The sequence below is a fragment of the Flavobacterium sp. genome (assembly GCF_036741995.1).
Lineage (GTDB): Bacteria > Bacteroidota > Bacteroidia > Flavobacteriales > Flavobacteriaceae > Flavobacterium.
In genome coordinates this window covers 1-56,456 of record NZ_DAINRG010000006.1, presented here as the reverse complement: position 1 = coordinate 56,456, position 56,456 = coordinate 1, and the positions used below count along the sequence as shown (strand labels likewise).

The window sequence follows — 56,456 nt, the reverse complement described above, 5'->3', positions numbered from 1 at the left end:
GCAATCGCGTTTGAAAATTCCTTTGCTATTCGGACTGGATGTGATTCACGGACACAAAACTACCTTTCCAATTCCATTGGGCGAAGCTGCCAGTTGGGACTTATCGGCTATGGAACTTTCGGCAAGAATAGCTGCAACGGAAGCAGCCGCATCTGGGATTCATTGGACGTTTGCGCCTATGGTAGATATTTCACGCGATCCAAGATGGGGAAGAGTGATGGAAGGAGCTGGTGAGGATACTTATTTAGGTTCCAAAATTGCTTATGCCCGAGTAAAAGGATTCCAAGGGAATAAGCTAGGCGATTTGAATTCGGTGATGGCTTGTGCCAAACATTTTGCAGCCTATGGACTCGCTGTTGGTGGTCGAGAGTACAACTCAGTGGATTTGAGTGACAGAATGTTGTGGGAAACTTATTTACCACCATTCAAAGCAGCGGTTGATGCGGGAGCTGCCACTTTTATGAATTCGTTTAATGATATCAATGGCATTCCGGCCACGGCAAATAAGTACATTCAGCGCGACATTTTAAAAGGAAAATGGAAGTTCTCGGGGTTTGTGGTCTCCGATTGGGGTTCCATTGGCGAAATGATTGCACACGGCTACTGTAAGGATGGTAAAGAAGCCGCTCAAAAAGCCATCATGGCCGGTAATGACATGGATATGGAAAGCAACGCGTATCGCAATAATTTGGCACAATTAGTCAAAGAAAATAAAGTACCGATAGCTACTGTTGACGAAGCGGTAAAACGCATTCTTAAAAAGAAATTCGAATTGGGATTGTTTGATGATCCTTTCAAATATTGCAATAAAGAAAGACAAGAAACAGAATTAAACAATCCTGAACATACCAAAATTGCCCGTGAAGTGGCAGCAAAAAGTATAGTACTGCTTAAAAATGAACAGCATGTTTTACCACTTTCGAAAGAAACCAAAACGATTGCTTTTATCGGACCAATGGTGAAATTAAAAAGAGCCAATCACGGTTTTTGGGCGGTGGATTTAAAGGATGTTGATTCGACTTACATCGTTTCGCAATGGGAAGGTCTGGAAAATAAAGTAGGCAAAACAACTAAATTACTTTATGCCAAAGGTTGTGGTGTAGAAGACAAAAGTAAAGCTGGTTTTCAGGAAGCGATTGATGTGGCTAACCAAGCCGATGTGGTTGTTTTAAGCATTGGAGAGCGTTGGAATATGAGTGGTGAAGCCAAAAGCCGCAGCAATATTCATTTGCCTGGTATCCAAGAAGATTTGATTAAAGAACTGCAAAAAACCGGAAAACCAATTGTGATTTTGATAAATGCTGGAAGACCATTAATTTTCAACTGGACAGCCGATAATATGCCAACGATAGTCTATACCTGGTGGTTGGGTTCCGAAGCCGGAAATGCCATTGCAGATGTGTTGTTTGGCGATTACAATCCTTCGGGCAAGTTACCGATGTCGTTTCCGAGAGAAGAAGGGCAGATTCCGATTTATTACAATCATTTCAGCACGGGAAGGCCATCTATTAATGAAGACAAAATTTACAAATCAGCTTATATCGATTTGCCTAATACCCCTAAGTTTCCTTTTGGTTATGGTTTGAGTTATACGACTTTTGAGTATTCAAATTTGAAATTATCCAAATCAAAAATGAAACCGAATGAAACAATTCAAGTAACTTTAGATATCACCAATACCGGTAAATACGCCGGAGAAGAAGTGGTTCAATTGTATCTTCAGGATAAGTTTGGTTCCGTTGTCAGACCAATTGAGGAACTGAAAGATTTCCAAAAAATAAAACTGACCGCTGGCGAAACCAAAACAATTAAGTTTGTCATTGACAATCAAAAGTTAGCTTTTTACAATCAAAAGCTTGAGTTCAAATCTGAACCTGGCGATTTTAATCTAATGATTGGTTCTTCGTCGGCTGATATTCGTTTAAACAGTACTTTTGAATTAATTCCTTAGTTATATTTTAAAATGAAAAAACTTGTAGCATTACTGTTGTTAAGCTCTGCCTTTTGTATAGCGCAAAAGGAAAAACGCAAATTGGTTTGGGAAGAAAATTTCAATGGGAAGCAATTGGATGAAAAGGTCTGGAATTTCGAATTGGGTAATGGTTGCCCAAACAATTGTGGTTGGGGAAATAATGAAAAACAAGTTTATACCAATACCAATCAAGTGCTTAAAGACGGTAACCTGGTTATTACAATTAAGAAAGAAGGAGATCAGTACACTTCAACCAGAATAACTACAGCCGGGAAAAAAGAATTTCAATATGGCCGAATGGAAGCCAGAGCTAAACTGCCAATAGGCAAAGGAATTTGGCCGGCATATTGGATGTTAGGTTCTAATATCAGCAGAGTAGGTTGGCCCAAAAGCGGTGAAATAGACATTTTAGAATATGTAGGGAGAGACCCTCACACCGTTTACACTTCCATACATACCGAAGCCAGTCACGGAAATACAATTAATACCAAGAAAACAGTTTTTCCAAAGATAGAAGACGGGTATCATGTTTATGCCATCGACTGGACAAAAGACAAAATCGAGTTTTTTGTAGATGATGTTTCCGTATACACTTTTCAGCCGAAAGATAAGAATGAAGATACCTGGCCATTCAATCAGCCATTTTTCTTTATCGTGAATGTAGCCGTTGGAGGAAATTTCGGAGGTCATGATGTAGATGACAGTATTTTTCCACAAGAATATAGTATCGATTATATCAGAGTCTATCAGTAGTAAGGTAACTCATTGAATCTTATTTTGTTAATTTTTGAAAATAAATTTGTTTATTTGTTTAAAATTATGTTAAATTTGGTTCATAAATAATTCACAAATAAAAATTAGCCTATAGCAAACCATTACTTTTTAGATTAAAAACTCTCTTTTTAACCCTTACTAAAAGGTAATATTATGGCTAAATCCCAACTTCCTGATGCTCTATTAGTAGACAAGTACATTGCTGGCGATGAAAACGCTTTGGCAATATTAATTAATAGGCACCAATCCAAAATTTACGGTTATATCTATTCGAAGGTTTCGGATAGAGATGTTACGGAAGATATTTTCCAGGAAACATTCTTTAAAGTAATCCACACACTCAAAACCAAGAAATACTATAATGAAGAAGGTAAATTTCTGTCATGGGTTTTGCGTATTGCCAGTAATTTAATTATTGACAAATTCAGAAATGATAAAAAAATGCCATTGAATCGCGATACGGATGAATTATTGATTTTTTCAAGAATTACTGATAACTCTCCGAATATCGAAAAAAGTTTGATCAAAGAACAAATAGAAATTGATTTAAAAAACATCATTGAAGAATTGCCGCATGACCAAAAAGAAGTAATTATGATGCGTTATTTTTTAGACATGAGCTTCAAAGAAATAGCTGATTTCACTGGTGTTAGCGTTAATACTTCGCTAGGAAGAATGCGTTATGCCATAACTAATTTGAGAAAAGTGATTGAAAAAAATAAAATTTATTTGCCTTCTTAAACAATAAAAAGTAAAATATTGCGTTATTATATAAACAAAATCAAACTTGATTATTTATATGGCAAAACTTTACTCTAAAAGAAAATTAGCAACTAAAAAAATGTTACCAAAAAAAGAAACAATACGTTTAATACTTCAATATTCTTGTGCATTGAATATTATCAAAGTAGGCAACATGAACTTCGAATCTATTGCTAATTAAGAAACATCCCGATAATTTATCGGGATGTTTTTTTATAATATTCATCCAAAACGGATTTTCTGCCAATGGTTTTGGTTATCGGATCCTTTTCTAAATCCCAGCCACGAGCCGGAGAATATTCTCTTCCATACCAAATAATCTGCAGATGCAACTCATTCCACAGTGCTCTCGGAAAAATAGCTTTGGCATCTTTTTCAGTTTGTTGTACATTTTTGCCATTGGTTAAATTCCAGCGATACATTAGTCGGTGGATATGAGTGTCTACGGGAAAGGCCGGAACTCCGAATGCCTGTGACATTACTACACTGGCTGTTTTATGACCAACGGCTGGTAATTCCTCCAAAGCTTCGAAACTTTGTGGCACTTGACCGTTGTGCTTTTCGATTAAAATTTGTGACAAACCAAAAATCCCTTTGGACTTCATCGGCGATAAACCACACGGACGGATAATTTCCTTAATTTCCTCAACGGAAAGTTTAATCATATCATACGGGTTATCCGCTTTGGCAAAAAGCAAAGGTGTAATCTGATTGACGCGAACATCAGTACATTGTGCCGAAAGCAATACGGCAATCAGTAATGTATAAGGGTCTTTGTGGTCAAGCGGAATCGGGATTTGTGGATAGAATTCTTTTAACGTATTTATAACAAATGTTGCACGTTCTTGTTTGGTCATTTTAGTTTAAATTTGAATGTAAATTTATAAAACTTATACATCAAAAATATGACAACACTACAAAAAGGCGATAAAGCACCTCAATTCTCAGGAACAGATCAGGACGGAAACCTTCATGCACTTGCAGATTATAAAGGAAAGAAATTGGTTGTTTTCTTTTATCCCAAAGCTGACACACCCGGATGCACGGCTGAAGCTTGTGATTTGAGAGATAATTTTGAGCGATTTAAAGCTAACAACTATGCTTTGCTGGGCGTTAGTGCTGATAGTGCCAAAGCGCAAGCCAAATTCAAAACTAAGTTTGATTTTCCTTTTCCGTTACTGGCTGATGAAGATAAATCGGTTATCAATGCTTTTGGTGTTTGGGGACCAAAGAAATTTATGGGAAGAGAGTATGATGGTATTCACCGAACCACATTTGTAATCAACGAGGAAGGGATCATTGATGAAGTGATTTCAGATGTTAAGACCAAAGCCCACGCAGCGCAGATTTTGAAATAGTATCAAACAAAAAAGCCAAGAAGTACTCTTGGCTTTTTTACTTTTATTTTGTTTATGCGTTTTGTAACACATTATTTGGGTTGTAACCAAAGAGTTGGTGAAGCTTAATAATTTCAGCGATACCTTCGGGTAATAATTTTTCCCAACCTGGTGTTCCTGAACTAATCATTTTCAGTACTTCTCTGGAGAAAATTTTCAAGTGTTCTTTATCAAAATCAGTAATGTCAACCACTTTTCCGTTGTAGGCGAAGAATTTGTACAATTCTTTCATACGCGGATGTACTTTTAAGTTTTGAGAATTTATGATTTCTCCATTTTCATCTTCCATCGGATACAGGAATACTTTTAAATCACGGTAGAATAATTTACCGAAAGCTTCCAAGATCCCACCACTCAAATGGCGATAGTATTTTTCGTCAAAAATATCAATTAGGTTGTTCACTCCCATAGCCAATCCCATACGCGCTTTGGTATAGCTGGAGAAATATTCTACCACTTTATAATATTCCTGGAAGTTAGAAATCATTACCGTTTGTCCAAGTGAACAAAGTAATTCGGCTCTGTCCATAAAATCTCTTTCGTCAATTTCACCTTCCGAGCGAAGATTTGATAATGTGATTTCAAAGATTACCAAAGCATTGTCCTTTTCTACTTTGTTTTCCTCAAGGAACATTTTTAATGATTTCTCATACATGTCCATATTTACTTGAGTAACCGGGCGGAAACTTCCTCGGAGTGCTAAGATATTTTTCTTGTATAGAATAGAAGCAGGCAGTATGTTTTTTCCATCAGGGCCAAACATCACCGCATCGGTCATGCCGTTTTTAACCAATTGCAAACTCATCAAACGATTGTCAACATTAGCAAAACGAGGTCCTGAGAAGTTAATGGTATCAATTTCTAATTGGTCTTTATCTAAATGGTCGTAGAGATAGCGCAACAATTTTTTAGGATCATTATACTTGTAATAGGCTCCATAAATTAGATTTACGCCTAATATTCCCAAGGTTTCTTGTTGTAATCTTGCATCGGTTTCTTTGAAACGAATGTGCAGTGTGATTTCATTATAATCTTCATCCGGTTCTACTTGGTATTTTATTCCAACCCAACCATGACCTTTGAATTGCTTAGCAAAATCAATAGTGGCTACAGTATTGGCATAACTGAAGAAAATTTTATTAGGATGTTTGTCTCTTTTTAAACGCTGTTCAATCAAATCCACTTCATGCGTAAGCATTTGTTTTAAACGGCTTTCCGTTACATAACGACCATCATCTTCAATTCCATAAATAGCATCACTAAAATCTTTGTCATAAGCCGACATTGCTTTTGCGATTGTTCCCGAAGATCCACCGGCTCTGAAAAAATGTCTTACGGTTTCTTGTCCGGCGCCAATTTCTGCAAACGTTCCGTAAATGTTTTCATTCAGGTTTATTCGCAAAGCCTTATCTTTGATAGCAGGAATCTGTTCAATGGCTTTATCGCCTTTCAATTTAATAATAGAAACAATATTGTCCATAGTAGTTTATATACTTTGCAAAGTTAGTAAAATAGCTATTTTATAAAAAGATAATTAAGTCTATTTTTGTAATTAATTCCTTTTAAAGTCAGACTTCAAAATTATTATATCAAAAACCGTGCTATGATGCAAGTTTATTTTCTCGGTACCGGAACATCTCAAGGCATTCCAGTGATTGGAAGTACTCATCCTGTGTGCAAAAGCTCCGATTTGAAAGACAAGCGGTTACGGGTATCGGTTTGGATAACCTGGGATGATAATTCCATCGTTATTGATTGCGGCCCTGATTTTAGGCAGCAAATGTTGACCTCGGATTGTCCTAAACTAGATGCCATACTCTTCACCCACGAGCATTCCGATCATACAGCCGGATTGGACGATATACGGCCGTTTTTCTTTCGTCAAAAAAAGGATATTCCTATTTATGCTCATTTACGGGTTTTAGAGAACTTGCGCCTTCGATTTGGCTATATTTTTGAAACCGAAAACAAATATCCGGGCGCTCCCGGCGTGGAAACATTTGAAGTAAAGAACAATGAAGATTTTGAAATTGGCTCCACCAAAATCATTCCGATTGATGTAAATCATGGGGATCTTCCCGTTTTGGGTTATCGCATACAGGATTTTGTATATTTAACGGATGTAAAATTTATTGCAAATTCTGAAATTGAAAAACTCAAAGGTGCAAAAGTATTGGTTGTGAATGCCTTGCGCGAGGAACCACATCATTCACATTTTAGTTTGCAGGATGCGTTAGATTTTATACATTTGGTACAGCCGGAAAGAGCTTATCTGACGCATATCAGCCATCTTTTGGGTTTTCATGAAGAAGTTCAAAAACGATTACCGCCGAATGTTTTTTTGGCTTATGATAATTTAAAAATTACTTTATAACAGTATGAAAAAAGCATTATTTCTCTATCTTTTTATCATTGCCTTGTTGATGAATATTTTCACGTATAAATATTTTTCCTCCAAAGATGGCAGTGAATTAAAGACATTGACAGAAAGAAACAAAAAGCTAACTGACAGTATTGCGCATTTGTCTGATAAAATGTACGATGAGAATTATTTTGCTCTAGAAAACAATAACAGGGCGCAGAATTATTTGAATCAAAATGATTTGCCCGCTTTTGCTGAAAAAGTAAAACAAGCTTTGTTGGCTTATAACGACAGCAAAGAAGGAAATGTTTATACCGGTCAAATCAAAATGGGAGAGCAAAAATTTATCATCAACAAGTTAAAGATTTTAAACCATCGATGGATTATTGCTGACTACAGTAATGGCGTTCTTTGGGGCGAGGTGATGCTAAAATATTTTGTGAATGATGATCAAACAATTTCTTTTGAAATCATGGATACTTATTTATATCCAAAAGAATTAAATTAGCCATTTATACCTAGTAGCAGATGAAAAAAATAATTACACTTTTTGTATTGGTCTTAGCGGTTTATTCCTGTAAGCTAACGGATCAAAAGGAAGAGGAAACGGAAGCTGGAAAACCTAACGCAACCGCCAAAGATTCAACAGTTGTTAACGATAAAGATGAAAACGGTTGTTTGGCATCAGCAGGATATATTTGGTCAAAAGTCAATAAAGAATGCGTAAAAGGGTTTTCCGGAATTCAATTGAATCCGATGGATAAACCGGATAATGAAGATGAAACGCTGAGCGCTTATGTACTTTTTAGTGAAGATGCCAAACAGGCAGAAGTTTTCCTGCCTAATGATACAACATCAATCGTTTTATCAAGAAGCGCTGAAGGGAAGCCTTGGATTTTTAAAGATTGGCAATTGGTTCCCTGGAAAGGATATGTCTTGAAAAAAGGAGCTGAAAGTAAGTTTGCCGGTGATGGTGAAATAGGAAAAAAAGTAACGGAAACAGATACCGAACAATAATAAAAAAGGTCTTGAATTTCAAGACCTTTTTTGTTTTATAATGCTAACCAATTTTTAAAATCAAAGAAGTTTTGTGGTGCTACGCCGTGGCCAACAGGATATTCTTTATAAACAATGTTAATCCCTAACTTTTCAATCACGGGAATGGATTTGCGGGCCCATTCTACCGGAATTACCTGGTCAACCGTTCCGTGCGAGGCAAAGATTCTTAAAGTACTTAAGTCATTTTCAGCAAAATCATCCACAGCGATTTCGGTATTTAAATAACCGCTCATGGCTACAACACGTTGCACTTTTTCCGGGTAAGATAAAGCCACAGCATAACTCAAAATACAACCCTGACTGAAGCCAATCAGCGTTACTTTTTTCGCATCAATAGGATAATTAGCCACTAATTCATCAATAAAATTGGCGATGATATCCCGCGACGCTCTGGCCTGTCCAATATCGGAAAACTTGTTTTCATCCGCATCAAAATTGATGGCGTACCACGCATAGCTACCATACATCATATCATAAGGAGCACGAGCTGAAATCACGAAATACTCATCGGGTAATTCATTGGCAAACGAAAACAAATCTTCTTCGTTACTGCCATATCCGTGAAGCAATAGGAGTAAAGGGTTTTTGTCTTTTTTTATTTTGGGTTCTCTGACTAAGTGATAAAGTGTCATATTCTTTTAATTACATTTTTTAATTTTCAAGGGGCGCATAGGAGTTGGTTTTTCTTTCGAATCATTGTCAAACCATTCAAAATAATCCATATAATACCATTTACCATCCTTTTTTTCTAAGTAGTCCCTTATTTTACTTTGGTCTATGGCTTCCTCTTTTCCAAAGGTAAAAGCATTTTCATTAACATTGAATTGCTTTAATTGTTTCCAGTCGTTATCGCAATAACTATAAATCTCGCAGCTGTTCAAAAGACTGTAATCACAATAGTCGATGCATATTGCAATCTCATCTTTTCCGTCATTGTTTATATCGCCAAGGTTTATCAAACAAAAGGCCCCAAAGCAAACGCCAAGGTTAAGACTGTTAAACTTTTGACTGTTTGACTTTATGAACGCATTGATGTCGTGTTTAAAGAAATAGTCAATTTTATCAGATTGGTATTCGTCATCATTAGAATATCCAAACGTAACTTCGTTCATCGCTTCAGGAAATTCAGCAGACATAAAAAACTGGTTTAAAGTATCGGTTTTTTTATCACCATCAAAATCACCAGTTAAGTATAGTTTTGGAAGGGTTTCAGTTACTATAGTGTCCTTTTTTGAAGCATTAGCACAACATTCCGTTTTTGATTTCCGGCAAAAAGCTAACAGAAAACAGCATAATACTGAAAGACTTATTATTTTCATCAGATTGTTTTAAACCATTTCTGAAATAAATTACCTAATAATGGAAGTGGTGTAGTTTCTCCTTTAGCTGCTGTAAATATTCCATAAATAGTCAAGACAGATATGAAAATCCACATGGGAGCGGCTACCAAAATACTTTCAAAACTACTTATCGAAACCCCAAGAATTATAAAAGTCAATGTTAGTCCTAATCCTTGTCTGATATGAAAAGAAGCAAACGGATTCTTATTTTCAGAGTTCATTGAAAGTGCAATCAAGACACCAATAATTAAAATATAGCTTGTAATCGCAATTGATTTGCCTTCGTCTATGGTTTGTTTATCCATGGAGTTGTAAGTTTTGATTGTTGTAAATTCCGATGGCTTTGCCTTTCATTTGCTGTCCAAGGAAAGCGGAATTTTTCGATTTTGATAAAATATGTTCTTTCGTAAATGTCCAATCTGTATCGATTCCAAACAAAGTCAAATTGGCTTTATTTTTTTCTTTAATTACTTCATTTTCAATTGAAAAAATAGACTTACCGGAAGTCAATTTCTCTATTGTTTTCTCCAAAGGTAATACCGTCAATAAAGCTCCGAAGACACTTTCCAATCCGATGGTGCCGTTTTTAGCCAAATCAAATTCCATCTTTTTATGTTCAATGTCTATTGGATTGTGATCACTCGTGATGCAATCAATGGTGTTGTCTAAAATACCGGCAATCAATGCTTTTCGGTCAACTTCATTGCGCAAAGGCGGGGTTACTTTGTATCGGGTATCAAAGCTTTCCAGTTTTTCATCGGTTAGCACTAAATGATGTACAGCAACGCTACAAGTCACGTTCAATCCTTTAGCTTTAGCTTCTTTGATTAAGGCTACCGATTTTGCAGTTGAAATGGTTGGAATATGCAATTTTCCTCCGGTATATTCTAATAAAAATAAATTGCGGGCCACTATCAATTCTTCCGCTAAGTTGGGAATCCCTTTTAATCCTAATCTTGTGGATGCTATGCCTTCATTGGCAACACCGCTTCCTTTGATGCTTTCATCTTGAGAAAACGCAATCAGTAATCCATTAAAATCCTGCACATATTGTAAACCAATTTTGAGCAAATTTGCATTGGCCAAACTTTTAGTATAATCCCCAAAAGCTACAGCTCCGGCGTTTTTCATATCAAACAATTCCGCTAAATCATTGCCTTCACTGCCTTTAGTTAAAGCGCCAATCGGATACAAATCGGTGGCGGCATGGGCTGCTTTTTGTTTTACAAAATGGATTTGAGACTGATTATCAATAACCGGATAGGAGTTAGGTTGCAGTGCAATTCCGGTGAAGCCGCTTTTGGCAGCAACGGCTAATCCGTTGGCAATGGTTTCCCGGTCTTCAAAACCCGGTTCTCCTAAGGAAACGCTAGTGTCAAACCATCCTTGGGAAACATGTAAACCCTCTTGTTGAAATTCCTGATGGGTTTCAATATTCAGAATGGAATGGCCTATTTCTTCGATAATCCCATCGGTGATTTTCAAATCAACGGTTTGCTGATGAAAAGGACTTTTTGGATCTACAATGGTTGCTTTTCGAATGATTAGATTCATTTTACAAATTTTTGAATGAGCAATTCTAAGGCTAAAAAGAGTAGGGTGAGCATCACAAACCATTTCCAGATTTGCGTATCGGTTCGGTCGGTTTGTATGGTGTTGAAAACCGTTTCTATATCGTCAATTTCTTTGAAATTAGCTGCTGCCTCAGGGTTGGCCAATGCCAAGTTGCTTTCCGTTCGATTGTAATTAAAGCTGATGTTTTGCACCAAATTAGCTCCGTTAAAGATACCAAAATTTCCGGCTTCCGTTGGGTTGTCATTAAAAGTCATTTTGACTTTAGTATTCAATAATTGCTGCACCGGAATAAAACTTTCGGTGGCATTTTTTACAGTTAAAATTTCATCTTTGGCTACTAAAGCATCCACCACAAAAGGCTGGCTTTCGCCAATGGTCATAGCGTTTACACCAGTTTTCTGTGTGTTTTGTGCCATGTTGTAAAACGTTGGTACGATTAGCGGAGAGTTTTGGAAATTACTATTGGTTTTATTAATCGGCGCTGCAAAAACATAGATTGAGGATAAAGGATTGGCTACCGATGTCAGGAAAGCACTTTGATCTTCATAAGTCAAAATGGAAGGTGTGGTACTACTCAAACCAAACGAATTTTTTGTTGACGGATATTGAAAATTATCAATCTTCTTTTCAAAAACCTTACTGAATAAGGGATGGTTGAAGTTAATTTTTGTGACTTTCTTTTCAGTCATGGTAGCTGCTTTCAATTGGATGGCTCCAAAGTTAGCCAGGAACGAATTCATAATTGTCACATTACTTTCCTGAGCGGGAATGACAACCAGATTTCCGCCTTTATTTACAAACGATTTTAAAGTAGTTTGCAAAGCTTGCGGAATTTCTTTTAGTTCATTCAACACAATGGCATCCTGTTTTTCCAATAAATTATAATCTAAATTGGCTAAAGGAAAATTGGTATAAGTAAACTCGTCAGCGGTATAAATTCTGGATAAAAAGGAACTCTTATCGGCATCCCCAATGCTAATCACATTCGTTTTACTTGGCTTGGAAATGCTGAAATAATAAGTGTTATCATAAGCCAAACCTTTATCGGTTATCGAAACATAACCGTGGAAATCTTCTTTTGGAATGGTAAAGTTGATGGTTTTGGTCCTCGCATCGAAGTTGAGTAAGGTTTTTGCAATTAGCTTGTTTTTATTGTACAAAGCAATTGGCACCTCTTTAAAATCTTCTCCATTAGCGGAGAGTTTGACGCCAATTTCATAAAAGCTGTCTAATGTTTGTTGAATGTAAACGCTGTCAATGGCAATATTATTCTTCTGTTCTGCTTCGGGAATAATGAAATAGACATTGTCTTCTTTTCGGAAACTTTTAGTCTGTTTTTCTTCCAAACCAACGGCATCGGTAATGACAATAATGTCTTTATTAAAAGCCGATTTTCGGGCATTGACTTTGGCAATCAGATTCTCTAATTGGAAAGGAGTAGCGCTGTATTTTAAATCCTGTAAATCTTTTTGAGCCGCTTTGATATCCGTATTCCAATAGGTTTCGGAATTTGTGATTAAGGAAAAATTCTGTGCTTCCGGCGTGTGTTCCAGCAAATCCTGCACGGCACGTTTTAGTAATTCTCCTTTTTTGCCTTTGGCTTGCATACTATACGAATTGTCCAGAATGATATACATTTCATTCGTGGCTTTTTTGCTGTCTTTGGCGGTGAAAAAAGGTTGGGAAAAAGCCAATATCAAGCAGGCGAGGAGCAATAATCGGGTAAAAAGCAACAGCCATTTTTTGATGGTCGAACTTTTACGGGTTTGTATGGAAAGTTCTTTAAGGAATTGTACGTTGGTGAAATATTCTTTCTTGAAACGACGTAATTGAAATAAATGCACCAAAATTGGGATAACCAATAAGAAAAGGAAATACAGAATTTCGGGGTGTTTGAATTGCATTTATCTAAAGTTTGTCAAAGATAATTATAGTTTTCAGTTTTCAGTCACAGTTTACAAAATTTTTGTGGATGCCAAAGCTGCGCACTGAGACTACTTTTTCTTTCTTTTGGCGGCTCTGTTTTTTAAGATATTTCGGTTCACTGAAGTTCCGGTTTTCTTTTTAGTTTTTGATGGTCCGCCTAGGTTTACCTTTTTGTTTTTGGCAATTTTCTCATGATGAGACGCGCCACCTTCCAGCTTTGGTTTTTTCAACAAAAACTTCATCTGTTTCTTTTTGTCTTTTTCAAATTCTAACAAACGAACGGCAACTTCAACAGTTGTGGGCATCGGAATGAATTGAATTTCTTTTTCCATCAACACTTCCGCTTCAATCATGATTTCTTCTTCTCTCGGACTAATCAAACTGATAGCAATCCCCGATTTATCGGCACGACCGGTTCTACCAATACGGTGAATGTATTGTTCCGGAACCTCCGAAAACTCTACGTTGATAACATGGGTAACATCCGAAATATCCAAACCTCTTGCCATTACATCGGTAGTGACAATCCCTCGAATTTCACCGGCTTGGAAGCTGGCCATGGTTTGCAAACGATAGTTCTGTGATTTGTTGGAGTGAATGGTTCCAAACTCATTCGGGTAAAACTCTTCAATTTTATCTGAAAGTAAGTCTGCTGTTTTTTTATTGTTGACAAAAAGTAACACTCTTTCAAAAGCTTCCTCTTTTAGTAATTCAAGTATCAAATTGACTTTCGTCAAAAAGTTCGGTACTTTGTATCCCAATTGTTCAATTTGCTCCAAAGGAGTACCGCTTGGCGCCAAAGAAACTTCTTCCGGGAATTCAAAATATTCTTCCAGCATTTCATCCACTTCATCCGTCATTGTTGCTGAGAACAGAATGTTTTGACGTTTGGTTGTTATCATCGTTAAGATAGAAGTTACTTGCGAGCGGAAGCCTAAATTCAAGATTTCATCAAATTCGTCAATGATTAATTTTTGCAGACTATCAAAGCGAATCACGTTATCCAAAGCCAAATCCATTATACGTCCCGGCGTTCCTACTAGAACATCTACACCACTGTAGACTGCTTTTTTCTGTGTATTGATGTTCACCCCACCATAAACCCCAAGGGTTCTTACCGACATGAATTGGGTTAGTTTCTCGACCTCGGCAGCTACCTGTACCACCAATTCACGTGTTGGAACTAAAATGACAACTCTGGGCGTGTCTGTTGCTACAAATTTCCATTGTTTCAGAATGGGTAATAAGTAGGCAAAGGTTTTTCCGGTACCGGTTTGGGCAATTCCCATCATATCGCGACCCGACATAATGACCGAAAAGGATTTTTCCTGAATGGGTGTTGGGGTAGTAAGCCCAAGACTGTCAACGGCTTTTTGAAGTGATTTTGGAAGATTGAATTGCTCGAAAGTGCTCATTATGGGTGTAATTTGCGGCAAAGGTAAGGAATTCTTTTTTGACGGTATAGCTTCCAAATTGTCAACCTAAATTGTTCATAATTAAGCAGAAAGGATTTCGGTGATAAAATAATAAATACCTAATTTTAAAGTGCATAACGTAATTTAATAAAAACCAAAACAGTATACCAATGAAAAAAAGAACCACTCTAGTAAGAACAGTACTGGCTTGTAGCACTGTAATTGTTCTGTTAACAACAACAAGTTGTAAAAAAGAAGAAGAAAAAGAAGTCATGAAATCTTTTGACATGGCCGCGGCTCAAAAGTCGATTGACAGTCTTACGGTTGTTTTTACCGAAGCTTTTAACAAAGGTGATGCCAGCGGTGTAGCAAATTGTTATACCGCCGATGCTAAATTTATGCCGCCAAACACCACTTCAAAAGATGGAATGCCAGCCATACAAACCGAAATTGAAAATTATTTCAAAAGCGGTGTTGCCAAGTTAGAAATAAAATCTACCGGACTTTGGGGAAATGAAAACCTTTTGGTGGAAGAAAGTAACTGGACGATATCAGATAAAGACGGGAATCATTTGGATCATGGGAAATCCATCGTAGCCTATAAAAAAGACAAAGGGCAATGGAAATTGTTCAGGGATTGCTACAATTCAGACATGCCCTGCATGCCTCCACCACCGGCAGCTACACCGACGGCGTCAAAAAAGTAAAATAACTTTACTGACTATACTGAAAGGGCAATCCGTTGGGTTGCCTTTTTATTTTTAGAAACCTTCAAAAACGCCCAACCCGAAGAGTGCAAAATCATATTTTACAGGATCTTTGGCGTCTAATTGACGTAATGCTGTATCCAATTCGAAAAGCGCTTTGCCGTCATTTTGCTTTCGGGTGAGTAAACCTAGTTTTCTAGCAACGTTGCCTGAATGTACATCGAGCGGACACGAGAGTGCTGCTGTGGGAATGCTTTTCCAGATACCAAAATCAACGCCTTTATTGTCATCGCGAACCATCCATCGCAAAAACATGTTAAGTCGTTTGGCAGCCGAACCGGCAGTAGGATCCGAAACGTGTTTGGTTGTTCGCTGTTGATGATTTACTTCGAAGAATAATTTTTTAAAAGTGCTAATGCTGTCCTGCATGGAAAGTGGCAGTTGGTTTTTTGCGAAAGCCGCTTCGAGTCCGTTATGATTGCGATATATATTTTGCAGTGCTTTGATAAACGTGATGCAATCCTGGCTGTTGAATGTCCGGTGAACAAATGTTTCGAGTGATTCCAGATGATGCTCCTGATGCTCCATCACAAAATCATAAGGTGAATTGCCCATCAAAATCATTAATTTCTGAGCATTATTGATAATCATTTTTCGGTTGCCCCAGGCAATAGTAGCTGTGAGAAAACCGGCAATTTCAATGTCTTCTTTCAGTGAAAATTGATGCGGAATTTGGATAGGATCGCTTTCTATAAACTTGGGATTGTTGTATAAAATCACTTTTTCCTCCAGAAAATCTTTGAGTTCGGCTTTAGTCATGAGGCGTTACTTTTTGGGCATAAAAACCATCTTTTAGGTCTTGCCCGCGCAGTTGTGGAATGTAGTGAAAATTAGTCTCAAAATAATCCAATTGCTCACTAGTAACACAAGGTAAATCACCATTGCCGGTTATCCAAAAGAAAGAGTATTCAGTAGGAGTATAGTAATCTAAATCGCCTTTGTTGGCTTTTTTAAAGATTTCTTTTTCCTTAGTATTCGGTTTCGGAAAAATAGTGTTTTCCAAATGAAAGGTGCTGTTAGCGGCCAGTGATTTATTTTGGGTTAACCCAATAAATGAAAGTGGTACAAAAACTAAAACTACCACTATAACTAAGCTCAATTCAATACATAGAACGATTAGTTTCTTATTGGATAATAGAAGAGTTAATAACAACAAACCAAAGAAGATAGTAAAATGAACATAAAATCGGTATTGAGGCGAGCTAAAACATAACAAAGACAATAGTAAAATGAAAGCAAGATAGATGGTCCAAGTAGTTTTTTTAGCAAAGTATTTTGCGATAACGATTGGAGATATAACAACCATAATCAGTGTGCTCAAAGCTATAATGCTATCAATACCATTGCCTAAAAAGTACTGTTTCAGGATGTCAAATACTGTAGCAGTATCAAGCGTTCCGTAAGGGATGTAAAACGAATGCAGCATGGAAGGACTGAAAAAGAAATCCATGATTTCCTTTGGAATTGTATAACTCAAGCTATCCCATCTGAAAAAAGCCAACGGGAATAGAGGATAACCGGTAAGAATGGTATTTTTGGAAACGAATAAAAGCAACGAAATCAATGCAAGCAAGCTGATTCTTGGTACTCTGTTTTTTAGTTCTGAGAAATGATTCAGGAAAATCAGGAAAGGAAACAGTAACAAGACAACCGCCGTGATTTTAATGAAAATGGCAAACAAAACCAGTATGCTTATGATTGAAAAAGCATCTGACTTTGATTCGTTTTCCAGATAAATAGCAAAAATTAAAAAGCTCAAAATATAAACCGGTAAATCAGGCGATGGCGAGCTGATAAATTGGAAGAAAAACACATTGGCCAAAGGCAGCAAACCAAAAAGTAAGTTAATTTTATTGCTGTTTGTGAAATAGGCATTCAATTTTTGGAAAGCAAAGTAATTGGCTAATAGCAGGCAATAGCCATTCAAATCATTAAAACGGTCGTAGAGAAATGAAAAATTAAACACACTTTGCGTAATGTGCCAACCGCTGGTTTGTCCGAAGAACAAATGCAAATTGGCCAAGCCTTTAACAAAGCCGTATTCATTCAGCCATTTAATGGTTTGAATATAATAGGTTTCATTATCAACAATGAACGGAGCGGCAGCACATTGTGCCAAAATCAGTAAAAAAGTAATTCCCAATAAGATTTTTATTGTTTTGGAAAAAGCCAGAAAATCATGTTTCAGTTTTAGAATAGTCTCTTTAAAAAGCTTTTTGTTTTGAGTAAAAATGAGAATGTTCAGAAGCAATAAAACTAAATGAAACGCACTGTTAATACCGCCGAATAATGCCCAAATACTGGCAAAAAGTGTAGTGAGAAAGAGTCCAAAAAAAGAAATAAAAATAAAATGTAATTCTTTTATTTTTAATAGCTTATAAAGTGTTATCCCAAGATTGATTGAAGTAAAAAAAAGATAAATCCAACTGATTAAAATTAGTACCATGGTGTTATACTATTAAACCGTCTTTCATCACTAGTTTTCTGTCGGCCATATTGGCTAATTCTTCGTTATGAGTTACGATGACAAAAGTCTGTCCAAATTCCTCTCTAAGCTTAAAGAACAATTGATGCAAGTTTTCAGCCGAAGTGGTATCTAAATTTCCCGAAGGTTCGTCGGCAAAAATAACGGCTGGTTTATTGATTAACGCCCGAGCCACAGCTACACGCTGCTGCTCACCACCTGAAAGTTCGTTTGGTTTATGATGACTTCTTTCGGCCAACCCTAAATAATCCAACAATCGTTTGGCTTCGGTTTCGGTTTCTTTTTTGTCTTTTCCGGCGATGAAAGCGGGAATGCAAACATTTTCTAAAGCGGTGAATTCCGGTAATAATTGGTGAAACTGAAAGATAAAACCCAAATGCAGGTTTCTGAATTTTGACATCGCTTTGTCATTCATCTTTAATACGTTTTCGCCATTGATAGTTAATGATGTTTCATCGGATTTGGCGGCATTATCAAGCGTTCCGAGTATTTGTAAAAGCGTAGTTTTTCCGGCACCGGAAGCACCCACAATTGAAACAATTTCTCCTTTTTGAATGTGTAAATCCACTCCTTTTAAAACGTGTAACGTATCGTAGTATTTATGAATGTTTTTGGCAATAATCATCCGGTTCAATTTTTCACAAAGTAACAAAGTATTTTCTTTTATTGTTTGGTATAAGGTTTTTTTATACTGTAATAAATTATTAATTGATGTGAATTTATTTTTCTGTTTAACTATTTTGTATATTTGTTAAACAAAAATATTCTTATGAACACACCCATTGAAAAAGAATTATTTGAACTGATAGGTGACAATCATCAAATGACTTCCGCAGAAACGCCTTTGCGCCTCGACGCATTTATTAAAACAGACGAACAAAAAATGACTACAATTGAAAATCACTTTCATAGCATCATGCAGGAAATAGGATTGGATATGACGGATGATAGTTTGAAAGGAACACCTCATCGCGTGGCCAAAATGTTTATCAAGGAAATATTTTCGGGTTTGAATCCTGTCAATAAGCCTAAAGTATCGCTTTTTGAAAACACTTTTCACTATGACAAAATGTTGGTGGAAGCCAATATCAGTTTTAATTCTACTTGCGAGCATCATTTTTTGCCCATCTTTGGCAAAGCCCACATTGGTTATGTTTCGAGCGGAAAGGTGATTGGTTTATCCAAATTGAATCGAATAGTTGATTATTACTCCAGAAGACCACAAGTACAAGAGCGTTTGGTAATGCAAATTTTCAACGAATTGAAAACAGTCTTAGCCACTGAGAATGTTATTGTAGTGATGGAAGCTAAGCATCTGTGTGTTTCCAGTCGCGGTATTAAAGACGAAAATAGTTTTACATCGACCATTCAGTATGGGGGGATTTTTAAGGAGAAAGAAAACCGAAACGATTTTTTCCATTTAATCCAACAAGAAAAATAGGAGTTTAGTAGTTACGCTTATATAATTTTTGGTTGAAAATCCCGGATTTATTCGGGGTTTTCTTTTTTAGAAAGGAGGAATCCTAATCCACAACTTTTCAGAAGTTTCTTTTCAAAGGACCAAAAGAAAGCAAACTGTCCGAATAAAAATCCGAAACTAACCAGCAATACTTGATAAATAGGAAAAATGAGCAGTATATACAAAGGGTAATAAATCCATCCGGAGATAGCTCCTTTGATGATGCCAAAAGTGGCCAATATGGGTTTAGAAAGATAGGCCGCTGAAGAACCGGTAACAGCAAATACCACAATGATGACAACTAATTGCCAATTTGATCTGATATTCCAACGCTGTTTAAAATTTGCCATCAATAGTAAAGTTCCACAAAGCTAATCAATTTAAGGTCTTGGCACAAATCCGGCCAATTGTTCCCCATTTGCCAATTGAAAATAAATAAAATAATTGTAAATCAAATAGTTAACCTCGTAGCCGTAGTGAATGCTGTTGTCGTAATTAATCTGCATTTCATACAAATCTGATTTATAACGTTGGGGTTGCATGGCGCGATTGTTCCATTCTGAAACATAAATTTGATTTCTGTTTTCTAAATAAGTTTCAGAATAATAACCTCTTGGCCGAGCCTGACTAGCTAACCAGGTGCTGAATCCGGAGTCAATAATGACTACTTCATATTGTAAAGAATCATTGGCAATACGAACGGTATCGGAAGGTTTTTTTGTTTCTCCTTTAGTAGCTTTGGCCACAATATTCTTATCGAAATGACAGGAAGCCAATCCGAGGACCAATAAGAAAGCCAAAACAATTTTTTTCATCGCCATTTATTTGATATAAAATTAGTAAAAACAACTAGCGCTTGTTGCAACTTTAACAAATAAAAAACCACGCCATAAGCGTGGTTCAATAAGCTTTGATATTGCTATCCCTTATACATTTTCAACTTTTAACAAGCTGATGATTTGTTCTGCTAATTCGGTTCCGATTCGGTCTTGTGCTTCCAAAGTTGCGGCACCGATATGTGGCGTCAATGAAATTTTTGGGTGCATTAAGATTTGAATTTCCGGAGATGGCTCGTTTTCAAAAACATCTAATCCGGCAAATAGTACTTTCTCAGCGTCCAGAGCTTCGATCAAAGCCACTTCATCAATTACACCACCACGGGCACAGTTTACAATACCCACGTCTTGTTTCATCAGTTCAAATTCGGCTTTGCCAATCACATACCCTTCCTGAGCCGGAACGTGAAGCGTAATGAAATGCGAGTGTCGGATAACGTCTTCCAGGGGTTCGGTTTCAAATTCCACATTGATGAATTGTCCGTTGTAGAAATCTACTTTTACTTCGGCTTTGTCCACAAATTTATCGGCAGCGATTACTTTCATACCAAGTCCCAGTGCCATTTTAGCAACCGCCTGACCAATACGTCCGAAACCAATAATACCAAGGGTTTTACCACGCAACTCAATGCCGTTAGCATAGGCTTTTTTCAAACCATCAAAATTGGTGTCGCCTTCTAATGGCATATTTCTATTGGAATCATGCAGGAAGCGCACTCCGGTAAACAAATGCGCAAATACCAACTCAGCCACACTTTCCGAAGACGAAGCCGGGGTGTTGATCACATGCAATCCTTTGCTGCGGGCATAATCCACATCAATGTTGTCCATTCCGACACCACCGCGACCAATGATTTTTAATCCCGGGCAGGCATCGATAATGTCTTTACGAACTTTGGTGGCACTTCTCACTAAAATCACGGAAACATTATTGGCATTGATATAATTGGCCACTTGTTCTTGGGCTACTTTGGTTGTGATTACTTCAAAACCTCCTTTTTCTAATGCTTTTATTCCGCTATCAGAAATTCCGTCATTGGCTAATACTTTCATCTTTATCTTTTAAACTGTAATTTCATTTTGTTTACTAACTACTTCTTCAAGCGCCACCATAACATCCACTAAAACCTGTACGCTCTCTAAAGGCAAAGCATTGTACATAGAAGCTCTGTAACCACCAACGGAACGGTGACCGGCTATGCCTGAAATTCCGGCTTCTTTCCACATTTTGTCAAAGATAGGAGCGTGTGCTTCATCGTGTAACAGGAAAGTTGCGTTCATATTACTTCTGTCGGCAGTAACGGCTGTTCCTTTGAATAATGGATTTCTGTCGATTTCACTGTAAAGTAAGTGGGCTTTGGCTTCGTTTACTTTTTCAATAGCAGCAATCCCACCTTGGTTTTTTAACCATTGTAATGTTAACAGACAAGTATACACCGCAAAAACGGCTGGTGTATTGTACATGCTTTCTGCTTTGATATGTTTTTCATAATCCAAAATACTTGGAATCGTTCTGCCTGATTTTCCTAAGATTTCTTCTTTCACAACTACTAAAGTTGTACCCGCAGCGCCCATGTTTTTTTGAGCTCCGGCATAGATTAAATCGAATTGAGAGAAATCTAAAGTTCTGGAAAAAATATCCGAACTCATATCGCAAACCACAGGAATATTCGTTTTTGGGAACGATTTCATTTGGGTTCCGAAAATGGTATTGTTGCTGGTGCAGTGGAAATAACTGGCATCAGCAGGAATGGCATATTCCGTTGGAATATGATTGTAATTTTGTTCTTTGGAAGAAGCCACCACCACTGTTTCACCAAAAAGTTTAGCTTCTTTAATGGCATTGTTGGCCCAGGTTCCGGTATCTAGATAGGCTGCTTTGCCGTCAACTTTCATTAAGTTTTGCGGAACCATAAGGAACTCCAAACTAGCACCTCCTTGCAAAAACAAAGCCTGATAGCCTTTGCCTTCTAATCCTAAAAGTTCTAAAACCAACGCGCGAACTTCGTCCATCACCGCTACAAAATCTTTACTTCTGTGTGAAATTTCTAAAATGGATAAATCCGAATTATTGAAATTTAAAATGGCTTGTGCCGATTTTTCGAATACTTCTTGTGGAAGGATGCAAGGTCCTGCGCTGTAATTATGTTTTTTCATGGTATTGGATTGAAAAATTCAGAGGCAAATTTCGGAAACAGGATGTTAAAAAGCGATTAGAATTCCGCAATAATTGGCCGATGTTATTAACGAAAACGTTATAGTTTATAACAATAATCGCTAATACTTCAATCTGGAAAAAAACAGTGCTTTACATTTTTACAATCTTCTTTGTCGTTGAACTGCCATTGTTCATAGTGAATTTAAGGAGATAAATGCCCTGTTGGAATTCACTTAATGATATCGAATCAAAATTAGATTTAATGTTTTTTATCAATTTTCCATCGCACTGATAGATAGTGATTGTACTGATATTATCGGTAAAATCAGTTGTTAAATGAACTATGCCGGAAGTTGGATTAGGAAAGATTTTTAGATCATCAAATTTGTTTTCATTAACTCCCAAGGCTATATCAAAAGTATAAGCTCTTCCGCCATCTGCGTTAGGCAAATATTCATTAGGAGCGCCAATCACTACAATATCATCAGATATTGCCATTCGGGTGCCAAAAGAATCATCCATATTGATAGGTCCTTGTCCATAAAGGTATTCCTGAAACATCCAGTTACCATTAATTTTTCTGTACAATGCTGTGGGTGTTCTGGCAGTATATAACAACCCATGAGAATTAAGGCTGACAAACATCACATCATTATGGACCTTAAAATTAGTTGCTGTCTTATCAATGTACTCTAAAGATGTGAGTGTAGTGCTTAAACTCCAGTTGTTAGCAACGTAATCATATATATTCATACTTGAAGTGAAGCCATTACTTTGTAAAACAAAAAGCTGGTTGTTGTCTAAATCAAAATCAACTTTTGAACTTGGGGTAGTAAGTGAAGAGGAGAAGTTCCAAAGGCTACCATCGTAACTATAAGTAGCTAATCCAGAGCCGGAAACAATTACCAGTTTATTGTTGGAGACCTGTATTGTATTTCCTAAATAGTTGTTGCCGCAGGGTGTTATCTTTTGCGAGAAAACCCAGGAAGTCCCGTTAAAATTATAAACATATACAGCACCACTGTTGGTAGAGTTAGGTAGTCCTACGGGTTCATTATTAGGAGAATGGACAAAAAGCTGGTTGCCTACTACTTTCACAACAGTTCCGAAGTAGTCCTCCGTCGCACCGTCAAACGGAATTATTTTTTGAAAGAATACCCAGTTACCGGCAACTTTACGGTACATATAAACCGCCCCGGCATTGGAGGCAAGCTGATCATTAAATCGTGAACCTGCTGCAATAAAATCATTATTTATGGAAACACTTCCACCAAAATTGTCATTAAGTGCTACATCTGCCGGTATAAAATAAGCTTCCTGTGTGACAGTGGCTCCATTTTTTTCAAAGACAAAGACCCTTGATTGAGTAAGATCATGTTCATATGCAGAAAAAGCGACAATTTCATTTCCAAAGGCATCAAGTGAGCTTGTAAATTGACTAGAAGGAATATCGGGCGTAAAAGGCGTTAATGTTATTTGTGCAAACAAGCCCTGAGTAAATAATACAGCAATACAAAAGATAGTTTTTCCCATGATTTACAATTTTAATATTGTAAATGTAGGAATTAAAGTGTTGATAGAAAAGTTAAAGTATCCACATTATCAGCATAATCCCAAAGTTTAGGATGTTGGGTTTGCCCGAAAGGAATAGCATTAGAAATAGCCTCTTTTGAAACAACGCACTGAATTTGTTCCTGCTCTTCATTTAACCTGGATTTCAAGGCATTGAGATCATCATAAAACTCATAAAATACAGAAGAAATAGGAGAGGAGTAGCTGGTATCTTCTTTCAAAGTCAGGAATTCATTATCGAGCAATTTGAAGTTGCTCATCAGAAAAACAGCTTTGTTATAGTCGTAATTATTGGAATATTTGGGATAAAAAATCACGTCTTTGTATTCGTAAATAGCTTGAAAGAAAGGCTGAAAATCGTAATCCTTTGGCACAAAAAGCTTAGAAACGTTGCGGCAACCCAAGCCAAAATAACGGAAGATGTCTTCGCCAAGGTTGACCAAATCATCATGGGTTTCCGTTCCGGTTAAGACGGCAACCGAGTTTCTGTTTTTGCGAATGATGCTGGGTTTGTTTTTGAAATAATATTCGAAATAACGGGCGGTATTGTTGCTTCCGGTAGCAATGACGGCATCAAAATTCTCTAATTTTCCTTCGGTAAATGTGATTGATTTTTGAATTTCGGGATTTACCGAAATTAAATAATTGGCTAGAAATTTTATCAGATGTTGGTCGTTGGAAGATGTTTTTACCAAAACGTTATGTCCGGCAATCAACACCGAAAGAAAATCGTGAAAACCCACCAGCGGAATGTTTCCGGCCAGGATTAAACCAACGGTTTTTGGTTTTACATTTGACAAATCATAGTGGGAAAGCCATTGGTTCAGATTGTCTTCCTGCAACGCTTCTGCCCATGATTGTATGGCGAAATAAACTTGCTCTGGTGTAAACCAGCCATTGTGTGATTGTGACAACTCTATTAAATCGATAAAGCTATCAAAGTATAAATCATTGTGAAGAACCGATTCGTTTTTAGTGTTTTTATCTAAAGAGAATTGACTTAAAAACTTCCCTAATGCTGCAAAACATTTTTTTTTCTCGATTTGTACCATGAGTAGCTTGTTTATGAATGGTTTTGATTGTAATTTTGCGCAAAATTAATTAAAAATAAGCTATGGCAATCATTATAACAGACGAATGTATCAATTGTGGTGCTTGTGAGCCGGAATGTCCAAATACCGCTATTTATGAAGGGGCCGATGATTGGCGTTATAAAGACGGAACGAGGCTAAGCGGAAAAATTATTTTACCGGACGGAACCGAGATTGATGCTGATGCAGCGCAAACGCCGATTTCTGACGATATATATTATATAGTGCCCGGAAAATGTACCGAGTGTAAAGGTTTTCACGAAGAACCGCAATGCGCGGCCGTTTGCCCGGTAGATTGTTGTATTCCTGATGACAATCACGTAGAGAGTGAAGAAACGCTGCTCAACAGACAATCTTTTCTACACAACGAATAAATAAAAAAGCCCGGACACAGATTGTTCGGGCTTTTTCGTCAAACATGAAATATATTAAGGCTTCACAACAGTATATTTTTCAAGAACTACCGAGTCTGTTTTTTCATCATAGGTTTCTAAGATTAGATTACCGTCTGCGTCAAAATACCCAACAGAGAATTTATTCTTGTTTTTAAAAATATAATTGTTATTGGAAGTTTTTCTCAAGAGTGACAGGTTTTTAGTATTCGGACTTGTCATGACATAACCGGTTTTGTCTGATTGAATTTGGTATTTAGCCCCGCCCATGCTGTAATAAGCGGAATGATTCACCTCTACCGATTTGGTTACACCATCTACCACCACTTTTGTTTTAGTGGTAACGTCTACCGGACTTTCCTTCATAGGAATGTTCAGGGTATTAGGCTTTTCTTCTTCTAAAGCAATTTTCTGAACCTCCTTGGTTTCTTCTGATTTTACCACTTTTTTTTCTCCATTAGAATCTTTAATGGTTGTAGTTACCGTTTTGACTTCTGATTTTACATTGGTATTTTGAGCTTTACTATTGATTGAAAATAGTAGTGTAAGCATGCTTAAGATTAGAACTTTCATAATGAGTATTTTTTATGGATTAATACAGTACAAATCTATTCTCAATAACAATAGTTTATGTTACATGATTTTTCTTAATTGTTACAGGATATTCATAAAAAAAGCCTGAGCGGTGTGCTCAGGCTTTTCTGTTTGATTGGGTTTTAGTTAGAATTTGAATCCTAATCGGGCATAATAATACGCTCCGCTGAAGCCCATTTGCACGGCATCCCAGTAACCACCCGCTTCCGTATTTCCTGATTCGTCTTGTTTGTCAGGATAAATATTGAATAAGTTATTACTTCCAATGCTTAGTTTAAATTGTTTAGTAATTTGATATCCAACAGTAGCATCAGTAACGATTTTGGCAGTATACACATTATCCATCCCGGCATAATCTACCAATACCACTTCGCTAAATCTTGTGAAAGCTACTCCGGTATCCAATTTTTTTCTGGAGTAATTCAAGTTTAAACCGTATTTGCTGTTAGGTGCTGATGCTTTTAAGAAAGCAATTTCCCGTCTTCCAAAAAAGGTTTCCTGGTCTAAGCCGTTATTTTTTACTTTGGTTACTTCCATTTTGTTGATGTTTCCAACTAAAGTAGCTCCGAATTTTGAATCACCATACGATTTTTTCCAAGCAAAAACCATGTCCAACCCGGTAGTTCTGGTATTCACTCCGTTTACGAAAAACTGAGCGGAATCCACGTTTAAGTTAAGGGCTGTAGCATCAAAATAACCGGTTAATACGATTCTGTCTCTTACATTAATTAAGTAACCATCCAGAGTGGCTGTAAAATGACCAAATGTTCCGGTCAAGCCAAATGAACCGTTATTGGATTTTTCTTCTTTTAGTTTATCAATACCAAATCCTTTGGTTACCGGACTGTCATTAGCCGAAAGCAATACTTCGGAAGCACCACTCGAATTAAAGTTAGTGAAATTGGTGTTGAAATAAATCTGTGCCAAAGACGGTGCTCTGAAGCCTGTGCTCCAGGAACCTCTTAGGCTTATTTGATCAGTAAGCTTGAATCGGTAAGCATATTTTAAATTTAAAGTGTTTCCAAAATCGCTGTAGTTTTCATAACGAAGGGCAGCACTTACTAAGAATTCTTTAGAGACATCTAATTCGGTATCTACATACAAAGCTTTGCTGTTTCGGGTTTCATTGACTTCATTTTTTGGACTAAAGCCAGGGAATCCCTGAGAGCCTCCCGGTCTTGGTTCTCCAGATATAGGGTCAATGGGTGCTGATTGTGTTGTTGGGTCAGTAATTGGTACACCATTAGTGTCATAAGTGGCATAAGAGCCTATTTCGCCGGCATCAATTTGATAGCGCTCAATGCGATATTCAGCACCAAAAGCAAAATTCAAACCATTTAAAACCGATTTAAAGTTTTTTGAAAAATCAAGATTACTAGTGTTTTGACTCAAACTAAATCCACCGGCATCAAAGGATGTCGGGGAGGCCTCTTCTAAACTGGCATTGATGGTTCCTTTTATTTTATAGTCAAAATTGTTTTTCCCGTAAGCATTACTCAAATCAATTTTCCAGCCATTATCAGTTTCCATTTTAAAACCGGCAGCTACTGAATTGTCGGTTATGTTAGAAGTAATTCTCGGAGTATATCCACCAGGATATATAGATTCTACAACACGGGAACCATCATTTCGGGTAAATGCATAAGCATCGGTATTTCGATCATTTCTACCGCCAAAAGCATAAAATTTAATCTTTTTGTTAAGCGGTATTTCCAAATTGGCCATGAAATTCATGCTTTTAATTTCGGCTTCACCAAAACCTTTTCTAAAATCAAAACCCGGACGTAATGTTTTTTCTTTCGAAAAATACTCCGTAGTGAAGTTAACAAATCCACCATCTTTCCCGATTTTCACACCATAGTTGGCCGCAATTTTTAATGAGTTTCCATCGAATTTTTTATCTTTTCCAATAGAGTTTCCGTTGCCGTTTTCATCTAACCGGTTTCCGTGCGTGTTGGCAGTTCCCGGTAAGAAATCACCTTTGGCGTGAGTATCATAAGCGCCATAGGTTATAGCACCGTTGACTTCGTTTACATTGTCATTCAATACAATATTAATTACACCGGCAATTGCATCTGAACCGTATTGTGCAGCAGCACCATCCCGCAAAATTTCAATTCGTTTAATGGCACTGGCCGGAATAGCATTCAAATCAGTACCGGTATTTCCGCGGCCTCGCGTTCCGAATAAATTTACCAATGAAGATTGATGCCTTCTTTTTCCGTTGATTAAAACCAAAGTCTGGTCGGGTCCCATTCCTCTTAAAGTAGCGGGGTCCACGTGGTCAGCACCATCAGAACCGGATTGCTTGTTGGCATTGAACGAAGGCGCGACATATTGTAGCAACTCGTTGATTTCCACTTTTCCACTTTGGGTGGTAACACTTTTTACATCAATGACGTCAATGGGCACAGCCGAATTGACTACTGTTCGTTTTGTATTTCTCGAACCTACGATTTGAACTTCCTGCAGTTCCTGAACCTTGGTAGTGTCTGGTTTGGTTTCAAGCGTTTCTTTTTGTGCAAAAACAGAACCGAATTGAAACAAGAATAGTAATAAGGTAATTTTTTTCATAAATAGATTGGTTTGGTTGTTAATTAATGGCAAGATACTATTTTTTCAATATCGATTTAACGGTATTTGTAAAATGCTTTTAACAATTTAACAAACAATTTATAATTTTCATATTTTTTGCTAAATTTGCCCGAACCCAAATTGCAATGAGACAGAATCTTATCCTATTGTTGTTGCTTTTTAACCTGCCTGTTTTATCACAAAATGGGCAGAAGTCCATTACATTAAAAGATGCTGATACTAATCTCCCGATTGAAGACGCGACGGTTTTTATTTTAAAAACGAAACAAACCTTGCTCAGCAATGCCGAAGGGACCATCACTTTTATGTTGAATGGCGTGTCCAATATTCAGGTTACCCATTCATCCTATGTCAGTGTTACGGTTCGTTCCTCAGCTTTGTTGAAAACCGATAATGTCATTTATCTGAAAAGCAACGTCAATGATTTGGACGAAATCATTGTAACCAAGCAACATCCGCAAAAAATCCTGAAATCTTTAGTGGCTAATTCGGTGAAGAAATTAACGGTTCCCGCGCGGTTGAAAGTCTATTCCAGGGAGTTTTTTAAACTTAATGGGGCTTATGCTTATTACAATGACGGACTGATGAATTTCCAGCTTTTTGGCAATGATAAAAACTTTAAAAGCAATATTTTGGTGGAACAAAACCGATCGTTCGGGTTGGTAAATGACGAGATTACTTCAGATGTTCTGGGTTATAATCTCAATGATATCATGCAGAATTATTACAACTTCAAGTACTTAAATCCAATTTTAGAATCGGGAGCCAAAAAGGAGTATGACTTTGTAATTAAAGGATACACAAACAATGCCGATTACAATGTAATGCTGGTTACACCGGTGGAAAAAACGGATGAATTGCGTGATGATTTTAAAATCATTTATGACAGTAAGAAAAAAATAATTATCGAAGTTAGTTCTTCTATTTCGCCGATGACTTTGGCCAATGTTAAAGACAAAACCAGTGTGGGTTCTAAGAACATTTACAAGTCAATATTTAAAACCATTTATCGGATTGACAACCTAAATTATTATTTAGTTAGTTCCAAAGAAGAGATTGGTTTTGAGCGTATTGATAAAGATAAAAAAACAGATATTGAAGTCCGGAATTACTTCGTAACTACCAATTTCAGCAACCACAATTACACTTATAAAGAAAGCGAAGTCTTTAAAGATAAAACCCTCTACAACAAAAAAAATGTCATTCTTTCCGACTATTGGGATGTTTCCGGCTTATCGGCCACAGAAGAAGAGCAGGAAATAGTGCTCAAAATGGCTGACAGACAATAAGCTATTATTCTTTTTTCTATTTCTGAAAACTCCAATTCACCCGCTTTGTAACTTGGTTTTATTACCTTATATTTGCACACTTTTTATAATAAAAATCAAATGAAACGCTTTAGCGTTACATATCACCAATAAAAAACAATATCAAAAAGATATGGCATGCTTTAGCATTGCATATTACAGATAAAAAAGAAATAGTAAAGAAATATGAAAGCAGGAATTGTAGGATTACCCAATGTTGGAAAATCAACCTTATTTAATTGTTTGTCCAATGCCAAAGCCCAAAGCGCTAATTTTCCGTTTTGTACCATTGAACCGAATATCGGTGTAGTCAATGTACCAGATCCAAGAATCAACAAACTGGAAGAATTGGTAAAACCGGAGCGCGTTCAAATGGCTACCGTAGATATCGTTGATATTGCAGGTTTAGTAAAAGGAGCCAGTAAAGGAGAAGGTTTGGGAAATCAATTCTTAGCCAACATCAGAGAATGTAATGCCATTATTCACGTATTGCGTTGTTTTGACAATGATAACATCATCCACGTAGATGGAAATGTAAATCCGATTCGCGATAAAGAAACCATCGATATCGAATTGCAATTGAAAGACCTGGAAACCGTTGAAAAACGTTTGGAAAAAGTAAACCGCGCCGCCAAAACCGGTAACAAAGAAGCGCAAGTTGAGAAAGCGTTTTTAGATAGAATCCGGGAGTCATTATTGCAAGCTAAGTCAGCTAGAACTGTACTTCCACAAAATGCCGATGAAGAAGCCTTGATGGAAGATTTTCAATTAATTACTACCAAACCGGTTTTATATGTTTGTAATGTTGATGAAGAATCAGCTGCTACCGGAAATAAATATGTAGACTTAGTTCGTGACTTAGTAAAAGACGAAAACGCCGAAGTGATTGTTTTGGCGGTTGGTACTGAAGCTGATATCACCGAGTTGGAAACTTACGAAGAGCGTCAAATGTTCTTAGAAGATTTAGGTTTGAAAGAGCCGGGTTCTGCCGTTTTGATCCGTGCTGCCTATAAATTATTAAAACAACAAACCTACTTCACTGCCGGTGTTAAAGAAGTTCGTGCCTGGACTATTAACGTGGGCGATACCGCACCAAAAGCAGCCGGTGTTATCCATACTGATTTCGAAAAAGGATTCATCCGTGCCGAAGTAATTGCTTTTGAAGATTTTGCCAGTTATGGTTCAGAAGCCAAAGTAAAAGAAGCCGGAAAACTAAGAGTAGAAGGGAAAGAATACATCGTGAAAGATGGTGATGTGATGCATTTCCGTTTTAACGTTTAGTTTTTTGAATACAAGGAATAGAATAAAGAAGAGCTGCTAAAATTTTAGTGGCTTTCTTTTTGGCATAACATTTGAACTTCCAATTGAAACATTACCTCATGAAAACTTTGAAACAATCCCTGAAAATAGCCAAACGAATCAGTTTAGGAATTGTATTGTTTCTTGTGGTTTACTTTTTAGCTGCCTTTACACTTTCCAAAATAACAGTCAATACGGATGCTGATAAGCAGGAAAAAGAAGTGGCGATATACATCAAAACCAATGGCGTTCACACGGATATCATCGTTCCGATAAAAAATGACATTAAAGATTGGAGTCAGGAAATCAATGTTGCCAATACTAAAACCAATGATACTGCAGCCCATTATTTAGCTTTTGGCTGGGGCGACAAAGGATTTTATCTCGACACACCTACTTGGGCTGATTTGAAGTTCAGTACTGCTTTCAATGCCGCATTCGGGTTGGGAAATTCGGCGATGCATACCACTTTTTACAAAGCGATTGCGGAGAATAACGATTGCATTAAAATTAAGGTTTCCGGAGAAAACTATCAAAAGCTGGTTACTTATATTGAAGATAGTTTTCGGTTAGATGAAACTCATAATCCCATGTTTATTCACGCTACCACTTACGGGAAAAATGATAGTTTTTACGAAGCCAATGGAAAATACAACTTGTTTCACACCTGCAATTCCTGGGCCAACGGAGCGCTGAAAAGTGCCAACCAAAAAGCTGCCTTTTGGACAGTGACGGATACCGGGATTTTTTGTCATTACCGCTAAGTTTTTGATTAAATTTGATTTTTTGCGCCAATGAAGAACACTGTCATTTTTTTTCTGGTTTTCCTTTTTTTTACCAATACACTTCATGCTCAAAGCGCAGCTGAAGTTGATAGCATTGTAAAAAGATATCCCAAACAGTATTCCTCAACCGAAAAGTTAGCAGCAAGAATTCAAACCGATTTTTCAACGGAGTATGCCCGAGCCAGAGCAGTTTATTCCTGGATTGCTTTTAATATCCGATACGATGTGAAAAGTTATTTGCATCCGAAAAAAAATAAAGCAATACAGTACACAACAGAGGCCGAAAAACAACAGAAACTAAAAGCAGCTATAGACAAAAAAATCAGTAAAGTTTTGCGCAAAGGAAAGGGAGTTTGTGGCGGGTATGCCTTATTGTTTGAGCGGGTAGCTTCTCAAGTGGGGCTTCAGGCAAATTATATTAACGGCGATGGAAAAACAAAGAATTATGAAATTGGTAAAAGAAGAGCTGTAGTCGATCATGCCTGGAATTCGGTAAAAATTGATGGTACCTGGCGCTTGCTAGACGTTACTTGGGGAGCTGGAACTGTGGATGAAGAGGAAGAAAAATTTTACGCACAATTCAATCCGTTCTATTTTGATACCGAACCCAAACTTTTCTTTGCTCAGCATTACCCAAAAACCGGTGTTTGGGAAGGCTCAGAAATAGCTAAAAGCGAGTTTTTAAAATCGCCTTTAACCTACGCGGTTCCTAATGAAAAGTATCAGATTATAGAGCCCAAGCAAGGAATTATTGAAGTTTGTAAAGACGATAAGGTTGTGTTTAAAATTTTGAATGCTACGGAAGATACTGATGTGCGCTATTCATTGCGAAAAAATGATACCACTGTTGAAGTTGCTACTAAAACTCAAAAGGATAATGTGCTGGAATTTGAAATCACTATTGATAAAACAATTGGAAGATATTTAAGCCTTTATGTTAATGGCATCGGAATAGCAACTTTCAAGGTCACGATTCTTAAATAGGCTTCTTTTTTAGTTTTAGAACACGTGTCTAGCTCTCGTTTTTTTGTCAATATCCTATTGATAACTTCTGATTTTTATGCTTTCATTTTCCTCCGATTTCTTCTATATTAGCACAAAATCGACACTTTTAAAATGCAAGAGCAAAATCAATATACTGAAGACAATATCCGTTCCCTCGACTGGAAGGAACACATCCGCATGCGTCCCGGAATGTACATTGGGAAACTGGGTGACGGTTCTTCGCCTGATGACGGAATTTACATCCTGCTCAAAGAAGTCATCGACAACTGTATTGATGAATTTGTCATGGGAGCCGGCAAAGTCATTGAAGTTACTATCAAAGACAAAATGGTTACCGTGCGCGATTATGGTCGGGGTATTCCGTTAGGAAAAGTCGTTGACGTAGTATCCAAAATGAATACCGGTGGGAAATACGATTCCAAAGCCTTTAAGAAATCGGTTGGTTTGAATGGAGTAGGTACCAAAGCGGTGAATGCTTTATCCAACTATTTTCGCGTAGAATCCGTTCGGGATAACCAGCAAAAAGCCGCTGAGTTCTCTGCCGGAAATTTGACTCTTGAAGAAGACGTCCAGGAATCCACCAAACGCAAAGGAACAAAAGTTGTTTTCGTAGCCGATGAGGCCATCTTCAAAAACTACAAGTATCGAAATGAGTATGTCATCAAGATGCTCAAAAATTACTGCTATCTGAATACCGGTTTGACCATTTATTACAATGGCGAAAAGTATTATTCGGATAACGGATTAAAGGATTTGTTAGAAGAAACGATTACTGACGAAGACATGCAATATCCAATCATTCATTTGTTGGGTGACGATATCGAAGTGGCTTTAACCCATAGTAAATCACAATATTCCGAAGAATACCATTCGTTTGTCAATGGGCAAAACACTACGCAGGGAGGAACGCATTTGGGCGCTTTCCGTGAGGCAATTGTCAAAACCATCAAAGAGTTTTACAACAAACCTTTTGAAGCTTCGGATATTCGAAAATCCATAGTTTCCGCTATTGCCGTAAAAGTCGAAGAGCCGGTGTTTGAATCACAAACCAAAACCAAACTGGGCTCTACTGAGATTGGTCCGAAAGGTCCGTCAGTGCGTACGTTTGTCAATGATTTTATCAAAACCAAACTCGATAACTTTTTACACAAAAATCCGGAAGTTGCCGATTTGTTATTGCGCAAAATTCTCCAAGCCGAACGCGAGCGTAAAGAATTATCCGGTATTCGAAAATTAGCCAAAGACAGAGCCAAAAAAGCCAGTCTGCACAATAAAAAACTACGCGATTGCCGAGTGCATTTAACCGATGCCAAAAATCCACGAAGTTTGGAAAGTACGCTTTTCATCACAGAGGGAGATTCGGCTTCAGGTTCGATTACGAAATCGCGAGATGTTAATACACAAGCGGTGTTCAGTTTGCGTGGTAAGCCTTTGAATTCGTATGGCATGACCAAAAAAATTGTTTACGAAAACGAAGAGTTCAACTTGCTTCAAGCCGCTTTAGACATCGAAGAAGACATGGGCGATTTACGGTACAACAACATCGTAATCGCTACCGATGCCGATGTCGATGGTATGCACATTCGCTTGCTGCTAATCACATTCTTTTTGCAATTCTTTCCGGAGTTGATTAAAGACGGACATTTATACATTTTGCAAACGCCATTGTTCCGGGTGCGAAATAAAAAAGAAACCATCTATTGCTACAGCGAAGAAGAGCGCGTAAACGCCATCGAAAAACTAAAACCAAAACCGGAAATTACTCGATTCAAAGGATTAGGAGAAATTTCACCCGATGAGTTCAAACATTTCATTGGTCAGGATATTAGATTAGACCCGGTAATGTTAGACAAAGCCACCTCTATAGAAACTCTTTTGGAATTCTATATGGGTAAAAATACGCCGGACCGCCAAATTTTCATTATCAATAACTTGAAAGTGGAATTGGATGTGGTGGAGAAAAATTAATTAAAAGAGTACTGAAGTTCAGCATAAATGAAAGACGAAGAAGAAGACGATAACATCCCCAACGAAGACGAAAGCAACGAAGAGTTGAACGAGTCAACGAACGATGACGCCCCGGAAGAAGGCTTTGAAGATATCAAATCTTCGGGCAATCATTTCTATGAAAACGACGAAAATCCGGAAGACACCATTACCAAGGTTACAGGAATGTACAAAGATTGGTTTTTGGACTATGCTTCCTATGTGATTCTGGAGCGTGCCGTTCCGGCTATTGAGGACGGATTTAAACCGGTACAGCGTCGTATCATGCATTCCATGAAAGAGTTGGATGATGGTCGTTACAATAAAGTGGCAAACATCGTTGGACATACCATGCAGTACCACCCACACGGAGATGCGAGTATTGGTGATGCGATGGTGCAAATCGGGCAAAAGGATTTGATTATCGACATGCAGGGAAACTGGGGGAACATCCTCACCGGAGACAGTGCTGCGGCTTCGCGTTATATCGAGGCGCGTATTTCTAAGTTTGGTCACGATGTTTTGTATTCTCCTAAGATTACCGAATGGGGAATGTCCTATGACGGTCGTCGGGCAGAACCTATAAATCTTCCGGTAAAATTTCCGCTGCTGTTGGCACAAGGAGCCGAAGGAATTGCGGTAGGTTTATCGACTAAAGTCTTACCACACAATTTTAACGAACTGATAGATGCTTCGATTAAAATATTAAAAAATAAACCTTTTACCCTTTTTCCTGATTTCCCAACGGCCGGTATTGCCGATGTTTCTAATTACAATGATGGTTTGCGTGGCGGACGTGTGCGTGTGCGAGCTAAGATTGGTCAGTTAGACAAACAAACCTTGGTCATTACCCAAATCCCGTTTTCTACCAATACCTCAACCTTGATTGACAGTATACTGAAAGCGAATGAAAAAGGGAAAATCAAAGTCAAAAAAATAGAAGACAACACCGCTGCCGAAGTAGAGATTTTAATTCATCTACCACCGGGCGTTTCTCCGGATAAAACTATAGATGCGTTATATGCGTTTACAGCTTGCGAAACCTCGGTAGCGCCATTGGGTTGTGTAATTGAAAACCACAAACCCCGGTTTGTGGGTGTTTCGGATATGTTGCGAATTTCAACGCATCGTACGGTGGATTTGCTCAAACGCGAGTTGGAAATCCAATTAGATGAATTAGAAAACAAATGGCATTTCTCAACGTTGGAGAAAATCTTCATTCGGGAAGAAATGTACATCGACTTCAAATTGTATTCCGACAGAGAATCGTTGAACGTGTACATGTACAATCGTTTCAAACCTTTTGAGAAATCATTTGTACGCGAAATCAATGACGACGATTTGCAAAAGCTAACGCAAATTCCGATGATTCGTATCACGCGTTTTGATTCGGATAAGGCTGATGATGCGATTGCCAAGCTGGAAGCCGAAATGGAACAGGTGAAACATCACTTAGACCATATCATTGATTATACCGTTGATTTCTTCCAAAAGCTGAAAGACAAATACGGCAAAGGCCGCGAACGTCAAACGGAGCTTAGAAGTTTTGATACCATTGAAGCTACAAAAGTGGTTTTGCGAAACACCAAGCTTTACGTCAACAAAGAAGAAGGTTTCTTCGGAACCGGTTTGAAGAAAGACGAGTATGTGGCTGATTGTTCTGATATTGATGATGTGATAGTGTTTCTCCGTGACGGAAAAATGATGATTGCCAAAGTGGATGACAAGAAATTTGTGGGCAAAGACATTATTCACATTGCGGTTTTTGATAAGAATGACAAGCGTACGATTTACAATATGATGTACCGCGATGGTAAAAACGGCTCCACGTTTATCAAGCGTTTCAATGTGTCCGGAGTTACCCGCGATAAATTTTATGATTTAACACAGGAAAAAGCGGGAAGCCAAGTATTGTATTTTTCTGCCAATCCGAATGGAGAAGCGGAAACTGTTACGATTTTGCTGCGTCAAATTGGTAGCGTGAAGAAACTGAAATGGGATGTTGATTTCTCCGACATTGCGATTAAAGGAAGAGCTTCGCGTGGTAATACCGTGACTAAATATCCAATCAAGAAAATAGAACTCAAAGAAAAAGGAATCTCCACTTTACGTCCGCGAAAAGTGTGGTTCGATGATACGGTGCAGCGTTTGAATGTTGACGGAAGAGGGGAGTTGCTGGGCGAATTCCGACCAAATGACCGCTTGTTAATCATCAACCAAAACGGGAAACTGAAAACTATTATTCCAGAATTGACTACGCATTTTGATGAAGGCATGATAGTGTTGGAAAAATGGAATCCGAACAAACCGATTTCGGCCATTTATTATGATGGCGAAAAAGACCGTTATTTTGTAAAACGCTTTTTGGTGGAAAACGAAAACAAAGAAGAAATCTTCATCACCGAACACGAGAAATCGCAACTAGAAATTGTTTCTACAGATTGGCGACCGATGGCAGAAGTGATTTTTGCCAAAGTGAAAGGCGTACAGAAAGACACCATTACGGTAGATTTAGAGCAATTCATCACGGTAAAAGGAATCAAAGCGATAGGGAACCAATTGACTACTGATAAACTGAAACAAGTAAATCTTTTAGAGCCATTGCCATACGAAGAACCGGAACCGGAACCTGCTGAGGAAATGGAAGTAACAGATGAAAACGATGTATCAGAAGACATACAAACGGAAACCGGCGATGACGGACAGATTACTTTGTCATTAGAATAATTCTTTTATTCCATACAAATCCTGTCTAGCCCTGATGGCAGAGAAAATACAAAAGGTCCCAATTGGGACCTTTTGTATTGTAACGTACAGCGGGAATTACCATTGCTGCTATGTCCCGAGCCATTCGCTCCTAATCGGTAACATCACTGTCTTTTAGTTCTTGATCTACAATTTCGCTGTTGTGTAGTTTGACCACATTTTTGCTTTTCTTCATTCTCAAATTCAGGAACTCCACGAATAGAGAGAAGAAGATGGAGAAGTACAAATAGCCTTTTGGAATAGATCCAACTTCAACATCATTGCCAAAACGGAAATGCGCCAGGTGTGAGCCTTCGGCAATTAGCATGACGCCAATTAAGATTAAGAAAGACAACCCAAGGATTTGAATGGTTGGATGTTCGTTGACGAATTTAGAAACGGGTCCGGCAAAAACCATCATAATCAATATAGAAATAACTACCGATAGAATCATGATAATCAGGGCGCCTTCATGTCCAAATCCGCCTTGTGCCGGTTCAGCATTGCTTACCATTCCGACCGCTGTCAAAATACTATCAAAAGAAAAGACAATATTCAACAAAGCAATCTGAAGGATAGCGGCGGATAAGCTGTTGCTGGCTTTGCCACTTGTACCTTCTTCTTCGCCTTCCATTTTGTGGTGAATCTCAGAAACCGATTTGTATAATAAAAACAGACCACCACCAAAAATAATAATACTTTGCCCGGTAATACCAGCTTCAAAAAATCCCCAGTTAATGGTCAGCATAACTTCCTTCAAGCCCATAACCCAGGTAATTCCGAACAATAGGATAATTCTAAAAACCATGGCAAGCAATAATCCTACACGTCTTGCTTTTGGCTGGTCTTCGGCTCTTAATTTTCCGGAAACGATGGAAAGAAAAACGATGTTGTCAATCCCAAGTATGATTTCAAGAAAAGTCAGTGTAAGTAAAGCCATTAAGGCATTGGGCGTAAATAAAATTTCCATTGTATAAGGTTTTGTTTAGCAGTTAAACAGGATTAATTCAGTTTTGTTACAGTACCGCGGTGTTTTTTGGAATCGCCTACAAAGCAATAATCAAAAATATAACTATTCTTTTCAGTAGCCAAAATCGTCATGCTGATGGCTTTGCGTTCGTTCATGGTTTTCGGATGCAATTTACGCAATATAAATTCGCAGTCGTTTACCCAGCGTACGCTTGCCGTATCGGTTTTGCCATTATAGGTTTCAATCTGCAAACTGTCGGTTCGGACGAAAGTTGACGTGTGTTTTTTGCCATCAATTTCCTGAGTGAATACAAATTTTCCGGTTTTGAAATCCTGACATTTCCGTTCTTTATTGGAACAAGAAAGTAGTGTTAAGACCAGTAGGAGCAGTGGTAGTTTTTTCATGTTTATTTTAATCGATTCAGTTCATCATCCGTGAAGTTTCTGATGCTTTTTTCTTTGGAAAACTTGTCCGCATTGTAACTGTTGGATTTGTTTTTTGGGATGGAAAGAGAAGTCCATTCGCCATGTTTTAGCATTTTGGCATAGAATACAATTTGTCCAATGTGATACGGATAATGTGCCAATTGGCGGTTAATGGCTTCTATAACGGTATGACCTTCGTTTCGAATGTAAATAATCGTTTCTAACTGCTCTGGTGTTAAGTTGTTTACGGCATTGAAAAAACAGTCCCAGCCTTTGTTCCAAACAGCCATCAGTTCGTCTTTGGTGGTAATGGTTTCTTCGAACTCACTGTCGCGATTGCGCCATTCTTTTTCTCCGTCTGTGGTCAGAAAATCGGTCCAACGGGAGAGCATATTCCCCGAAAGGTGTTTGATAATTACAGCAATTGAATTGGTGTCTTCATTGACCGAAACAAACAGTTGCTCCGGTTCTAGTTGTTCCATCGCTTTTTCTCCCAAGGTTTTGTAGTAGAGAAATTGCTTGGTAACGCTTTCTAAGTACGATTTATTGATCATGATGAAATAGTACGTCGGTTAATGTTTTGATTCCTTTGAACATAAAAAACACAGCTAAAAAACAAATGACAATCCCAATAGCTAATACTAAATAATGCCAAGTATTTTGCTTGTTCTGAAAGGCATTGTAAATCACACACGGACCAATGAACATCATGGGTAAGGCGTAAAGCATGTATTTGATTCCTTTGTCTAATAGTTCTTTCTTCATCGCTTTTATTTTGAATTGAAATAATCGACTGCTTTTCTAACGCTTCCATTTTCTTTCAACAGTATAGAAGCTTCTTCATAACTCACCGGAATTTCACCCATAATCATGCGCACGCCCCGATCAACCAATTTGTCGTTGCTCAATTGCATATCGACCATTTTGTTGCCTTTTACTTTACCAAGTTGTATCATCGTGGCTGTTGAAATCATATTCAACACCAATTTCTGTGCTGTTCCGGCTTTCATGCGGGAGCTTCCCGTTACGAATTCAGGACCAACCACTACCACTACAGGAAATTGGGCGGTTAAAGCTAATGGACTTCCTTCGTTACAGGTAATACTGCCGGTGATGATATTTTTAGCATTGCACTTTTCCAAGCCACCAATTACATAAGGCGTAGTGCCTGATGCAGCAATTCCAATCACGACGTCATTATCCGTAATGCCATGTTCCTGCAAATCTATCCAGGCTTGTAGTTGGTCGTCTTCGGCATTTTCAACCGCTTTGCGAATGGCTTTGTCGCCACCGGCAATGATACCGTTGACCATGTCAAAAGGAACACCAAACGTTGGTGGACATTCCGAAGCATCTACAATTCCGAGTCTTCCCGAAGTTCCGGCGCCGATGTAAAATAATCTTCCGCCGAGTTTCATTTTTTCGACCACTTTTGTTACCAAAGTTTCAATTTGTGGCAGGGCTTTTTCCACCGCCAAAGGAACAGTTTTGTCTTCGTTGTTGATGTTGGTTAATAAATCGAAAACCGACATTTGTTCTAAATGTTCGTAATGCGAGGATTGTTCAGTGGTTTTGGTGAAAGACATTTTTGAGTGGCTAAGGTTCTGAGTTGCTAAGGTACTAAGTTTTTTGTTTTTGGCGCAAAGCCTTACACAAAACACGCTAACAAAATCCCTAAAATAATCATCGAAATTTTGGCGATATTGAACTTGTGTCCTTCGCTGCTTTCAAAGATAATCGTGGAAGAAATATGGAATAGAATCCCAATAACGATGGCGGTTATTTGTGTGTAATAGTAATTCAAAATGGGGAAACTGTTGGAAACAAAAGTCCCCAGTGGCGTCATTACGGCGAATGTTAACATGAACAGAAACAACGCTGTTTTGTTCAATTGAGCATTAAGGAAAAATGTGGTTAAGATAATGGCAATTGGCAAGTGATGAATGGCAATGCCGTAAGCCAAATTGTGATGATGCCCCACTGGGAAACCTTCGAGTAAGGCGTGAATGCACAAACTGATGAATAGTAACCAGGGCATTTGGGTAATTTTGTCGTGGCCGTGTACGTGACCGTGCTCGGCACCTTTGGAGAAAAATTCTAAGATAATTTGGAACAAAATTCCCACCATGATATAAATCCCAACGTAAATATTGTGGCTTTCATACACATCAGGCAACAAGTGCATTACGGTTAATGACAACAAAAAAGAACCGCTAAAGGCTAACAATAATTTGAGATTTTGCTTTCCTTTGGGTTTCAATCCCATGGCAATAACATACCCTAAAAGCACTGATAGTAAAGGAAGAATGTAATTCATTATTTAAAAATCATGATTAATCGTTCACTGGTAAGTTTATGAAACTTTTTTAATTTATAATCGCCAAACGTGTCCAGCAAGTAAATCCCGGCTTCGGTCATCATTCTTTGAAAATCTTCTAAAGTGTAAGCTCTTACTTTTTCGGTAAAATGGTAAGCACAACCGCCATCCTCAAAATCAATTTCTTTGATGACAAAACCATCCAAAATAAAACGTTTGATATGAAACGTAATGCCCTCGACTTCTTTAGTTTCTTCCGGAATCAGATTGTCAATCACCTGATGGGCATTCATAAAATCAATTACAGCAAAGCCGTATTCTGAAAGGCTTTCTTTGATGGCTAACAAGGTTTTACTATCGTCTTCTTCGTTTTCAAAATAACCAAAACTGGTAAACAAATTAAAGATAGCATCAAATTTTTGCTCAAAAGGTTCGCGTTTGTCATGCACCACAAAATGTAGCGTATCATTCGCATTTTTATTGGCTTCAGCTATGCTATTTTCGGATAAATCGGCACCAATGACATCGTAACCCAATTGGTTTAAATAAATCGAGTGACGGCCTTTACCACAAGCTAAATCCAGCACTTTGGCTTTTTCGGGCAGGTTTAAATAATGGGTGAGATTGTCCATGAAGATTTGCGCTTCACGATAGTTTCGGTCTTTGTATAAAATATGGTAATACGGTGTATCAAACCAGGAGGCATACCAATTTTCGGATTTACAATTTGTAGTATCTGACATTTATTCTTTTCAAATGAATTCTGAACACGCAAATTTAGTGTATTTTTGCCGATGAATTTCAAAATTGAAGTTTGAAATACATTGACCATGGAGAATTTTAAAATGATTGCCAAAACCTTTTTTGGTTTTGAAGAAATACTGGCGAAAGAATTACAACAATTAGGCGCGCAGGATGTTGAAATTGGCACGCGTGCCGTGAGTTTCAAAGGGGATAAAGGGTTTATGTACAAAGCCAATTTGTCGTTGCGTACCGCTTTGAAAATCTTAAAACCCATTTATTATTTTCGTGCCACAAACGATTTGAATTTATATAAAGGAATTCAAGGGATTGACTGGTCTAAGTATTTAAATGCCAATCAAACTTTTGTTATTGACACTACGATTCATTCGGATAATTTCAAACATTCGCAGTTTGTTTCCCAAAAAGCCAAAGATGCTATTGTGGATCAGTTTCGCGATAAGTTGGGCGTGCGTCCAAGCATTGACAAAGATTTTCCGGATTTGAGAATTAACATTCACATTGACCGTGACCAATGCTCCGTAGCACTGGATACATCGGGAGCTTCCTTGCATCATAGAGGGTACAGAACAGCAACGAATATCGCTCCGATAAACGAAGTTCTAGCTGCAGGCATGTTATTACTATCGGGGTGAGATGGAAGTTCCGATTTCTTAGACCCAATGTGTGGCTCCGGGACGATTTTGGCGGAAGCCGCCATGATTGCCTGTAACATTCCGGCAAACATTAACCGCAAGGAATTTGCTTTTGAGAAATGGAACGATTGGGACAATGATTTGTTTGATCAAATTATAGACGCTTTGATGAAACGCACCAGAGAATTTCACCATAGTATAGTTGGTTATGATAAGGCGCCAAGTGCTGTACAAAAAGCCAAAGACAATATCAGAAATGCCAACTTGGATGACTATGTTACTATTAGTCAGGCCAACTTTTTTGAAACCAAAAAAGAAAGCACCTGTCCTTTACAGATGGTTTTCAATCCACCGTATGGAGAACGTTTGGATATTGAATTGGAGCGTTTTTACCGGGAGCTGGGCGATACTTTAAAAAACAATTATCCAAACACCAATGCTTGGTTTATTACCGGAAACCTTGAAGCTTTGAAATTTGTAGGCCTAAGACCATCGCGTAAAATCAAACTCTTTAACGGAAGTTTGGAAGCACGATTAGTGAAGTACGAAATGTATGAAGGCAGCAAACGAACGAAATTTCAGAATACTACAGAAGAGTAAGCCTATAAAAAAATCCCGAGTGCATCGGGATTTTTTATGCATTTATTCTACAAAAAACAGCACGGCACCATCATTGGTTCCATCATTGATTTGTCCTTTGAAGGTTTCATCCATCACGATTTTGAATTTGGAAGAAAACTTGCGTGGTTTTAAATAACGAGCAGTGATTTCGACTGAATTATCTACTTTGGCTTTGATTTTTACATAGTTGTAGACATAGCCATAGTAATTTTGATTGATTAAAACGGTTTGGGAACTGGTTACAAACGAAGGTACTTTTCCGTGAAAAACACTGGAATCAAAGTATTCATAAGTATCTAGTTTCATGCCTCCTATAGCATTTGGTGATTCTGCTTCTTCCACACCATCCGAAAAGAGTTTGCATTTACCATAATAAATTACGGCTTTAACAGTTTTTCCAGCTTTTAAAGCGCTCATTAATTCGTCAAAATTGTGTAATGGAGTTTGTGCTGTGGCATTGACAGTCAGTAAATAAAAGAATAGTAGCGTAGTGATTTTTTTCATAGTTTACTTCGAAGTTATTTTTTTGCAAAAGTACTAAAAAGCGATAATGAGTAAATGGGCTAATATTATGTTACTGTTAAGTTTAGTTACAGACTAGCTGTTTTTTTTATATTCCGCTTCTATGTCTTTAATGATGGATTTTATAAGCTCAACACCAATTCTTTTGGCTTTGATTACTTTGTTTTTATCTAGGATATAAATAACCGGTGTGGAATAAACATCATACTTTTCGACGGCATTATTGTAGTGAGCACCATCATAAACATTAATCCACGGCAATTGATGTTCGGCTATGTATTTCAGGTATTTATCGCCTTCGTGTTGCATATATACGCTGTATACTTTAACATCTTTTTTATCCTTGATCAGTTCGTTATACACATCGAGTAGTTTCGGGATTTCTTTTTGGCAGTGGCCACAATCCACATCCCAAAAAACAAGGATGGTATAATCGGCTTTCACCTCACTTAGTTTGACAAACATTTTATTGACTTCGTCGTTGTGTTGGTAAAACACTTTGGTCATTTCTTCACTGTTTTTGGCATTTTCGAAACCCATGGTTTTCATTTTATCGAAATCTTCGGCCTTTATCATAAACAAGTCTTGTGCCACAGCGCCAATTAAGAGCGGTTTCAGTTTATCAGCTCGTTTGATGATTCTTTGCACTACGTCATCGTCGTCATAGATTCCGGCCGCTTTTCCCGTCTTGAAATAATTGTCAGACAGATGCACAAAAACTTTATCAAATCCCATCACCGTTGATGTTTCATAGGCATATGTAAAATGGGCCAACAGCAATTTGTTGAGCAAACTTCCGGGTGTTGTTTTGGCCATCATGCGGTCAATTTCAACGCTAACCGAATCGGCATTGGTCACCACAATATTATCAAAATAGTTTTTGAGTTTGTTGAAGAAAAAAGGGTTGCGCATAGTAGCATCTTCTTTAAAATCTACATTTTCCCAATAGTGTTTTTTGTAATAATTATAAACCATCAAGCTGTCGGGTCTTCCATTGGCGGCTTTTGGTATATCTTTTAAAGTTTTTTCCATTTTAAGATTAAGCACACTGCCGATATAGCTTCCTTGATTTTTTGTTAAGAACTTTTGCTCATAATCAGAAATACGCAATTCCATGTCTTTACGTTTGGCATTGAGCGCCAAAGTATCTTTTTTGGTTTGAGGAATGTTTTTTTGTTTCAGTTCCTGGAAATCTTTGTTTTGTTGGTTAATGAATTTGATGTAATTAAAAAAGTCATTTTCCTTTTCTGAATTAACAGCAGCTAGTTCTTTGGAGATATCAGTGCTCACATCACTTTTTAGCTCTAATTTTTGGGTTTCATCATCGATAAAAAAATCAAAATAAATTGATTTTTGCTGGCTTACTAATGAGTAAATGCCTTTATCAAGTTTCTTTTTTCCTGAAAAAACTATTTTACCATTTTTGATGCTAGTACAGGTGTCTTTAATCATCGTTTTGTCAAACTGATAAAAAGTGAGGTACGCTAAGGTGTCTTTGCAGTTTTTTAAATTAATAGTAATCTCATATCCTGATTGAGCAGTAGCATAAGCAGAAGACAAACAAAAAACAATTCCAACTAGTAATTTCTTCATAAATCAACTTTTTTTAACGATTTCGCAATTAAACGACGCTCAAAAATAAACTTTTTTTAAAATAAAACAGGAGTTGGTTTTTTAAAGTTTACTTAAGATATAAAGCCGTTGCCAACAAAAAAACATCCCAAAATATTTGGGATGTTTTGTACAGAATGAATTAGTTATTATTTTAAGGATGTTGATTTAAACGTCATCAAAAACAATGATGCCTTTCTTCTCCAAATTGTATTTGATGGTTTCATAAGGCATATTGAATTGATCTACCAATTGTGAAATCGAATTTCCCGAAAGGAAAAGATTAATCATGACCTTTAATAAATCGGGATCTATGATGGTAATGGTTTGGTCGATAACTGTAGCTAATTTGTCAGCCTGATTTCTTGCGTTGCGCAATACAGAAATGATATCTTGAATATCATCAATTGGGATTTCTAATACATTCTGATAACCATTTCTTTGAGGGGTTTGTGATAAGACTACAAGATTGTAACCATTACTATCCTCTTTGAAATGGGCAGAATAGACATTGTATTTGCTTGCCATTTTTGTAGGTATTTAGTTTGTTTATGTTGAATTGGGGGGAATTCGGTGGCAAAAATAAGGAATTCTTCTAAGACTATGGCAGTATTATCAAATAAAAACACTTCAAATAATTCCAGGTACTTTGTTGTTGAATTAGAGAATTTTACATTTATAAAGGTAACGCTTGATTTATTTACGAGTATTTTTGTGGGTTTCTATGTGATGTTCTAATTGGGTTTTTAAGGTTTCGAGGTATTGCTTTACATCATCGGTACGAACAGTTTTCTGATCGGCTTCACCAAGTGGGAGAGGAGTTTCACTTAAGTAAATGTAGAGCTCAGGATAGTTGGTTTCTATTTCGGTTGTGAGCCGGATAATATCCTGCATGAGTTGGTTTAGTGATTTCATAATGATGCGATTTTCATTGATAATTACAGTGCTGGGCGCTTTTCAAATTTAAGAAAAATTGAGCTTAACAGATTAGTTTTTTATAAATATGAATTTAAAAAAATAGTAATTTGAGTATCTTTGACCCAAAATAAAATAAACCCAAAGTCATGTCTAAAAAAGTAAAAGCGTTTCTCTATAATCTTATCTGCTTTGCTATATTGTTTATTGCCTTTCGCTATGTGATACAACACTACACTCAATTAACAGGGTACTGGATTCCAATAACAGCTTTTGTTGTAGGCACATTAATAGCTCCAAAGTTTCAGGCGATTCAAACCCGCGATGGAGAAAAACTGTTTATGAAATGGGTTTTTATCAGCGGAATTAAAGAAATCAAATAATACTGATTATTTCTTTTTTGCGGTCTTTTTTGTTTTAACAGTCGACTTATATAACGGAATAAAATAGGAAACAGTATAGTTAAATCCTACACCAAAATTACCGTTGTAAGTTCTGTTAAATCCCGGAATATAAAGGTTGTCAAAGTTATCCGGTACTTTTTGCGAAAGCAGACGGTTCATCCGGAAACTAAATCCTACATAGAAATTATTGAAAACCTGTGCTTTTACCCCAGCGACCACTTCTATCCATTGTGCTGTTAATCCGTTGAATTTTTGACCGGAAACAATCTCAGTTCCATCGCCAAAATAATGATCCGGATTGTAGAGCTCGTAACTGTTTAGGGTTTGACTAAAACTACTTACTCCATAGCGCATCCCCACATATATCATGTTTTCCATGTTGAGCCAATTCTCATAAGTGTTATAATCAAAACCGGCTTTCAGATAAGTTCCTTTGGTTGTAAAGTTCAATCGGTCATCGTCAACCGTTTTGTTTTCGTTCCCAATTTCTGCGGCTATATAATGACGACGTGTCAATCGATAATCCCCAACCAATTCTAAACCACGATAGTCTTTTTCGTAAAACGAACGGGTTAGTTTGAATAAATCAACACCAAGGCGCAAACCATAGCGTTCTTTTTTAGGCGGAATACTATCCTTTTTCTGGCTGTCTTTTTCTTGTGCCGTTCCTAAAAATGAAAGCAACACCAACCCAATACTAAAAACTAATTTTGATGTGTGTTTCATTTTCGGTAGTAATAGAATTTGTTTGAACGCTTACACTTTGAATCCAAAGACCACCGGGTGTAGTAGCATCAGAAAGAGAGTATCCATTGGGATCATTCAGATTAAAAATGGTTTTATAACCACAGGCTCTGGATACAAAAACAGTTTGGGTGGCATAATTAAAGGTAAGTATGTCTTCGTTTGCGTTAGTAGCGCTGTTACTGTCCAATATTAAGTGATAGGTGGTGCTAGTTTCACCGGTTCGTAAAGGAAGCATAATCGATGATTCATTAGTCAAGTATTTCGTGTCATCTGTAGCATCATTGAATACCACACCGTTTGTCTGGCCATCGCCAATGGCTTTCAGATTCACAACTTTTTTCAGGGTTGTCGGATTTGAAATATCATAAAACTCCAGAACCAATCGGGGAGTGGTTTCTTCGGTGCAAATGTCATCTTTCTCACAGCCGGAGAAGGATATAGCAACTACCAATAGGAACAGTATCTTTTTCATATAATTTTATCGTCTTTCCAAAAGTACAACATTTTCGACATGATGCGTTTGCGGAAACATATCTACCGGTCGCACGCGTGTTACTTTATAATGTTCATCCATCAAAGCTAAATCGCGAGCTTGTGTGGCCGAGTTACAACTTACATAAACCACTTTTTCCGGAGCTATTTTCAGAATTTGTTCTACCACATCTTTGTGCATGCCGTCTCTTGGCGGGTCAGTAATAATTACATCCGGTTGACCATGTTGTGTAATGAAATCATCATTAAAAACGTTTTTCATATCACCCACATAAAACTCACAGTTGCTAATGTTGTTGCGTTTGGCATTTTCATTAGCATCAAAAATAGCTTCCGGCACGGCTTCCACGCCAATAACTTTTTTAGCTTGTTTAGATACAAACTGGGCAATGGTTCCGGTTCCGGTGTATAAATCATAGACCACTTCGTTTCCTGTTAATCCGGCAAATTCCCTAGTGATTTTGTATAATTCGTAGGCTTGATCCGAGTTAGTTTGGTAGAATGATTTAGCATTAATGCTAAAGTGTAAGCCTTCCATCTCTTCTAATATATAATCTCTGCCTTTATAAAGTTTGATATCCTGATCATACAGCGTATCATTGGCTTTGCCATTGATTACATATTGTAAAGAAGTAATTTGCGGAAATGTAGTATGAATGTGGTCTAACAACAATTCGCGTTGTGCTTTGTCTTCTTTAAAAAACTGAAGCAACACCATGATTTCTCCAGTGGATGCCGTTCTAATCATCAAGGTTCGCAATAAACCTTCATGATTACGCGCATTGAAGAAAGTCATGTTGTTCTCGGTAGCAAAACATTTGATTTCGTTGCGGATGGCATTCGACGGATCTTCCTGCAGATGGCATTTTTCGATGTCTAGTATCTTGTCCCACATTCTCGGAATGTGAAAACCTAAAGCATTTTTTTGAAAGGTTTCCTCGGATTGGATTTCTTTTTCGGTCAACCAGCGGGTATCTGAAAACCCGAATTCCATTTTGTTTCTGTAAAAGAATTGTTTGGCCGACCCTAATATGGGTTCGAACGTTGGCAACTCAATTTTACCGATGCGTTTCAGGTTGTTGAATACCTCCTGATTTTTATAAAACAATTGCTTGTCGTAGTTCATATTCTGCCATTTGCAACCGCCACAGGCTCCGAAATGCTGGCAAATCGGCTCGATTCTGTCTTTAGAATACTCGTGAAATTTGATGGCTTTGCCTTCAAAATAGGCTTTGCGTTTTTTAAGCGTTTGCACATCTACCACATCGCCAGGAACAACATTAGGTATGAATATGACTTGACCTTCTGGGGCTTTGGCTACCGATACGCCTTTGGCACCGGCATCTAAAACCGTTATATTTTCAAAAATGATTTTGTTCGTTACTTTTCTTCCCATGGGGCAAAAATAAACTATTGAATAAAACTTGGGAGTGATTTAAGAAAAAAATATAATTTAGTAGAAATTTAAAAAGATGTACACTCATTTAGCATTATTGCGCGGCATCAATGTCTCGGGACATAAAATGATTAAAATGGAGGCGTTGAAAAAAGCGTTGGAGGCCATTGGTTTTAACAATGTGATTACTTATATCCAATCGGGAAATGTGTTTGTGGATACCGAAGAGGAAAATCCGGCTAAAGTTGGCTTTCTGATTAAACAGGAAATTTTTAAGGAATTTGGTCATGATGTACCGGTGATTGTGATTGGTCAGGAAGACTTGCAGGCGTGTTTAGACAGAAATGGGTTTTTAAATGATGAAGGCGTTGATTTGAAAAAGCTGTATGTTTCCTTTATTTCTGCCGAGCTTCCGGATAATATGATTACCCAACTCAATCTGAACTTTATCAAACCCGATGAAATTCAGTTGGATGGCAAACGCATCTATCTAAAATACGATATCTCACCAGCCAAAACAAGACTAGACAACAAATGGATTGAGAAAAGTATGAATGTCATGTCAACCACCAGAAATTGGAATACGGTCAATACGTTGCTGAAAATGTTTCAAGAGCGGTAATAGTCCTCTGTTTTAGGTTTAAATTAGTAGTAAATACACTCCTGTGAGAAAAAATAATAAGTTTATTAGGTTTTGGAAAATATTAGGTCCCGGTTTAATTACGGGTGCCAGTGACGATGATCCCTCTGGAATTGCTACATACTCACAAGCAGGTGCCGCCTATGGTCTTACCACTTTATGGACATCGTTAATTGCATTCCCTTTGATGGCGAGTATACAACAAATGTGTGCCAAGATAGGGTTGGTCACTTCACAAGGCTTAACCGGTGCTTTAAAAAAACATTATCCAAAACCGGTTTTATATGTAATGCTGGTTTTCAGTTTTCCGGCCATAGTAATGAATATAGGAGCAGATATAGCAGGAATGGGAGCGGTGGGTAACTTGCTTTTTCCAAAAATAGAAGCTACTTATTTTAGTGTGGTTTTTACCATTATTTTATTGTTTTTGATTATTTATCTGCCTTATCAAAAAATAGCAGCCACATTAAAATACTTATGTATAGTGCTACTGGTTTACTTAATAGTTCCGTTTTTATACCAACAGGATTGGCTTGACATTGCTAAAAACACTTTTATACCTACTATAGAATTTAATAAAGAATTTGTTGGCATTCTTGTCGGGATTTTGGGAACAACGATTTCTCCTTATCTTTTCTTTTGGCAAGCTTCGATGGAGGTTGAAGAAATGTCACACAAGAAACGACATTTGATAGTTAATAAAAAAATCATCCACGACATGAAACAAGATGTTGATTTTGGGATGTCGTTCTCGGGTGTGGTAATGTTTTTTATTATTCTTACTACAGGAACGGTTTTGTTTAAAGGAGGTATTCATCAGATAGACACTGTAGAGCAGGCAGCTGCTGCGTTAAAACCTTTGGCCGGAAACTTTGCTTATTTACTTTTTGCTATTGGTGTTATTGGCACAGGGCTATTGGCGATTCCCGTATTAAGCGGTTCCCTTTCCTATATCATAACGGAAACCTTTGGTTGGGAACAAGGTTTAGATAAAAAATTCCACGAAGCCAAAGCCTTTTATATCGTGATGGCCATATCACTAATCTTAGGTTTGTCTTTAAATTATATCGGCATTTCGCCCGTAAAAGCATTGATTTATACAGCTATTTTATATGGATTAACTGCGCCGGTCTTGATTGCAATCATTTTACATATTTCCAATAATAAAGAGGTTATGGGGGCTTTCACTAACAGCAGATTCTCTAATGTTTTAGGTTTTACTGCTCTGATACTGATGACAGCCGCCGCCGCCGCACTATTGTATTTACAGTTTGAATAACTTCCATCAATCTTGCAGTCTAACTGTCTAACAATCTGAAAATCTTTTTATACTTTTACACCAATTATGGATGATTTCTCTCCAATAAGAAGGAATTGCGATTTAATAAATAATCTGTAACGAGATCAGATTAAAAATTCAATTACAATGTCAGTTTTAGAAAAATTAACGTCAGCCGATGCTATTGCATTAGAAAACAAGTACGGAGCCCACAATTATCACCCACTACCCGTAGTACTAAATAGAGGGGAAGGGGTTTATGTTTGGGATGTAGAAGGAAAGAAATACTACGATTTCCTTTCAGCCTATTCCGCCGTAAATCAAGGACACTGCCATCCAAAAATTGTGAACGCTATGATAGAGCAGGCACAAACGTTAACACTAACTTCGCGTGCTTTTTACAATGATAAATTAGGCGTTTACGAAGAATACATCACCAATTATTTTGGTTTTGACAAAGTATTACCCATGAATACCGGTGCTGAAGCTGTAGAAACCGCTTTAAAATTGTGTAGAAAATGGGCTTACGAAAAGAAAGGCATTGCCGAAAATCAGGCACAAATTATAGTGTGTGATGGCAATTTCCATGGAAGAACGACTACTATTATTTCTTTTTCCAACGATGAAAATGCCCGTAAAAACTTTGGTCCTTACACCGCCGGTTTTATAAAAATAGCTTACGATGATATTGAGGCTTTGGAAAATGCCATTACGTCTTCTAAAAATGTTGCCGGTTTTCTGGTAGAACCTATCCAAGGGGAAGCCGGAGTGTATGTGCCAAGCGAAGGTTATTTGGCGAAAGCCAAAGCTTTGTGCGAAGAGCATAATGTGTTATTCATAGCCGATGAAGTACAAACCGGAATTGCCCGTACCGGGAAACTATTAGCCGTTCACCATGAAAATATTCAACCTGATATTTTGATTTTAGGTAAAGCCATTTCAGGTGGTGCTTATCCGGTTTCGGCGGTCTTGGCCAATGATGCTATCATGAATGTCATCAAACCGGGACAACACGGCTCAACTTTTGGTGGAAACCCAATTGCTGCTGCTGTGGCTATTGCCGCTCTAGAAGTAGTAAAAGATGAAAAGCTAGCCGAAAACGCTGAACGATTAGGAAAGCTATTCCGTTCGGAATTGGCAAAATATATTGAAACTTCTACTATCGCGACTTTAGTTCGTGGTAAAGGATTGTTAAATGCTGTTGTAATTAATGATACGGAAGAAAGCGATACTGCTTGGAACATCTGTATGGCGTTACGTGATAACGGTTTACTGGCCAAACCAACCCACGGAAACATTATTCGTTTTGCACCGCCATTGATCATGAATGAAGAACAATTACTCGATTGTGTTGCGATAATCATTAAGACACTAAAGCAATTTGAAAAGTAAAAAATATATCCATTTTAAAACCAGCTAATCCAGCTGGTTTTTTTATTTTTGAATACTAAAGAAAACCCATGAGAAAACTGATTCTGCCCATAATGGCTGTAGCTATCATACTAGGTTTGTACGAACAAACAAAAGCCAAACCCAACATTTATATTTTAATCGTTGCCATCGTTGTGTTTATGTATGGCATGATGCAATTGAGTGCCAGGACTTTGCACAACAATAATCATGAGATTGAAGAAGAATCTTTAGAAGAAGAGCAAGATGATAGCGAAAGGAGATAAGGTTTCGGTTTTAGACGATGCCATTGACGGTATTGTAGTAGGTGTTAATGGTTCCGAAATTACTATAGAAACGGCTGACGGTTTTACTATGACTTTTAAAAGCAGTGAACTCATTAAAATGGGAAGCTCTAACGAGATGAATTTCAGTTTTAATAAGAATCAGGTTATTAGTGAAAAAGAAGTCGCTAAACCGAATTACATTAATAAAGAGAAAAAATCCAAAAAAGAAATCCCAGTGCCCGAGTTTGATTTGCATATCGAGAAGTTAGTCAAAAGCTTTAAAGGAATGAGCAATTACGAAATCTTAACCTTGCAATCCGAAACCGCTAAAAAACATATCGAATTCGCCATAAGAAATAGAATTCCAAGAATTGTCTTTATTCATGGAGTAGGCGATGGGGTTTTAAAATCGGAGCTCGACTTTATGCTGGGGCGCTATGATAACCTTTCCTTTCAGGATGCCAATTATCAGAAGTATGGCTTAGGCGCTACGGAAGTCTATTTCAAACAAAACGTAAAATAAAAAGTCCCGATTTATCGGGACTTTTCGTTTCCAAAACTAACCAAATTATATTTGTAATCTAAACTAAACTTAAAATTAAGCAACACTACTTTCTTGAGAAACTACTTTTTTCAAGAATGATCTAACTAAAACACTGTTAGTACTAACACCAGCATTAATCAATTGTTTTTTTCCGAAGTTAGTAGCGTTAGTTTTAACACCGTTAGTGTTATTTTCTCCCATTAACCAAGAAGCAACATCCATAGTAGCAATTCCGTTTGCTGTAGTGATAACTGCAGTAGTTTCTTTAGCAACTGAAACTTGAGTTGAAGAAGTTGTAGTTGACAAAGCCGTTGTTGTAGTGTTTTGTCCAAAAACTCCAGTAGAAGACAATACTAATAAAACGAATAAAACAAATAATCTAACGTTAGTTACATTTTTTTGAGTTGTTGTGTTATTAGTTGTTGTCATAATATTTTGTTTTAGTTGTTATTTCTGATTCAAAACTACGGCGACAGTTCGCTCACCGGAAATATTTTCGATAACTAACCTCAAAAGTCGTTTAATCGACAAAACCAATGAATTCGGGCACTTTCAGCGTTTTTATTGTGTCGTTCGTCTATAAAATGTTAAAAAAAAGTGTCGTTTACCGATGAAAAACCAATAAATTCCATGAACTGCAATTGCCTTTGCATTTTACCGACTGCAATAGTCGATGAGTGACGAAATCTTAGTAAATTAGCATCATAATAAATATCCAGATCCCAAAATGAAAGTAGAACACAAAGGACACACCACTATCATTAGAAACACTCAAGGCAAAACAGCAGACTTTCTTCAAAAGCTGCTTCAGGAATACCATACGTATAAAAGTCAAAACCTTATTCTTGATTTAACTCACGACAAAGAATTAACGATGGATGATGTAAAAGCCTTCACGGATATGGCTAAAGCACAGAAAAAAGAGAAAAAGTCGTTGGTGTTGGTAGCCGACAATCTTAATTTCAATGCAGTGCCCAAAAGCATTACTTTGGTACCAACATTATTAGAAGCTCACGACATTATAGAAATGGAAGAGATAGAGCGTGATTTAGGATTTTAATACCATGAAGTTAACCATACTGGGTTGCTACGCAGCCACTCCTCGAACAATTACCAATCCAACATCACAGGTTCTTGAAATCAGAAACCGAATGTTCCTTATTGATTGTGGTGAAGGAACCCAAGTGCAGCTGCGCAAAAACAAGCTCAAGTTTTCCAAAATCAACCACATCTTCATTTCCCATTTGCACGGCGATCATTTTTATGGATTGGTAGGATTGATTTCTACCTTCATGCTCCTCAACCGCCAAACCGATTTACATGTCTATGGTCCCAAAGGCATCAAAGAAATTGTTTTGTTGCAGTTGCGTTACGCTAATTCATTCACCGGCTACAATCTGTATTTCCATGAATTAGAATCGAAAACCAGTGAAGTAATTTATGAAGACGAAAAAGTAGTGGTCAAAACCATTCCTTTGAAACACCGCATTTATACCAATGGTTTTTTATTTCAGGAAAAACCTAAAGAGCGAAAACTGAATATTGAAGCAGCCGAACATTATAAAATAGATGCCGTTTATTACCGAAAGATAAAATATGGTGGTAATATCACTTTAGATGACGGAACCATCATTCCCAATGCGGAATTAACCTTTGACCCCGAACCGGCAAAAAGCTATGCCTTTTGTAGTGACACGATGTATGATGAAAGCATCGTTCCAATAATTGAAAACGCAGACGTGTTGTATCACGAAACCACCTTTCTCGAATCCGAAGCTGACAAAGCTGAAAAAACCATGCACAGTACCGCCAAAGAAGCCGCGACTATTGCTTCAAAGGCAAATGTTAAACAACTGCTGCTTGGCCATTACAGCACGCGTTACAGCAATATTGAACTTTTCAGGGAAGAAGCTGAAACCATTTTCCCTAATACGCTGCTGGCCGATGATGGTAAAACGTTCGAATTTGATTAGAAGCGAATGGCTTGGGTCTTATCAGTAGTCGCAATTCCTGCTGTCCGCGCTACAGGGTAGCCACTCCCATCAGGGCTAAAAAGTAGTCTATTTTATAATTTAAAATCTTAGTAACTTTACCACATAGAACAATACTATAATGAAAGACTTAAGCAACTATAGAAAATCCTACGAGAAAAACGAACTGCTGGAAACCAGTATTCCCGAAGATCCCATCAATCTTTTCAACAAGTGGTTCTACGAAACAGAAGAGTTTGGAGGAGTAGAGGAAGTCAATGCGATGACAGTAGCCACTATCGGTTTGGATGGTTTTCCAAAATCGAGAGTAGTATTGCTTAAAAAATTCAACGAAGAAGGTTTCATTTTCTACACCAATTACAATTCCGAAAAAGGCAAAGCCATTAGCAACAATCCTCATGTGTGTCTTTCGTTCTTTTGGCACAGTATGGAACGCCAGGTGATTATCAAAGGAATTGCCGAGAAAACTACTGAAACAATTTCCGATAATTATTTTGATTCCCGCCCCGATGGGAGCAAGCTGGGTGCTATAGTTTCTCCACAAAGCGAAGTCATTCCTTCAAGAGAATTCCTCGACGAAAAGCTAAAACAACTGGAAAAAGATTTTCAAGATAAAGAAATTACGAGACCTTCGAATTGGGGAGGTTTTTTAGTCAGACCCACAGAAGTAGAATTTTGGCAGGGGAGAGCTAACCGATTGCATGATAGAATCCGATACCAACTTCAAAACGACTTCAGTTGGAAGATAGATCGTCTTTCACCTTAAAATAGTGTAAACATTCATCAAAATTATATAAACCACTCTACGGAGTGGTTTTTTAGTTTTGGCACTAACGAAAAATAATATCGAC

The 56,456-nt window shown here is 37.5% G+C and carries 59 protein-coding genes and 1 pseudogene (1 of these 60 running past the window's edge); 26 read left to right on the top strand and 34 right to left on the bottom strand.

Annotated features, from left to right (window positions below):
• The 3 genes from bglX to V7D82_RS04105 form a co-directional block, all read left to right on the top strand.
• Positions 1-1,951, top strand: partial view of a beta-glucosidase BglX gene (bglX, locus tag V7D82_RS04115; RefSeq protein WP_333599703.1) — the 3' portion only. The gene continues 272 nt to the left of window position 1, outside the view; 1,951 of the gene's 2,223 nt are visible here — the last part of the coding sequence; its start codon lies beyond the left edge, outside the window; it ends in the stop codon at positions 1,949-1,951.
• A gap of 12 nt (positions 1,952-1,963) precedes the next feature.
• Positions 1,964-2,725, top strand: coding sequence for a glycoside hydrolase family 16 protein (locus tag V7D82_RS04110; RefSeq protein WP_333599702.1), 762 nt, complete (start codon positions 1,964-1,966; stop codon positions 2,723-2,725).
• A gap of 174 nt (positions 2,726-2,899) precedes the next feature.
• On the top strand, positions 2,900-3,487 hold the full coding sequence (locus tag V7D82_RS04105; protein ID WP_333599701.1) for an RNA polymerase sigma factor: 588 nt from the start codon (positions 2,900-2,902) through the stop codon (positions 3,485-3,487).
• A 218-nt stretch (positions 3,488-3,705) separates the two neighbouring features.
• On the opposite strand, the gene V7D82_RS04100 is transcribed toward V7D82_RS04105, so the two are convergent.
• Complete coding sequence (locus V7D82_RS04100; RefSeq protein WP_333599700.1) at positions 3,706-4,365, bottom strand: endonuclease III domain-containing protein; 660 nt, start codon at positions 4,363-4,365, stop codon at positions 3,706-3,708.
• A gap of 48 nt (positions 4,366-4,413) precedes the next feature.
• On the opposite strand from V7D82_RS04100, the gene bcp reads away from it, so the two are divergent.
• Positions 4,414-4,866 (top strand): thioredoxin-dependent thiol peroxidase, encoded by a 453-nt coding sequence (gene bcp, locus V7D82_RS04095; RefSeq protein ID WP_333599699.1) that lies wholly within the window; start codon positions 4,414-4,416, stop codon positions 4,864-4,866.
• A gap of 52 nt (positions 4,867-4,918) precedes the next feature.
• Here the strand turns inward: bcp and V7D82_RS04090 are convergent, their stop codons facing one another.
• Positions 4,919-6,385 carry a TonB-dependent receptor gene (locus tag V7D82_RS04090; protein WP_442902378.1) on the bottom strand — a complete coding sequence of 489 codons (1,467 nt, stop codon included), beginning with the start codon at positions 6,383-6,385 and terminating at the stop codon, positions 4,919-4,921.
• A gap of 126 nt (positions 6,386-6,511) precedes the next feature.
• Between V7D82_RS04090 and V7D82_RS04085 the strand changes: the two genes are divergently transcribed.
• Genes V7D82_RS04085 through V7D82_RS04075 form a run of 3 tightly spaced genes read left to right on the top strand, consistent with a single transcriptional unit; the run spans position 6,512 to position 8,284 of the window.
• On the top strand, positions 6,512-7,279 hold the full coding sequence (locus tag V7D82_RS04085) for an MBL fold metallo-hydrolase (protein WP_333599721.1): 768 nt from the start codon (positions 6,512-6,514) through the stop codon (positions 7,277-7,279).
• A gap of 4 nt (positions 7,280-7,283) precedes the next feature.
• The gene (locus V7D82_RS04080; RefSeq protein WP_333599698.1) at positions 7,284-7,775 is read left to right on the top strand and encodes a hypothetical protein; all 492 of its coding nucleotides are present in this window, start codon (positions 7,284-7,286) and stop codon (positions 7,773-7,775) included.
• A gap of 20 nt (positions 7,776-7,795) precedes the next feature.
• Positions 7,796-8,284, top strand: a complete 489-nt coding sequence (locus V7D82_RS04075; RefSeq protein WP_333599697.1) for a hypothetical protein — start codon at positions 7,796-7,798, stop codon at positions 8,282-8,284.
• A gap of 35 nt (positions 8,285-8,319) precedes the next feature.
• Here V7D82_RS04075 and V7D82_RS04070 read toward each other — a convergent pair whose 3' ends face one another.
• The 6 genes from V7D82_RS04070 to V7D82_RS04045 all read right to left on the bottom strand — a co-directional run bounded on the left by V7D82_RS04070 (position 8,320) and on the right by V7D82_RS04045 (position 14,582).
• Positions 8,320-8,958, bottom strand: coding sequence for an alpha/beta hydrolase (locus V7D82_RS04070; protein ID WP_333599696.1), 639 nt, complete (start codon positions 8,956-8,958; stop codon positions 8,320-8,322).
• Between the two features lie 6 nt (positions 8,959-8,964).
• Positions 8,965-9,645 (bottom strand): hypothetical protein, encoded by a 681-nt coding sequence (locus V7D82_RS04065; RefSeq protein ID WP_333599695.1) that lies wholly within the window; start codon positions 9,643-9,645, stop codon positions 8,965-8,967.
• On the bottom strand, positions 9,645-9,971 hold the full coding sequence (locus V7D82_RS04060) for a hypothetical protein (RefSeq protein ID WP_333599694.1): 327 nt from the start codon (positions 9,969-9,971) through the stop codon (positions 9,645-9,647). The genes V7D82_RS04065 and V7D82_RS04060 overlap by 1 nt, the downstream gene beginning before the upstream one ends.
• On the bottom strand, positions 9,964-11,220 hold the full coding sequence (locus V7D82_RS04055; protein WP_333599693.1) for a dihydroorotase: 1,257 nt from the start codon (positions 11,218-11,220) through the stop codon (positions 9,964-9,966). Before V7D82_RS04055 ends, V7D82_RS04060 begins: the two co-directional genes overlap by 8 nt.
• Entirely contained in the window at positions 11,217-13,145 is a 1,929-nt protein-coding gene (locus tag V7D82_RS04050) for a BatA domain-containing protein (protein WP_333599692.1), read from the bottom strand. The genes V7D82_RS04055 and V7D82_RS04050 overlap by 4 nt, the downstream gene beginning before the upstream one ends.
• 90 nt (positions 13,146-13,235) lie before the next feature.
• Positions 13,236-14,582: a DEAD/DEAH box helicase gene (locus tag V7D82_RS04045; protein WP_333599691.1), complete on the bottom strand. Its 1,347-nt coding sequence runs from the start codon at positions 14,580-14,582 to the stop codon at positions 13,236-13,238.
• Between the two features lie 170 nt (positions 14,583-14,752).
• On the opposite strand from V7D82_RS04045, the gene V7D82_RS04040 reads away from it, so the two are divergent.
• Positions 14,753-15,289, top strand: a complete 537-nt coding sequence (locus tag V7D82_RS04040) for a YybH family protein (RefSeq protein ID WP_333599690.1) — start codon at positions 14,753-14,755, stop codon at positions 15,287-15,289.
• A gap of 54 nt (positions 15,290-15,343) precedes the next feature.
• Here V7D82_RS04040 and V7D82_RS04035 read toward each other — a convergent pair whose 3' ends face one another.
• The 3 genes from V7D82_RS04035 to V7D82_RS04025 are packed head-to-tail and all read right to left on the bottom strand — an operon-like array spanning position 15,344 to position 18,459.
• Entirely contained in the window at positions 15,344-16,108 is a 765-nt protein-coding gene (locus V7D82_RS04035; protein ID WP_333599689.1) for a TIGR02757 family protein, read from the bottom strand.
• On the bottom strand, positions 16,101-17,795 hold the full coding sequence (locus V7D82_RS04030) for an LIC_10190 family membrane protein (protein ID WP_333599688.1): 1,695 nt from the start codon (positions 17,793-17,795) through the stop codon (positions 16,101-16,103). The genes V7D82_RS04035 and V7D82_RS04030 overlap by 8 nt, the downstream gene beginning before the upstream one ends.
• Positions 17,796-17,799: 4 nt before the next feature.
• Positions 17,800-18,459 (bottom strand): ABC transporter ATP-binding protein, encoded by a 660-nt coding sequence (locus V7D82_RS04025; RefSeq protein ID WP_333599687.1) that lies wholly within the window; start codon positions 18,457-18,459, stop codon positions 17,800-17,802.
• A gap of 144 nt (positions 18,460-18,603) precedes the next feature.
• Between V7D82_RS04025 and folE the strand changes: the two genes are divergently transcribed.
• On the top strand, positions 18,604-19,275 hold the full coding sequence (folE, locus tag V7D82_RS04020) for a GTP cyclohydrolase I FolE (protein ID WP_333599686.1): 672 nt from the start codon (positions 18,604-18,606) through the stop codon (positions 19,273-19,275).
• Positions 19,276-19,322: 47 nt separating this feature from the next.
• Here folE and V7D82_RS04015 read toward each other — a convergent pair whose 3' ends face one another.
• From V7D82_RS04015 to V7D82_RS03990, 6 genes are all read right to left on the bottom strand, one after another.
• Complete coding sequence (locus tag V7D82_RS04015) at positions 19,323-19,643, bottom strand: DUF6787 family protein (RefSeq protein WP_333599685.1); 321 nt, start codon at positions 19,641-19,643, stop codon at positions 19,323-19,325.
• Positions 19,644-19,673: 30 nt separating this feature from the next.
• On the bottom strand, positions 19,674-20,108 hold the full coding sequence (locus V7D82_RS04010) for a DUF6146 family protein (RefSeq protein WP_333599684.1): 435 nt from the start codon (positions 20,106-20,108) through the stop codon (positions 19,674-19,676).
• Between the two features lie 111 nt (positions 20,109-20,219).
• Positions 20,220-21,182, bottom strand: a complete 963-nt coding sequence (locus tag V7D82_RS04005; RefSeq protein ID WP_333599683.1) for a D-2-hydroxyacid dehydrogenase — start codon at positions 21,180-21,182, stop codon at positions 20,220-20,222.
• A 9-nt stretch (positions 21,183-21,191) separates the two neighbouring features.
• Positions 21,192-22,286, bottom strand: coding sequence for a 3-phosphoserine/phosphohydroxythreonine transaminase (gene serC, locus V7D82_RS04000; protein WP_333599682.1), 1,095 nt, complete (start codon positions 22,284-22,286; stop codon positions 21,192-21,194).
• A gap of 151 nt (positions 22,287-22,437) precedes the next feature.
• Entirely contained in the window at positions 22,438-23,820 is a 1,383-nt protein-coding gene (locus V7D82_RS03995) for a T9SS type A sorting domain-containing protein (RefSeq protein WP_333599681.1), read from the bottom strand.
• A gap of 32 nt (positions 23,821-23,852) precedes the next feature.
• On the bottom strand, positions 23,853-24,911 hold the full coding sequence (locus V7D82_RS03990; protein WP_333599680.1) for an acyl-CoA reductase: 1,059 nt from the start codon (positions 24,909-24,911) through the stop codon (positions 23,853-23,855).
• 62 nt (positions 24,912-24,973) lie between these two features.
• Here V7D82_RS03990 and V7D82_RS03985 point away from each other — a divergent pair, with 62 nt between their 5' ends.
• Positions 24,974-25,324 carry a 4Fe-4S dicluster domain-containing protein gene (locus V7D82_RS03985; RefSeq protein WP_333599679.1) on the top strand — a complete coding sequence of 117 codons (351 nt, stop codon included), beginning with the start codon at positions 24,974-24,976 and terminating at the stop codon, positions 25,322-25,324.
• Positions 25,325-25,378: 54 nt separating this feature from the next.
• On the opposite strand, the gene V7D82_RS03980 is transcribed toward V7D82_RS03985, so the two are convergent.
• Both V7D82_RS03980 and V7D82_RS03975 read right to left on the bottom strand, forming a co-directional pair.
• Positions 25,379-25,915, bottom strand: coding sequence for a hypothetical protein (locus V7D82_RS03980; RefSeq protein ID WP_333599678.1), 537 nt, complete (start codon positions 25,913-25,915; stop codon positions 25,379-25,381).
• A 147-nt stretch (positions 25,916-26,062) separates the two neighbouring features.
• Positions 26,063-28,510 (bottom strand): TonB-dependent receptor plug domain-containing protein, encoded by a 2,448-nt coding sequence (locus tag V7D82_RS03975; protein WP_333599677.1) that lies wholly within the window; start codon positions 28,508-28,510, stop codon positions 26,063-26,065.
• A gap of 146 nt (positions 28,511-28,656) precedes the next feature.
• Between V7D82_RS03975 and V7D82_RS03970 the strand changes: the two genes are divergently transcribed.
• From V7D82_RS03970 to V7D82_RS03945, 6 genes are all read left to right on the top strand, one after another.
• Positions 28,657-29,820, top strand: coding sequence for a hypothetical protein (locus V7D82_RS03970; protein ID WP_333599676.1), 1,164 nt, complete (start codon positions 28,657-28,659; stop codon positions 29,818-29,820).
• Between the two features lie 204 nt (positions 29,821-30,024).
• Positions 30,025-31,119: a redox-regulated ATPase YchF gene (ychF, locus tag V7D82_RS03965; protein ID WP_333599675.1), complete on the top strand. Its 1,095-nt coding sequence runs from the start codon at positions 30,025-30,027 to the stop codon at positions 31,117-31,119.
• Between the two features lie 98 nt (positions 31,120-31,217).
• A complete protein-coding gene (locus V7D82_RS03960; protein WP_333599674.1) occupies positions 31,218-31,901 on the top strand; it encodes a TIGR02117 family protein in 684 nt (227 codons plus the stop codon).
• Positions 31,902-31,931: 30 nt separating this feature from the next.
• Positions 31,932-32,906: a transglutaminase domain-containing protein gene (locus V7D82_RS03955; RefSeq protein ID WP_333599673.1), complete on the top strand. Its 975-nt coding sequence runs from the start codon at positions 31,932-31,934 to the stop codon at positions 32,904-32,906.
• A gap of 132 nt (positions 32,907-33,038) precedes the next feature.
• Positions 33,039-34,895, top strand: coding sequence for a DNA topoisomerase IV subunit B (locus tag V7D82_RS03950; RefSeq protein ID WP_333599672.1), 1,857 nt, complete (start codon positions 33,039-33,041; stop codon positions 34,893-34,895).
• A 27-nt stretch (positions 34,896-34,922) separates the two neighbouring features.
• Positions 34,923-37,640, top strand: a complete 2,718-nt coding sequence (locus V7D82_RS03945) for a DNA gyrase/topoisomerase IV subunit A (protein ID WP_333599671.1) — start codon at positions 34,923-34,925, stop codon at positions 37,638-37,640.
• A gap of 130 nt (positions 37,641-37,770) precedes the next feature.
• Here V7D82_RS03945 and V7D82_RS03940 read toward each other — a convergent pair whose 3' ends face one another.
• From V7D82_RS03940 to V7D82_RS03910, 7 genes are all read right to left on the bottom strand, one after another.
• Entirely contained in the window at positions 37,771-38,628 is an 858-nt protein-coding gene (locus V7D82_RS03940; RefSeq protein WP_333599670.1) for a TerC family protein, read from the bottom strand.
• Positions 38,629-38,660: 32 nt separating this feature from the next.
• Positions 38,661-39,032 (bottom strand): DNA topoisomerase IV, encoded by a 372-nt coding sequence (locus V7D82_RS03935; protein WP_333599669.1) that lies wholly within the window; start codon positions 39,030-39,032, stop codon positions 38,661-38,663.
• Between the two features lie 2 nt (positions 39,033-39,034).
• On the bottom strand, positions 39,035-39,607 hold the full coding sequence (locus tag V7D82_RS03930; protein ID WP_442902377.1) for a DUF1572 family protein: 573 nt from the start codon (positions 39,605-39,607) through the stop codon (positions 39,035-39,037).
• Positions 39,597-39,818, bottom strand: a complete 222-nt coding sequence (locus V7D82_RS03925) for a DUF6095 family protein (RefSeq protein WP_333599668.1) — start codon at positions 39,816-39,818, stop codon at positions 39,597-39,599. The genes V7D82_RS03930 and V7D82_RS03925 overlap by 11 nt, the downstream gene beginning before the upstream one ends.
• A 5-nt stretch (positions 39,819-39,823) precedes the next feature.
• On the bottom strand, positions 39,824-40,639 hold the full coding sequence (gene murQ / locus V7D82_RS03920) for an N-acetylmuramic acid 6-phosphate etherase (protein ID WP_333599667.1): 816 nt from the start codon (positions 40,637-40,639) through the stop codon (positions 39,824-39,826).
• A 62-nt stretch (positions 40,640-40,701) separates the two neighbouring features.
• On the bottom strand, positions 40,702-41,370 hold the full coding sequence (locus tag V7D82_RS03915; protein ID WP_333599666.1) for a ZIP family metal transporter: 669 nt from the start codon (positions 41,368-41,370) through the stop codon (positions 40,702-40,704).
• The gene (locus tag V7D82_RS03910) at positions 41,370-42,113 is read right to left on the bottom strand and encodes a class I SAM-dependent methyltransferase (protein WP_333599665.1); all 744 of its coding nucleotides are present in this window, start codon (positions 42,111-42,113) and stop codon (positions 41,370-41,372) included. Before V7D82_RS03910 ends, V7D82_RS03915 begins: the two co-directional genes overlap by 1 nt.
• 102 nt (positions 42,114-42,215) lie before the next feature.
• Between V7D82_RS03910 and V7D82_RS03905 the strand changes: the two are divergent.
• A pseudogene (locus V7D82_RS03905) lies at positions 42,216-43,367 on the top strand (THUMP domain-containing class I SAM-dependent RNA methyltransferase).
• 42 nt (positions 43,368-43,409) lie between these two features.
• On the opposite strand, the gene V7D82_RS03900 reads toward V7D82_RS03905, so the two are convergent.
• From V7D82_RS03900 to V7D82_RS03885, 4 genes are all read right to left on the bottom strand, one after another.
• Positions 43,410-43,892 (bottom strand): VirK family protein, encoded by a 483-nt coding sequence (locus tag V7D82_RS03900; protein WP_333599664.1) that lies wholly within the window; start codon positions 43,890-43,892, stop codon positions 43,410-43,412.
• A gap of 93 nt (positions 43,893-43,985) precedes the next feature.
• On the bottom strand, positions 43,986-45,503 hold the full coding sequence (locus tag V7D82_RS03895) for a thioredoxin-like domain-containing protein (RefSeq protein WP_333599663.1): 1,518 nt from the start codon (positions 45,501-45,503) through the stop codon (positions 43,986-43,988).
• Between the two features lie 186 nt (positions 45,504-45,689).
• Positions 45,690-46,049 (bottom strand): hypothetical protein, encoded by a 360-nt coding sequence (locus tag V7D82_RS03890; RefSeq protein WP_333599662.1) that lies wholly within the window; start codon positions 46,047-46,049, stop codon positions 45,690-45,692.
• A gap of 168 nt (positions 46,050-46,217) precedes the next feature.
• A complete protein-coding gene (locus V7D82_RS03885) occupies positions 46,218-46,436 on the bottom strand; it encodes a hypothetical protein (RefSeq protein WP_333599661.1) in 219 nt (72 codons plus the stop codon).
• A 149-nt stretch (positions 46,437-46,585) separates the two neighbouring features.
• Here V7D82_RS03885 and V7D82_RS03880 point away from each other — a divergent pair, with 149 nt between their 5' ends.
• Positions 46,586-46,819, top strand: a complete 234-nt coding sequence (locus V7D82_RS03880; RefSeq protein WP_333599660.1) for a hypothetical protein — start codon at positions 46,586-46,588, stop codon at positions 46,817-46,819.
• Between the two features lie 6 nt (positions 46,820-46,825).
• On the opposite strand, the gene V7D82_RS03875 is transcribed toward V7D82_RS03880, so the two are convergent.
• The 3 genes from V7D82_RS03875 to rlmD are packed head-to-tail and all read right to left on the bottom strand — an operon-like array spanning position 46,826 to position 49,475.
• Complete coding sequence (locus V7D82_RS03875) at positions 46,826-47,566, bottom strand: DUF6048 family protein (protein ID WP_333599659.1); 741 nt, start codon at positions 47,564-47,566, stop codon at positions 46,826-46,828.
• Positions 47,538-48,059 (bottom strand): DUF6452 family protein, encoded by a 522-nt coding sequence (locus V7D82_RS03870; RefSeq protein WP_333599658.1) that lies wholly within the window; start codon positions 48,057-48,059, stop codon positions 47,538-47,540. Before V7D82_RS03870 ends, V7D82_RS03875 begins: the two co-directional genes overlap by 29 nt.
• Before the next feature lie 6 nt (positions 48,060-48,065).
• Positions 48,066-49,475 (bottom strand): 23S rRNA (uracil(1939)-C(5))-methyltransferase RlmD, encoded by a 1,410-nt coding sequence (gene rlmD / locus V7D82_RS03865; RefSeq protein WP_333599657.1) that lies wholly within the window; start codon positions 49,473-49,475, stop codon positions 48,066-48,068.
• A 76-nt stretch (positions 49,476-49,551) separates the two neighbouring features.
• Between rlmD and V7D82_RS03860 the strand changes: the two genes are divergently transcribed.
• The 5 genes from V7D82_RS03860 (at position 49,552) to V7D82_RS03840 (ending at position 53,593) form a co-directional block, all read left to right on the top strand.
• The gene (locus V7D82_RS03860; protein WP_333599656.1) at positions 49,552-50,097 is read left to right on the top strand and encodes a DUF1697 domain-containing protein; all 546 of its coding nucleotides are present in this window, start codon (positions 49,552-49,554) and stop codon (positions 50,095-50,097) included.
• A gap of 43 nt (positions 50,098-50,140) precedes the next feature.
• Positions 50,141-51,394 carry an NRAMP family divalent metal transporter gene (locus V7D82_RS03855; RefSeq protein WP_333599655.1) on the top strand — a complete coding sequence of 418 codons (1,254 nt, stop codon included), beginning with the start codon at positions 50,141-50,143 and terminating at the stop codon, positions 51,392-51,394.
• Positions 51,395-51,541: 147 nt separating this feature from the next.
• A complete protein-coding gene (rocD, locus tag V7D82_RS03850; protein ID WP_333599654.1) occupies positions 51,542-52,786 on the top strand; it encodes an ornithine--oxo-acid transaminase in 1,245 nt (414 codons plus the stop codon).
• Between the two features lie 68 nt (positions 52,787-52,854).
• A complete protein-coding gene (locus V7D82_RS03845; RefSeq protein ID WP_333599653.1) occupies positions 52,855-53,070 on the top strand; it encodes a hypothetical protein in 216 nt (71 codons plus the stop codon).
• Positions 53,051-53,593 (top strand): Smr/MutS family protein, encoded by a 543-nt coding sequence (locus V7D82_RS03840; protein WP_333599652.1) that lies wholly within the window; start codon positions 53,051-53,053, stop codon positions 53,591-53,593. Before V7D82_RS03845 ends, V7D82_RS03840 begins: the two co-directional genes overlap by 20 nt.
• A 75-nt stretch (positions 53,594-53,668) precedes the next feature.
• Here V7D82_RS03840 and V7D82_RS03835 read toward each other — a convergent pair whose 3' ends face one another.
• Positions 53,669-54,043 carry a hypothetical protein gene (locus tag V7D82_RS03835; RefSeq protein WP_333599651.1) on the bottom strand — a complete coding sequence of 125 codons (375 nt, stop codon included), beginning with the start codon at positions 54,041-54,043 and terminating at the stop codon, positions 53,669-53,671.
• A 298-nt stretch (positions 54,044-54,341) separates the two neighbouring features.
• Between V7D82_RS03835 and V7D82_RS03830 the strand changes: the two genes are divergently transcribed.
• The 3 genes from V7D82_RS03830 (at position 54,342) to pdxH (ending at position 56,371) form a co-directional block, all read left to right on the top strand.
• The gene (locus V7D82_RS03830; RefSeq protein WP_333599650.1) at positions 54,342-54,674 is read left to right on the top strand and encodes a ribonuclease Z; all 333 of its coding nucleotides are present in this window, start codon (positions 54,342-54,344) and stop codon (positions 54,672-54,674) included.
• A gap of 4 nt (positions 54,675-54,678) precedes the next feature.
• Entirely contained in the window at positions 54,679-55,587 is a 909-nt protein-coding gene (locus V7D82_RS03825; RefSeq protein WP_333599649.1) for a ribonuclease Z, read from the top strand.
• Positions 55,588-55,726: 139 nt separating this feature from the next.
• Positions 55,727-56,371 (top strand): pyridoxamine 5'-phosphate oxidase, encoded by a 645-nt coding sequence (gene pdxH / locus V7D82_RS03820; protein ID WP_333599648.1) that lies wholly within the window; start codon positions 55,727-55,729, stop codon positions 56,369-56,371.
• Positions 56,372-56,456: the final 85 nt, after the last annotated feature.

Excerpts from the sequence above, each read along its gene's own strand:
- V7D82_RS04075 (WP_333599697.1), top strand. The coding sequence starts at position 7,796 with ATGAAAAAAATAATTACACTTTTTGTATTGGTCTTAGCGGTTTATTCC.
- V7D82_RS03910 (WP_333599665.1), bottom strand. The coding sequence starts at position 42,113 with ATGTCAGATACTACAAATTGTAAATCCGAAAATTGGTATGCCTCCTGG.
- V7D82_RS04070 (WP_333599696.1), bottom strand. The coding sequence starts at position 8,958 with ATGACACTTTATCACTTAGTCAGAGAACCCAAAATAAAAAAAGACAAA.
- V7D82_RS04060 (WP_333599694.1), bottom strand. The coding sequence starts at position 9,971 with ATGGATAAACAAACCATAGACGAAGGCAAATCAATTGCGATTACAAGC.
- V7D82_RS03895 (WP_333599663.1), bottom strand. The coding sequence starts at position 45,503 with ATGAAGAAATTACTAGTTGGAATTGTTTTTTGTTTGTCTTCTGCTTAT.
- V7D82_RS03930 (WP_442902377.1), bottom strand. The coding sequence starts at position 39,607 with ATGATCAATAAATCGTACTTAGAAAGCGTTACCAAGCAATTTCTCTAC.
- V7D82_RS04110 (WP_333599702.1), top strand. The coding sequence starts at position 1,964 with ATGAAAAAACTTGTAGCATTACTGTTGTTAAGCTCTGCCTTTTGTATA.
- rlmD (WP_333599657.1), bottom strand. The coding sequence starts at position 49,475 with ATGGGAAGAAAAGTAACGAACAAAATCATTTTTGAAAATATAACGGTT.
- V7D82_RS03825 (WP_333599649.1), top strand. The coding sequence starts at position 54,679 with ATGAAGTTAACCATACTGGGTTGCTACGCAGCCACTCCTCGAACAATT.
- V7D82_RS04030 (WP_333599688.1), bottom strand. The coding sequence starts at position 17,795 with ATGGTACTAATTTTAATCAGTTGGATTTATCTTTTTTTTACTTCAATC.
- V7D82_RS03875 (WP_333599659.1), bottom strand. The coding sequence starts at position 47,566 with ATGAAACACACATCAAAATTAGTTTTTAGTATTGGGTTGGTGTTGCTT.
- V7D82_RS03885 (WP_333599661.1), bottom strand. The coding sequence starts at position 46,436 with ATGAAATCACTAAACCAACTCATGCAGGATATTATCCGGCTCACAACC.
- V7D82_RS04035 (WP_333599689.1), bottom strand. The coding sequence starts at position 16,108 with ATGACTAAAGCCGAACTCAAAGATTTTCTGGAGGAAAAAGTGATTTTA.
- murQ (WP_333599667.1), bottom strand. The coding sequence starts at position 40,639 with ATGTCTTTCACCAAAACCACTGAACAATCCTCGCATTACGAACATTTA.
- V7D82_RS03935 (WP_333599669.1), bottom strand. The coding sequence starts at position 39,032 with ATGAAAAAACTACCACTGCTCCTACTGGTCTTAACACTACTTTCTTGT.
- V7D82_RS03995 (WP_333599681.1), bottom strand. The coding sequence starts at position 23,820 with ATGGGAAAAACTATCTTTTGTATTGCTGTATTATTTACTCAGGGCTTG.
- V7D82_RS04040 (WP_333599690.1), top strand. The coding sequence starts at position 14,753 with ATGAAAAAAAGAACCACTCTAGTAAGAACAGTACTGGCTTGTAGCACT.
- V7D82_RS03960 (WP_333599674.1), top strand. The coding sequence starts at position 31,218 with ATGAAAACTTTGAAACAATCCCTGAAAATAGCCAAACGAATCAGTTTA.
- V7D82_RS03890 (WP_333599662.1), bottom strand. The coding sequence starts at position 46,049 with ATGGCAAGCAAATACAATGTCTATTCTGCCCATTTCAAAGAGGATAGT.
- V7D82_RS03830 (WP_333599650.1), top strand. The coding sequence starts at position 54,342 with ATGAAAGTAGAACACAAAGGACACACCACTATCATTAGAAACACTCAA.
- V7D82_RS03990 (WP_333599680.1), bottom strand. The coding sequence starts at position 24,911 with ATGGTACAAATCGAGAAAAAAAAATGTTTTGCAGCATTAGGGAAGTTT.
- V7D82_RS03975 (WP_333599677.1), bottom strand. The coding sequence starts at position 28,510 with ATGAAAAAAATTACCTTATTACTATTCTTGTTTCAATTCGGTTCTGTT.
- V7D82_RS03880 (WP_333599660.1), top strand. The coding sequence starts at position 46,586 with ATGTCTAAAAAAGTAAAAGCGTTTCTCTATAATCTTATCTGCTTTGCT.
- V7D82_RS03950 (WP_333599672.1), top strand. The coding sequence starts at position 33,039 with ATGCAAGAGCAAAATCAATATACTGAAGACAATATCCGTTCCCTCGAC.
- pdxH (WP_333599648.1), top strand. The coding sequence starts at position 55,727 with ATGAAAGACTTAAGCAACTATAGAAAATCCTACGAGAAAAACGAACTG.
- V7D82_RS04055 (WP_333599693.1), bottom strand. The coding sequence starts at position 11,220 with ATGAATCTAATCATTCGAAAAGCAACCATTGTAGATCCAAAAAGTCCT.
- V7D82_RS03980 (WP_333599678.1), bottom strand. The coding sequence starts at position 25,915 with ATGAAAGTTCTAATCTTAAGCATGCTTACACTACTATTTTCAATCAAT.
- V7D82_RS04010 (WP_333599684.1), bottom strand. The coding sequence starts at position 20,108 with ATGAAAAAAATTGTTTTGGCTTTCTTATTGGTCCTCGGATTGGCTTCC.
- serC (WP_333599682.1), bottom strand. The coding sequence starts at position 22,286 with ATGAAAAAACATAATTACAGCGCAGGACCTTGCATCCTTCCACAAGAA.
- V7D82_RS04105 (WP_333599701.1), top strand. The coding sequence starts at position 2,900 with ATGGCTAAATCCCAACTTCCTGATGCTCTATTAGTAGACAAGTACATT.
- V7D82_RS03840 (WP_333599652.1), top strand. The coding sequence starts at position 53,051 with ATGATAGCGAAAGGAGATAAGGTTTCGGTTTTAGACGATGCCATTGAC.
- V7D82_RS04065 (WP_333599695.1), bottom strand. The coding sequence starts at position 9,645 with ATGAAAATAATAAGTCTTTCAGTATTATGCTGTTTTCTGTTAGCTTTT.
- V7D82_RS04025 (WP_333599687.1), bottom strand. The coding sequence starts at position 18,459 with ATGATTATTGCCAAAAACATTCATAAATACTACGATACGTTACACGTT.
- V7D82_RS03845 (WP_333599653.1), top strand. The coding sequence starts at position 52,855 with ATGAGAAAACTGATTCTGCCCATAATGGCTGTAGCTATCATACTAGGT.
- V7D82_RS03925 (WP_333599668.1), bottom strand. The coding sequence starts at position 39,818 with ATGAAGAAAGAACTATTAGACAAAGGAATCAAATACATGCTTTACGCC.
- V7D82_RS04005 (WP_333599683.1), bottom strand. The coding sequence starts at position 21,182 with ATGAAAGTATTAGCCAATGACGGAATTTCTGATAGCGGAATAAAAGCA.
- V7D82_RS03945 (WP_333599671.1), top strand. The coding sequence starts at position 34,923 with ATGAAAGACGAAGAAGAAGACGATAACATCCCCAACGAAGACGAAAGC.
- V7D82_RS03835 (WP_333599651.1), bottom strand. The coding sequence starts at position 54,043 with ATGACAACAACTAATAACACAACAACTCAAAAAAATGTAACTAACGTT.
- rocD (WP_333599654.1), top strand. The coding sequence starts at position 51,542 with ATGTCAGTTTTAGAAAAATTAACGTCAGCCGATGCTATTGCATTAGAA.
- V7D82_RS03870 (WP_333599658.1), bottom strand. The coding sequence starts at position 48,059 with ATGAAAAAGATACTGTTCCTATTGGTAGTTGCTATATCCTTCTCCGGC.
- V7D82_RS04090 (WP_442902378.1), bottom strand. The coding sequence starts at position 6,385 with ATGGACAATATTGTTTCTATTATTAAATTGAAAGGCGATAAAGCCATT.
- V7D82_RS03940 (WP_333599670.1), bottom strand. The coding sequence starts at position 38,628 with ATGGAAATTTTATTTACGCCCAATGCCTTAATGGCTTTACTTACACTG.
- V7D82_RS04050 (WP_333599692.1), bottom strand. The coding sequence starts at position 13,145 with ATGCAATTCAAACACCCCGAAATTCTGTATTTCCTTTTCTTATTGGTT.
- V7D82_RS03860 (WP_333599656.1), top strand. The coding sequence starts at position 49,552 with ATGTACACTCATTTAGCATTATTGCGCGGCATCAATGTCTCGGGACAT.
- ychF (WP_333599675.1), top strand. The coding sequence starts at position 30,025 with ATGAAAGCAGGAATTGTAGGATTACCCAATGTTGGAAAATCAACCTTA.
- V7D82_RS04085 (WP_333599721.1), top strand. The coding sequence starts at position 6,512 with ATGCAAGTTTATTTTCTCGGTACCGGAACATCTCAAGGCATTCCAGTG.
- folE (WP_333599686.1), top strand. The coding sequence starts at position 18,604 with ATGAACACACCCATTGAAAAAGAATTATTTGAACTGATAGGTGACAAT.
- V7D82_RS03955 (WP_333599673.1), top strand. The coding sequence starts at position 31,932 with ATGAAGAACACTGTCATTTTTTTTCTGGTTTTCCTTTTTTTTACCAAT.
- V7D82_RS04045 (WP_333599691.1), bottom strand. The coding sequence starts at position 14,582 with ATGAGCACTTTCGAGCAATTCAATCTTCCAAAATCACTTCAAAAAGCC.
- V7D82_RS03985 (WP_333599679.1), top strand. The coding sequence starts at position 24,974 with ATGGCAATCATTATAACAGACGAATGTATCAATTGTGGTGCTTGTGAG.
- V7D82_RS04080 (WP_333599698.1), top strand. The coding sequence starts at position 7,284 with ATGAAAAAAGCATTATTTCTCTATCTTTTTATCATTGCCTTGTTGATG.
- V7D82_RS03915 (WP_333599666.1), bottom strand. The coding sequence starts at position 41,370 with ATGAATTACATTCTTCCTTTACTATCAGTGCTTTTAGGGTATGTTATT.
- V7D82_RS04015 (WP_333599685.1), bottom strand. The coding sequence starts at position 19,643 with ATGGCAAATTTTAAACAGCGTTGGAATATCAGATCAAATTGGCAATTA.
- bcp (WP_333599699.1), top strand. The coding sequence starts at position 4,414 with ATGACAACACTACAAAAAGGCGATAAAGCACCTCAATTCTCAGGAACA.
- V7D82_RS03900 (WP_333599664.1), bottom strand. The coding sequence starts at position 43,892 with ATGAAAAAAATCACTACGCTACTATTCTTTTATTTACTGACTGTCAAT.
- V7D82_RS03970 (WP_333599676.1), top strand. The coding sequence starts at position 28,657 with ATGAGACAGAATCTTATCCTATTGTTGTTGCTTTTTAACCTGCCTGTT.
- V7D82_RS04100 (WP_333599700.1), bottom strand. The coding sequence starts at position 4,365 with ATGACCAAACAAGAACGTGCAACATTTGTTATAAATACGTTAAAAGAA.